The 55475-nt window shown below is 40.9% G+C and carries 66 protein-coding genes, 1 tRNA gene and 1 riboswitch (2 of these 68 running past the window's edge); of the genes, 50 read left to right on the top strand and 17 right to left on the bottom strand.

The genetic code is table 11. The features are described 5' to 3' along the window. From MHI23_RS11780 to MHI23_RS11750, 7 genes are all read left to right on the top strand, one after another. Positions 1-573 carry the 3' portion of a pyruvate, water dikinase regulatory protein gene (locus MHI23_RS11780; protein ID WP_008342399.1) on the top strand. 249 nt of this gene lie to the left of the window's left edge, so the window shows 573 of its 822 coding nt (coding positions 250-822); the start codon falls outside the window, past its left edge; it ends in the stop codon at positions 571-573. Positions 574-834: 261 nt separating this feature from the next. Further along, the gene (locus tag MHI23_RS11775) at positions 835-1335 is read left to right on the top strand and encodes a YaiI/YqxD family protein (RefSeq protein WP_024423016.1); all 501 of its coding nucleotides are present in this window, start codon (positions 835-837) and stop codon (positions 1333-1335) included. 33 nt (positions 1336-1368) lie between these two features. Beyond that, a complete protein-coding gene (gene dnaG / locus MHI23_RS11770; RefSeq protein WP_024423015.1) occupies positions 1369-3198 on the top strand; it encodes a DNA primase in 1830 nt (609 codons plus the stop codon). Between the two features lie 206 nt (positions 3199-3404). Continuing rightward, positions 3405-4526 carry an RNA polymerase sigma factor RpoD gene (gene rpoD / locus MHI23_RS11765; protein ID WP_008342392.1) on the top strand — a complete coding sequence of 374 codons (1122 nt, stop codon included), beginning with the start codon at positions 3405-3407 and terminating at the stop codon, positions 4524-4526. Positions 4527-4827: 301 nt separating this feature from the next. Continuing rightward, a complete protein-coding gene (gene cccA, locus MHI23_RS11760; RefSeq protein ID WP_024423014.1) occupies positions 4828-5187 on the top strand; it encodes a cytochrome c550 in 360 nt (119 codons plus the stop codon). A gap of 120 nt (positions 5188-5307) precedes the next feature. Beyond that, positions 5308-6024: a tRNA (adenine(22)-N(1))-methyltransferase TrmK gene (locus tag MHI23_RS11755; RefSeq protein WP_024427962.1), complete on the top strand. Its 717-nt coding sequence runs from the start codon at positions 5308-5310 to the stop codon at positions 6022-6024. Next, entirely contained in the window at positions 6017-7138 is a 1122-nt protein-coding gene (locus tag MHI23_RS11750; protein WP_125586593.1) for a Nif3-like dinuclear metal center hexameric protein, read from the top strand. The genes MHI23_RS11755 and MHI23_RS11750 overlap by 8 nt, the downstream gene beginning before the upstream one ends. A gap of 37 nt (positions 7139-7175) precedes the next feature. Here MHI23_RS11750 and MHI23_RS11745 read toward each other — a convergent pair whose 3' ends face one another. Together MHI23_RS11745 and vrrA are read right to left on the bottom strand one after the other, a co-directional pair. Continuing rightward, complete coding sequence (locus MHI23_RS11745) at positions 7176-8120, bottom strand: 4-hydroxy-3-methylbut-2-enyl diphosphate reductase (protein ID WP_342491974.1); 945 nt, start codon at positions 8118-8120, stop codon at positions 7176-7178. 157 nt (positions 8121-8277) lie between these two features. Beyond that, positions 8278-8982 (bottom strand): VrrA/YqfQ family protein, encoded by a 705-nt coding sequence (gene vrrA, locus MHI23_RS11740; protein ID WP_342491973.1) that lies wholly within the window; start codon positions 8980-8982, stop codon positions 8278-8280. A 155-nt stretch (positions 8983-9137) separates the two neighbouring features. Between vrrA and MHI23_RS11735 the strand changes: the two genes are divergently transcribed. Both MHI23_RS11735 and MHI23_RS11730 read left to right on the top strand, forming a co-directional pair. Further along, the gene (locus tag MHI23_RS11735; RefSeq protein WP_024423009.1) at positions 9138-10457 is read left to right on the top strand and encodes a DEAD/DEAH box helicase; all 1320 of its coding nucleotides are present in this window, start codon (positions 9138-9140) and stop codon (positions 10455-10457) included. Positions 10458-10466: 9 nt separating this feature from the next. Continuing rightward, entirely contained in the window at positions 10467-11360 is an 894-nt protein-coding gene (locus MHI23_RS11730; RefSeq protein WP_024427965.1) for a deoxyribonuclease IV, read from the top strand. 48 nt (positions 11361-11408) lie between these two features. Here MHI23_RS11730 and MHI23_RS11725 read toward each other — a convergent pair whose 3' ends face one another. After that, on the bottom strand, positions 11409-11663 hold the full coding sequence (locus tag MHI23_RS11725) for a DUF2624 domain-containing protein (protein ID WP_248350804.1): 255 nt from the start codon (positions 11661-11663) through the stop codon (positions 11409-11411). A 140-nt stretch (positions 11664-11803) separates the two neighbouring features. On the opposite strand from MHI23_RS11725, the gene MHI23_RS11720 reads away from it, so the two are divergent. The 5 genes from MHI23_RS11720 to MHI23_RS11700 all read left to right on the top strand — a co-directional run bounded on the left by MHI23_RS11720 (position 11804) and on the right by MHI23_RS11700 (position 15900). Then, positions 11804-12685: a YitT family protein gene (locus MHI23_RS11720; RefSeq protein ID WP_024427967.1), complete on the top strand. Its 882-nt coding sequence runs from the start codon at positions 11804-11806 to the stop codon at positions 12683-12685. A 135-nt stretch (positions 12686-12820) separates the two neighbouring features. Further along, positions 12821-13597: a metal ABC transporter ATP-binding protein gene (locus tag MHI23_RS11715; RefSeq protein WP_024423006.1), complete on the top strand. Its 777-nt coding sequence runs from the start codon at positions 12821-12823 to the stop codon at positions 13595-13597. Next, a complete protein-coding gene (locus MHI23_RS11710) occupies positions 13597-14457 on the top strand; it encodes a metal ABC transporter permease (RefSeq protein WP_024427968.1) in 861 nt (286 codons plus the stop codon). Before MHI23_RS11715 ends, MHI23_RS11710 begins: the two co-directional genes overlap by 1 nt. Then, entirely contained in the window at positions 14435-14863 is a 429-nt protein-coding gene (locus MHI23_RS11705; RefSeq protein WP_003217433.1) for a Fur family transcriptional regulator, read from the top strand. The genes MHI23_RS11710 and MHI23_RS11705 overlap by 23 nt, the downstream gene beginning before the upstream one ends. A gap of 119 nt (positions 14864-14982) precedes the next feature. Continuing rightward, complete coding sequence (locus tag MHI23_RS11700) at positions 14983-15900, top strand: ROK family protein (protein WP_342491972.1); 918 nt, start codon at positions 14983-14985, stop codon at positions 15898-15900. A 66-nt stretch (positions 15901-15966) separates the two neighbouring features. Here the strand turns inward: MHI23_RS11700 and MHI23_RS11695 are convergent, their stop codons facing one another. After that, a complete protein-coding gene (locus MHI23_RS11695) occupies positions 15967-16545 on the bottom strand; it encodes a hypothetical protein (protein ID WP_056767359.1) in 579 nt (192 codons plus the stop codon). 139 nt (positions 16546-16684) lie between these two features. On the opposite strand from MHI23_RS11695, the gene MHI23_RS11690 reads away from it, so the two are divergent. Beyond that, positions 16685-17047: a DUF308 domain-containing protein gene (locus MHI23_RS11690; RefSeq protein WP_025092959.1), complete on the top strand. Its 363-nt coding sequence runs from the start codon at positions 16685-16687 to the stop codon at positions 17045-17047. A gap of 43 nt (positions 17048-17090) precedes the next feature. Here MHI23_RS11690 and ispG read toward each other — a convergent pair whose 3' ends face one another. Both ispG and MHI23_RS11680 read right to left on the bottom strand, forming a co-directional pair. Then, positions 17091-18206: a flavodoxin-dependent (E)-4-hydroxy-3-methylbut-2-enyl-diphosphate synthase gene (gene ispG / locus MHI23_RS11685; RefSeq protein ID WP_024423001.1), complete on the bottom strand. Its 1116-nt coding sequence runs from the start codon at positions 18204-18206 to the stop codon at positions 17091-17093. Positions 18207-18311: 105 nt separating this feature from the next. Then, the gene (locus MHI23_RS11680) at positions 18312-18614 is read right to left on the bottom strand and encodes a hypothetical protein (RefSeq protein ID WP_056767356.1); all 303 of its coding nucleotides are present in this window, start codon (positions 18612-18614) and stop codon (positions 18312-18314) included. 197 nt (positions 18615-18811) lie between these two features. On the opposite strand from MHI23_RS11680, the gene MHI23_RS11675 reads away from it, so the two are divergent. Next, positions 18812-19357, top strand: coding sequence for a GNAT family protein (locus tag MHI23_RS11675; protein WP_056767353.1), 546 nt, complete (start codon positions 18812-18814; stop codon positions 19355-19357). 56 nt (positions 19358-19413) lie between these two features. Here MHI23_RS11675 and MHI23_RS11670 read toward each other — a convergent pair whose 3' ends face one another. Beyond that, entirely contained in the window at positions 19414-20172 is a 759-nt protein-coding gene (locus tag MHI23_RS11670) for a DUF1189 domain-containing protein (RefSeq protein ID WP_025092961.1), read from the bottom strand. Positions 20173-20317: 145 nt separating this feature from the next. On the opposite strand from MHI23_RS11670, the gene MHI23_RS11665 reads away from it, so the two are divergent. From MHI23_RS11665 to pstB (MHI23_RS11625), 9 genes are all read left to right on the top strand, one after another. Next, positions 20318-20803: a DUF456 domain-containing protein gene (locus MHI23_RS11665; RefSeq protein ID WP_024427974.1), complete on the top strand. Its 486-nt coding sequence runs from the start codon at positions 20318-20320 to the stop codon at positions 20801-20803. A gap of 181 nt (positions 20804-20984) precedes the next feature. Next, the gene (sodA, locus tag MHI23_RS11660) at positions 20985-21593 is read left to right on the top strand and encodes a superoxide dismutase SodA (protein WP_007501264.1); all 609 of its coding nucleotides are present in this window, start codon (positions 20985-20987) and stop codon (positions 21591-21593) included. 122 nt (positions 21594-21715) lie between these two features. Then, positions 21716-23002, top strand: a complete 1287-nt coding sequence (locus MHI23_RS11655; RefSeq protein ID WP_041106889.1) for an MFS transporter — start codon at positions 21716-21718, stop codon at positions 23000-23002. Between the two features lie 122 nt (positions 23003-23124). Then, entirely contained in the window at positions 23125-25260 is a 2136-nt protein-coding gene (locus tag MHI23_RS11650; protein ID WP_024427976.1) for a penicillin-binding protein 2, read from the top strand. A 214-nt stretch (positions 25261-25474) separates the two neighbouring features. Then, positions 25475-26392, top strand: a complete 918-nt coding sequence (locus MHI23_RS11645; RefSeq protein WP_342491971.1) for a phosphate ABC transporter substrate-binding protein — start codon at positions 25475-25477, stop codon at positions 26390-26392. A gap of 79 nt (positions 26393-26471) precedes the next feature. Continuing rightward, the gene (gene pstC / locus MHI23_RS11640) at positions 26472-27398 is read left to right on the top strand and encodes a phosphate ABC transporter permease subunit PstC (RefSeq protein ID WP_024422994.1); all 927 of its coding nucleotides are present in this window, start codon (positions 26472-26474) and stop codon (positions 27396-27398) included. Continuing rightward, complete coding sequence (gene pstA, locus MHI23_RS11635) at positions 27398-28282, top strand: phosphate ABC transporter permease PstA (RefSeq protein WP_025092964.1); 885 nt, start codon at positions 27398-27400, stop codon at positions 28280-28282. The genes pstC and pstA overlap by 1 nt, the downstream gene beginning before the upstream one ends. A 32-nt stretch (positions 28283-28314) precedes the next feature. After that, entirely contained in the window at positions 28315-29118 is an 804-nt protein-coding gene (gene pstB, locus MHI23_RS11630; protein WP_169510668.1) for a phosphate ABC transporter ATP-binding protein PstB, read from the top strand. A 15-nt stretch (positions 29119-29133) separates the two neighbouring features. Beyond that, entirely contained in the window at positions 29134-29916 is a 783-nt protein-coding gene (gene pstB, locus MHI23_RS11625; protein ID WP_017367606.1) for a phosphate ABC transporter ATP-binding protein PstB, read from the top strand. Between the two features lie 45 nt (positions 29917-29961). Here the strand turns inward: pstB (MHI23_RS11625) and MHI23_RS11620 are convergent, their stop codons facing one another. Further along, positions 29962-30462 carry an endolytic transglycosylase MltG gene (locus tag MHI23_RS11620; RefSeq protein WP_024422990.1) on the bottom strand — a complete coding sequence of 167 codons (501 nt, stop codon included), beginning with the start codon at positions 30460-30462 and terminating at the stop codon, positions 29962-29964. Further along, a complete protein-coding gene (locus tag MHI23_RS11615) occupies positions 30459-30806 on the bottom strand; it encodes a hypothetical protein (protein ID WP_024422989.1) in 348 nt (115 codons plus the stop codon). The genes MHI23_RS11620 and MHI23_RS11615 overlap by 4 nt, the downstream gene beginning before the upstream one ends. Positions 30807-31219: 413 nt before the next feature. On the opposite strand from MHI23_RS11615, the gene rpmG reads away from it, so the two are divergent. From rpmG to MHI23_RS11565, 10 genes are all read left to right on the top strand, one after another. Further along, positions 31220-31369, top strand: coding sequence for a 50S ribosomal protein L33 (rpmG, locus tag MHI23_RS11610; protein WP_008360061.1), 150 nt, complete (start codon positions 31220-31222; stop codon positions 31367-31369). 48 nt (positions 31370-31417) lie between these two features. Next, positions 31418-31978, top strand: coding sequence for a 5-formyltetrahydrofolate cyclo-ligase (locus tag MHI23_RS11605; protein WP_149126471.1), 561 nt, complete (start codon positions 31418-31420; stop codon positions 31976-31978). A gap of 641 nt (positions 31979-32619) precedes the next feature. Then, entirely contained in the window at positions 32620-32793 is a 174-nt protein-coding gene (locus MHI23_RS11600) for a hypothetical protein (RefSeq protein ID WP_162176177.1), read from the top strand. 86 nt (positions 32794-32879) lie between these two features. Beyond that, the gene (locus tag MHI23_RS11595; protein ID WP_149126473.1) at positions 32880-34418 is read left to right on the top strand and encodes a rhomboid family intramembrane serine protease; all 1539 of its coding nucleotides are present in this window, start codon (positions 32880-32882) and stop codon (positions 34416-34418) included. A gap of 70 nt (positions 34419-34488) precedes the next feature. Beyond that, positions 34489-34692 carry a YqgQ family protein gene (locus MHI23_RS11590; RefSeq protein ID WP_025092967.1) on the top strand — a complete coding sequence of 68 codons (204 nt, stop codon included), beginning with the start codon at positions 34489-34491 and terminating at the stop codon, positions 34690-34692. 13 nt (positions 34693-34705) lie between these two features. Beyond that, the gene (locus MHI23_RS11585) at positions 34706-35659 is read left to right on the top strand and encodes an ROK family glucokinase (RefSeq protein ID WP_025092968.1); all 954 of its coding nucleotides are present in this window, start codon (positions 34706-34708) and stop codon (positions 35657-35659) included. Between the two features lie 213 nt (positions 35660-35872). Then, on the top strand, positions 35873-37792 hold the full coding sequence (locus tag MHI23_RS11580) for an LTA synthase family protein (protein ID WP_041117983.1): 1920 nt from the start codon (positions 35873-35875) through the stop codon (positions 37790-37792). Between the two features lie 85 nt (positions 37793-37877). Beyond that, complete coding sequence (locus MHI23_RS11575; RefSeq protein ID WP_342491970.1) at positions 37878-39002, top strand: M14 family metallocarboxypeptidase; 1125 nt, start codon at positions 37878-37880, stop codon at positions 39000-39002. A 154-nt stretch (positions 39003-39156) separates the two neighbouring features. After that, entirely contained in the window at positions 39157-40410 is a 1254-nt protein-coding gene (locus tag MHI23_RS11570; RefSeq protein ID WP_342491969.1) for an MFS transporter, read from the top strand. Positions 40411-40488: 78 nt separating this feature from the next. Then, entirely contained in the window at positions 40489-40803 is a 315-nt protein-coding gene (locus tag MHI23_RS11565; RefSeq protein ID WP_024427984.1) for an MTH1187 family thiamine-binding protein, read from the top strand. A 25-nt stretch (positions 40804-40828) separates the two neighbouring features. Here the strand turns inward: MHI23_RS11565 and MHI23_RS11560 are convergent, their stop codons facing one another. Beyond that, entirely contained in the window at positions 40829-41002 is a 174-nt protein-coding gene (locus MHI23_RS11560) for a DUF2759 domain-containing protein (protein ID WP_003217333.1), read from the bottom strand. 157 nt (positions 41003-41159) lie between these two features. Here MHI23_RS11560 and MHI23_RS11555 point away from each other — a divergent pair, with 157 nt between their 5' ends. Beyond that, positions 41160-41798 carry an MBL fold metallo-hydrolase gene (locus tag MHI23_RS11555; protein ID WP_024422981.1) on the top strand — a complete coding sequence of 213 codons (639 nt, stop codon included), beginning with the start codon at positions 41160-41162 and terminating at the stop codon, positions 41796-41798. A gap of 47 nt (positions 41799-41845) precedes the next feature. Here MHI23_RS11555 and MHI23_RS11550 read toward each other — a convergent pair whose 3' ends face one another. Continuing rightward, entirely contained in the window at positions 41846-42088 is a 243-nt protein-coding gene (locus MHI23_RS11550; RefSeq protein WP_003217440.1) for a DUF2626 domain-containing protein, read from the bottom strand. A gap of 213 nt (positions 42089-42301) precedes the next feature. Between MHI23_RS11550 and MHI23_RS11545 the strand changes: the two genes are divergently transcribed. Continuing rightward, positions 42302-42682, top strand: coding sequence for a Spx/MgsR family RNA polymerase-binding regulatory protein (locus MHI23_RS11545; RefSeq protein WP_007501232.1), 381 nt, complete (start codon positions 42302-42304; stop codon positions 42680-42682). 55 nt (positions 42683-42737) lie between these two features. Here the strand turns inward: MHI23_RS11545 and MHI23_RS11540 are convergent. Then, positions 42738-42808 (bottom strand) — tRNA-Gln (locus MHI23_RS11540). Positions 42809-42905: 97 nt separating this feature from the next. On the opposite strand from MHI23_RS11540, the gene MHI23_RS11535 reads away from it, so the two are divergent. The 9 genes from MHI23_RS11535 (at position 42906) to MHI23_RS11495 (ending at position 48170) form a co-directional block, all read left to right on the top strand. After that, complete coding sequence (locus MHI23_RS11535) at positions 42906-43781, top strand: STAS domain-containing protein (protein WP_024422979.1); 876 nt, start codon at positions 42906-42908, stop codon at positions 43779-43781. Positions 43782-43958: 177 nt separating this feature from the next. Continuing rightward, positions 43959-45029: a competence type IV pilus ATPase ComGA gene (gene comGA, locus MHI23_RS11530; RefSeq protein WP_041117979.1), complete on the top strand. Its 1071-nt coding sequence runs from the start codon at positions 43959-43961 to the stop codon at positions 45027-45029. Further along, positions 45010-46050 carry a competence type IV pilus assembly protein ComGB gene (comGB, locus tag MHI23_RS11525; RefSeq protein ID WP_125586580.1) on the top strand — a complete coding sequence of 347 codons (1041 nt, stop codon included), beginning with the start codon at positions 45010-45012 and terminating at the stop codon, positions 46048-46050. Before comGA ends, comGB begins: the two co-directional genes overlap by 20 nt. 16 nt (positions 46051-46066) lie before the next feature. Continuing rightward, positions 46067-46360, top strand: coding sequence for a competence type IV pilus major pilin ComGC (gene comGC / locus MHI23_RS11520; protein ID WP_024422977.1), 294 nt, complete (start codon positions 46067-46069; stop codon positions 46358-46360). Beyond that, positions 46353-46799 (top strand): competence type IV pilus minor pilin ComGD, encoded by a 447-nt coding sequence (gene comGD, locus MHI23_RS11515; RefSeq protein WP_125586578.1) that lies wholly within the window; start codon positions 46353-46355, stop codon positions 46797-46799. Before comGC ends, comGD begins: the two co-directional genes overlap by 8 nt. Then, on the top strand, positions 46783-47097 hold the full coding sequence (gene comGE, locus MHI23_RS11510) for a competence type IV pilus minor pilin ComGE (RefSeq protein ID WP_025092974.1): 315 nt from the start codon (positions 46783-46785) through the stop codon (positions 47095-47097). The genes comGD and comGE overlap by 17 nt, the downstream gene beginning before the upstream one ends. Continuing rightward, positions 47009-47536, top strand: a complete 528-nt coding sequence (comGF, locus tag MHI23_RS11505; protein ID WP_335374388.1) for a competence type IV pilus minor pilin ComGF — start codon at positions 47009-47011, stop codon at positions 47534-47536. Before comGE ends, comGF begins: the two co-directional genes overlap by 89 nt. Next, complete coding sequence (comGG, locus tag MHI23_RS11500) at positions 47533-47916, top strand: competence type IV pilus minor pilin ComGG (RefSeq protein ID WP_125586574.1); 384 nt, start codon at positions 47533-47535, stop codon at positions 47914-47916. The genes comGF and comGG overlap by 4 nt, the downstream gene beginning before the upstream one ends. Positions 47917-47975: 59 nt before the next feature. Next, positions 47976-48170: a YqzE family protein gene (locus MHI23_RS11495; protein WP_056767455.1), complete on the top strand. Its 195-nt coding sequence runs from the start codon at positions 47976-47978 to the stop codon at positions 48168-48170. A gap of 34 nt (positions 48171-48204) precedes the next feature. On the opposite strand, the gene MHI23_RS11490 is transcribed toward MHI23_RS11495, so the two are convergent. Next, on the bottom strand, positions 48205-48483 hold the full coding sequence (locus MHI23_RS11490; RefSeq protein WP_171464609.1) for a DUF3889 domain-containing protein: 279 nt from the start codon (positions 48481-48483) through the stop codon (positions 48205-48207). A 299-nt stretch (positions 48484-48782) separates the two neighbouring features. On the opposite strand from MHI23_RS11490, the gene tapA reads away from it, so the two are divergent. From tapA to MHI23_RS11475, 3 genes are read left to right on the top strand one after another with little or no spacing between them, the layout of a single operon-like run. Beyond that, the gene (tapA, locus tag MHI23_RS11485; protein WP_326161475.1) at positions 48783-49310 is read left to right on the top strand and encodes an amyloid fiber anchoring/assembly protein TapA; all 528 of its coding nucleotides are present in this window, start codon (positions 48783-48785) and stop codon (positions 49308-49310) included. A 52-nt stretch (positions 49311-49362) separates the two neighbouring features. Continuing rightward, entirely contained in the window at positions 49363-49935 is a 573-nt protein-coding gene (locus tag MHI23_RS11480; RefSeq protein WP_024422971.1) for a signal peptidase I, read from the top strand. 54 nt (positions 49936-49989) lie between these two features. Then, a complete protein-coding gene (locus tag MHI23_RS11475) occupies positions 49990-50790 on the top strand; it encodes a TasA family protein (protein ID WP_326161477.1) in 801 nt (266 codons plus the stop codon). Between the two features lie 67 nt (positions 50791-50857). Here MHI23_RS11475 and sinR read toward each other — a convergent pair whose 3' ends face one another. From sinR to MHI23_RS11455, 4 genes are all read right to left on the bottom strand, one after another. Continuing rightward, positions 50858-51193 (bottom strand): transcriptional regulator SinR, encoded by a 336-nt coding sequence (gene sinR / locus MHI23_RS11470; RefSeq protein ID WP_024422969.1) that lies wholly within the window; start codon positions 51191-51193, stop codon positions 50858-50860. Positions 51194-51226: 33 nt separating this feature from the next. Next, positions 51227-51391 (bottom strand): anti-repressor SinI family protein, encoded by a 165-nt coding sequence (locus tag MHI23_RS11465; protein WP_073206269.1) that lies wholly within the window; start codon positions 51389-51391, stop codon positions 51227-51229. Between the two features lie 182 nt (positions 51392-51573). Beyond that, entirely contained in the window at positions 51574-52371 is a 798-nt protein-coding gene (locus tag MHI23_RS11460) for a YqhG family protein (protein WP_326161478.1), read from the bottom strand. A 14-nt stretch (positions 52372-52385) separates the two neighbouring features. Further along, positions 52386-54056, bottom strand: coding sequence for an SNF2-related protein (locus MHI23_RS11455; RefSeq protein ID WP_024427994.1), 1671 nt, complete (start codon positions 54054-54056; stop codon positions 52386-52388). Positions 54057-54309: 253 nt separating this feature from the next. Continuing rightward, positions 54310-54416, top strand: a riboswitch (glycine riboswitch). A 200-nt stretch (positions 54417-54616) separates the two neighbouring features. Between MHI23_RS11455 and gcvT the strand changes: the two genes are divergently transcribed. Further along, positions 54617-55475: the 5' portion of a glycine cleavage system aminomethyltransferase GcvT gene (gene gcvT / locus MHI23_RS11450; RefSeq protein ID WP_339239978.1), read on the top strand. It continues 239 nt past the right edge of the window; the window shows 859 of its 1098 coding nt (coding positions 1-859); the start codon lies at positions 54617-54619; the stop codon falls past the right edge of the window.

The following is a 55475-nucleotide window of genomic DNA, read 5'->3' as shown; positions in this document are numbered from 1 at the left end:
AACGGTGTCGTTTATTATGACATCATCGGTCCGCTCATTGATAAAATGGAGACGGCATATGGAAATGAAGCGAAACATGAGCCGGGTCGTGTACGTCAATTAGATGAGGACTATTTTAAAAAGGTAGAAGCCATCGAGTTCGCTGTGAAATACGATGACGGCAGAGACCCTAGAGGTATTCTAAAGGCTGATATTGTACTCATTGGTGTATCACGCACGTCTAAGACACCATTATCTCAATATTTGGCACATAAACGGCTGAAGGTAGCGAACGTTCCAATTGTACCTGAAGTTGATCCGCCAGAAGAGTTATTTTCAGTTGATCCGAAGAAATGTATCGGTTTGAAAATTAGTCCAGACAAACTAAATCATATTCGCAAAGAGCGTTTAAAATCTCTTGGTTTAAATGATCGCGCTATTTATGCGAACATTGAGCGGATTAAAGAGGAACTAGAGTATTTTGAAAAAGTGGTTGACCGCATTAACTGTCAAGTCGTTGATGTATCGAATAAAGCAGTTGAGGAAACGGCAAATGTCATTCATCAAATGCTGACCAAAAGAGGTTCCGAATAAACTCAGGATGCTCCTCCTGGGTTTTTCCTATGGTGGGAAACGGGTAAACAAAAACAATGGCATATTTGCTGCATTTGTATTATAATAAAAAATTGTGATAAAATGATTGATTTTAGGTTTAAGTTAAGTCAAGAACGAATAAACTAATATTGGCAGAAGTCAAGTGATTCTGAACATAACTTTTCGACAAAATGAGTTTTACTGTTGATTGCTTTATAGGGGAAAAGTATGGTCTTTTTGCTTCTCTAAAGCAGGAATAAGGTGGAGGGATGGAGAATTAGTCACCTGAATGAACGTAAAAAAGAGAGGACGATTTATGTCGATGCAGATGCTTGTCCTGTAAAAGACGAAATCCTTTCTGTCGCATCTCAATTTCAAGTACCAGTGACGTTCATTGCTTCATATGAGCATTTTCAAACCAAAAGATCTCCACTTGAAGATTGGCGGTTTGTAGATACACATAAGGAAGCAGCGGATTTAGTCATTGCAAACTCAGCTGCCGCACATGATATTGTCGTCACCCAAGATATTGGTCTTGCCTCCTTACTGCTTCCGAGACAGGTCATTGTTCTGTCTGAAAGAGGACGAATGTACACAAACGAAACAATTGATTTTGATTTGGAACGCAGGCATGTTTCCAGCAAACAGCGAAGAAAAGGTGTATACGGAAAAGGTCCCAAAAAGCTTTTAGAAGAGGATAAGAAGCGATTTATGGCGCAACTACAAAAAATCCTGTCGAATCATGAAGGATTTTTAAATTAAAAGGCGAATAATGTACGACGGAGTGTTATTAGGATGAGCAAACGTATACCAGATGAACTTTTGGAGCAGATCCAAAAAAACGCAGACATTGTCGAAGTGATTGGAGAATACGTACAGCTTAGAAAGCAAGGTCGAAATTACTTCGGTCTTTGTCCATTCCATGGTGAAAATACTCCTTCATTCTCTGTTTCAGCAGATAAGCAAATCTTCCATTGTTTTGGCTGTGGTGCAGGAGGCAATGTGTTTTCGTTCCTCAGACAAATGGAAGGCTACTCATTTATTGAAGCCGTTTCACATGTGGCTGATAAGTACCATATTGATCTGCCTGATCAGGTGGCGAATGCTCAGATGAGTTCCTCTCAGCAAGAGGACACTGCAGATCATAAAATGATTGAGGCCCATGAGCTTCTTAAGAAATTTTACCACCATTTGCTGGTAAATACAAAGGAAGGTCAAAACGCACTCGATTATTTACGGTCCAGAGGCTTTACGGATGAAACAATTGCCAAGTTTGAGATCGGGTATGCTCTTGATTCTTGGGATTTCGTGACCAAGTTTTTAGAAAAACGAGGATTTGATCCTGTGATGATGGAGAAGGCTGGTCTTTTGATTCAACGTGAAAACGGCACAGGCTTTTTTGACCGCTTTAGAGATCGTGTCATGTTTCCCATTCATGATCATCATGGAACGGTCATCGCTTTTTCCGGAAGATCGCTTGGTGATCAGCAGCCTAAATATATGAATAGTCCTGAAACGCCGCTTTTTCATAAAAGTAAGCTGCTTTATCACTTTCATGACGCACGTATGCATATTCGCAAACGCGAACGGGCGGTTCTTTTTGAAGGATTCGCAGACGTCATCTCAGCTGTTACATCAGGTGTCGGTGAAAGTGTTGCAACAATGGGTACGTCTCTTACAGAAGAGCACGTAAAGCTTCTCAGGCGGAACGTAGAAGAGATCATCCTTTGCTATGACTCTGATACGGCCGGATACGAAGCGACCATGAAAGCATCAGATTTGCTTGGAAAAAGAGGATGTAAAGTTCGCGTTGCCATGATACCAGATGGACTTGATCCAGATGATTACATTCGTAAATATGGCGGCGAGAAATTTAGGAATGACATCATAGATGCAAGTGTGACATTAATGACGTTTAAGATGAATTTTTTCCGAAGAGGAAAAAACTTATCAGACGAAGGAGACCGTCTTACTTATATGAAGCAGGTTCTCCGAGAAATCAGCCGGTTAAACGGCTCTTTGGAGCAAGAGATTTACATGAAACAGCTTGCTGGGGAGTTTTCGATCTCACTTGATTCATTAAAAGAACAACTGGAGCTGTTTGAAAAACAGCAGCGGCAAGAAACCAAAAGCACGCAGGAAGAAAACGGGCTTGAAAAACGGCGTGCACATCTGTCAACACAAGTGAGAAGAAAGCGTCTGCGGCCGGCATATGAAAATGCAGAGCGAATGCTGCTTGCTCATATGTTAAAAAGCGATGACGTGATCCGCAAAGTACTTGACAGAATCGGGATTGAATTTAATATAGATTCGCACAGGGCGCTGGCAACGTACATTTATGCCTTGTATGAAGAAGGCAAAGAACCAACGCCGCAGCACCTGATGAACCGGATAGAAGATGATGTCATGAATCAGCTGTTGACGGATATATTGATGATTCAAGTCGGAGACGAACTAAGTGAAGCTGAATTAAGTGATTATGTAAAAAAAGTGTTGAATCATCGGAATTTGTCAATGATAAAGGAAAAAGAACTAGAACGTGCAGAAGCGGAGAGGCAAAAAGATTTCTTCAAAGCGGCAACACTTGCAAAAGAAATTATTCAGTTGAACCGTTCGCTGAAGTAATACGTCTATTATTAATGACAGGACTTACGGCTGGCAATGAATCCTTTACGGGAGGAGCATAAGACCGCAAGCATCTTGCCTTCATCATTATTTATTTTATTTCCTATTTGCTTCGTCATCTGTTTGATAGAGAGAGAAAAGCAGGGCGGAAGTAAATCGCAAGTTACTTTAGAATTCGTTGCAAGCTTTGGAAGGAGGGATCCATAATGGCTGATAAACAAGCCCACGAAACCGAAACTGAATTAACCTTTGAACAGGTGAGAGATAAGCTCACTGAAACGGGTAAAAAACGGGGCGTTTTAACATACGAAGAAATTGCAGAGCGTATGTCTAGCTTTGAAATTGAATCAGACCAAATGGATGAATACTATGAATACTTAGGCGAACAGGGTGTAGAGCTCATTAGTGAAAACGAAGAGACAGAAGACCCAAATGTTCAGCAGCTGGCTAAAGCAGAAGAAGAATTTGACCTGAATGATTTAAGCGTACCACCAGGTGTCAAAATCAATGATCCTGTTCGTATGTACCTAAAAGAAATCGGACGCGTCAATTTGTTATCTGCTAAAGAAGAAATTACGTATGCTCAAAAGATCGAAGAGGGCGATGAGGAATCAAAAAGAAGATTAGCGGAAGCGAACCTTCGTCTCGTTGTCAGCATTGCGAAACGCTATGTCGGTCGTGGTATGCTGTTCCTTGACTTGATTCAAGAAGGAAACATGGGTCTGATGAAGGCTGTTGAGAAGTTTGATTACCGCAAAGGATATAAATTCTCAACATATGCGACTTGGTGGATTAGACAGGCGATCACACGTGCGATTGCCGATCAGGCGAGAACAATCCGGATCCCGGTTCATATGGTGGAAACGATTAATAAATTGATCCGTGTTCAAAGACAGCTTCTGCAAGACCTAGGCAGAGAACCAACGCCTGAGGAAATTGCTGAAGACATGGATTTAACGCCAGAAAAGGTAAGAGAGATTCTTAAAATTGCGCAAGAGCCTGTATCTTTAGAAACACCTATTGGTGAAGAAGATGACTCGCATCTTGGTGATTTTATCGAAGACCAAGAGGCGACATCTCCATCTGACCACGCTGCGTACGAACTCTTAAAAGAGCAGCTTGAAGATGTATTAGACACGCTGACGGACCGTGAAGAAAATGTGCTAAGACTACGTTTCGGACTAGACGACGGAAGAACTCGCACGTTAGAAGAGGTTGGAAAGGTGTTCGGCGTAACAAGAGAGCGTATCAGACAAATTGAAGCGAAAGCTCTTCGTAAATTAAGACACCCAAGCAGAAGTAAACGATTAAAAGACTTCTTAGAGTAGAAACCGGACGGATCTTGAAAGAGATCCGTTCTTTCTTATCAAAAATGAAAACGCTTTTTTCAATCTGATTATATTTTACTGAATAACAAATGAATTTGCAACGTTCTTAGAAAAAAGATGTATAAAAAATACATCTAAATGTGCTGAAGACTTCATTTCTCATCTAGAATCATTTTTGTCTAATCTGTGAACTTGACCAAAGTTTTGTATCATAATTCGTTTACTTTTTGTAAAATTAAAGTAGAATTAGAATTGTTTGCATAGTCTCAAAGGGGTTTTCACAAAGGGGAGGATGAAAGAAATGAAACGGAATCCACTTATACCATTTTTATTGATTGCCATTTTAGGTATTGGACTCACTTTTTTCTTATCAATGAAGGGGCTGAAAGATGAAGAAAAAATTGCCTCTGGGGGCAAAGAGCAAAAGCAAGAAGAGACAGCAAATGCAACGCCGGAAGAATTGTATAAGCAGAACTGCATAAGCTGTCACGGGGAAAACTATGAAGGCGGCGCAGGTCCTGCATTAAAAGGTGTTGGAGACAAGCTTGAAGTAGCTGACATCAAGAAGAAAATTCAAGAAGGCGGCAACGGGATGCCAGGCGGGCTGATTCCAAATGAAAAGCTCGATGAAATGGCGGAATGGGTGTCTAAAATTAAATAATCTTACACAAAAAGCTCTTTTTCAAAAGAAGAGCTTTTTTCATTTGAAAACGACTTTTAAAAAGTCCATAATTTATATAAGATAGACAAGTATGAACATTAAAGAAAAGTAGTGATACGTATGAATGAAATGAATTTATCGAAACGATTAAAAAAAGTCGCATACTTTTTACCAGATGAGGCAGTCTTCGCTGATATCGGCTCAGACCATGCCTATTTGCCATGCTATGCGATCCTGCATCAAAAAGCCGTGAAAGCCATTGCTGGTGAAATTACCGATGGACCGCTTCAATCGGCGCAGCAGCAAGTACATAGACTTGAATTAGATGAACAGATATCGGTCAGAAAAGGAAATGGCCTTGAAGTCATTGAAAAAGGCGAAGTGAATGCAGTGACGATTGCAGGTATGGGCGGGGCACTCATCGCAAGCATTCTAAATGAAGGAAGGCATAAGCTCGCAGGCCATGAGCGGCTCATTCTTCAGCCGAATATCCATGCCCACCATATTCGTTTATGGCTTTATCAAGAGGGGTATGAATTGATAGATGAAGTCATTTTAGAAGAGGACGGCAAAATATACGAAATCATCATCGCAGAAAAAGGCGATAAAGATAAAGCCTATAAAGGAATGTCACTTGAAGCAGGCATGCTGGTTGGCCCGTTTCTTGCGAAAGAGCAAAATGACGTTTTCCAGCGCAAGTGGATGCAAGAGCTTCAGCATATGGAGAAGATAGAAAGTCAAATTCAGCAGGCGGCGCGGACAGAAGAAAATAAAGAACGTCTTGAAGAGCTGAATGCGAAAATAAAGATGCTAAAGGAGGTTTTGACTGTTGGCTAAAACAGTAAACGGGCATGAAATCATCCAATTGTTTGAACAATTTTCACCAAAGGTATACGCCATGGAAGGGGATAAAATTGGTCTTCAGATTGGGACTTTAAATAAAAAAGTAACCAATGTGATGATCACCTTGGATGTATTAGAGAATGTAGTAGATGAGGCGATCGAGCGAAAAGTGGATCTTATTATTGCTCACCATCCGCCGATTTTTCGACCATTAAAACATGTAGCTACGGATCAGCCGGCTGGACGGATCATTGAAAAATGCATCAAACATGATATTGCGGTATATGTGGCACATACGAATTTAGACGTAGCTGATGGCGGAGTCAACGACCTGCTTGCTGAGGCCTTAGAGCTTGAAGAAACAAGAGTGTTAGTGCCGACATACGAAGATCCAATCAAACAGCTTGCTCTGTATGTCCCAGAGGAATTTGAAGAGGCCATCCGGACAGCTTTAGGAAATGCGGGCGCCGGCCATATTGGCAACTACAGCCATTGTGCGTTTTCAAATGAAGGGACAGGCAGCTTTTTGCCATCAGAAGAAGCTGAGCCGTTTATTGGTGAATCGGGTCAATTAGAATTTGTGAAAGAAGTGCGGATTGAAACCATTTTCCCAGCAAGTATAGAAAAACAAGTGATTCGCGAAATGATCAAAGCACATCCTTATGAAGAAGTCGCCTATAGTGTACACACGACAGATCTTCCTCCTATTCAAAAAGGTCTTGGCCGTATTGGAGAGCTAAATGAGCCAATGACACTGAGAGATTTCACACAATTTGTAAAAACGAAGCTAGATGTGAATGGTGCTCGTTTTGTAGGAGACCAAAACGCTGTTGTGAAAAAAGTGGCGGTGCTTGGCGGAGACGGAAATAAATACATCCATCAAGCAAAAAGAATGGGTGCAGATGTGTATGTGACAGGAGACCTTTATTTCCATGTTGCGCACGATGCCATGATGCTAGGGCTGAACGTTGTGGACCCAGGACATTATGCTGAAAAGATTATGAAAGAGGGCGTAAAGGCGAAGCTTCAATCGCTATGTGCGGATAAAAAATATGACGTACAGCTCTTTGTTTCTGAATCGAACACAAACCCTTTTCAATTTATGTAAACAAAAAACGTCAGAGCATATCCGCTCTGACGTTTTCTTATTTCTTTGTTTTGACGCGAGGTAAAATTTTAGAAAGAGGAACGGTTCGTTCAATCTTCCAAGTTGTTTCATCATCTGGTTCATAGTTTTCTAAGAAACGAATGACTTCCTTTGTAATAGGTGTTGGTGTTGAAGCACCAGCAGTAACGGCAACGGTTTTGACGCCCTGCAGCCATTCCAGCTTGAGTTCACTTAAGTCGCCAATACGGTAAGCCTGCGTTCCGGCAATCTCCATTGACACTTGTGCGAGACGGTTAGAGTTATTACTTTTTGGATCGCCGACAACAATGGTTAAATCGGCTTGGCCAGCTTGCTGCGATACAGCTTCCTGACGCACCTGTGTCGCAAGGCAAATTTCTTGATGATACTCGACGTGAGGGTATTTCTCTTTAATCAGCTCCATCAGGTCGTGGACATCCCATTGAGACATCGTCGTTTGGTTCGTGATGAGCAGTTTTTCTGATGTTAAATCGAGTGCCTCAATGTCAGCTTCTGTTTCGACAAGATGTACCTTTTCAGGGGCTACTCCGACAGCTCCTTCTGGCTCAGGATGACCCTTTTTCCCAATATAAATAATGTCATAGCCATCGGCTGTTTTCTCTGAAATGAGTTCGTGTGTTTTCGTTACATCGGGACAGGTCGCATCAATGGCGACAAGGCCTTTTTCTTCTGCGATTTGACGAACCTCAGGAGAAACGCCGTGAGCTGTGAAAATGACTGTTCCACTTTCAACCTGCTTTAAAATGTCTAAGCGGTTTGGACCGTCCAGTGTGTAAATGCCATCTTCTTCGAAGGCATCAGTGACATGTTTGTTGTGCACAATCATACCTAATATATAAATTGGGCGTGGCAAGTTCTTATCAAGTGCGGCATTTTTAGCAATGACCATTGCATCCACAACGCCATAGCAATAGCCACGCGGCGATATTTTAATTACATTCATTTATTCGTCCTCCTGTAGGGAAGTGCTGCTAGAGAAGAACAATATAAAAAGCCGTAAAAAACGGCTTTTTATCATTCTCTTGCTTCCATTATAGCCAAAGTAAGCGTATATATCAAAGATTGTTATACGCAGTGAACACTTCGCCGTTAAAAGATCACTAGACATATAGTTTTGGAACAGAGCTGCCAGATCTTTTTTTCGGTTTTGCTTCAGGAACAGATGATGTGTGAGGTGCTGTTTTTTTGACGAGGATGTCTTCTGGTTCTTTATTTTTTTCTATTTCGTCAGTTTGTGCTTCTTCCTCGTGCACTTCTGTTTCCGCGCTAGTCTCCGTTGATTCTACATCAGCATCATTTGCACTTTCTTCATCATCATCCGCACTGCCAAGCTGGCTGTACAGTTTAATCATCGCCGGCAAATTTCTCACTAAAGGACCGTATTGCTGAATCATTGGCGTAAATTGCTGCGCCATCCCGAGCACTTTTTGAACATTTCCTAACATGCTTGAGAGGGTCGCAGGATTTGTGAAGCTCTGGATTCCTTGTAATCCCGCACCACCTCCAGAGACTCCAGCTCCTCCTGCGCCAGGAAGAAATTTAGAGAGCATGCCTTTAATTCCTGCTCCGCCGCCTAGTGCACGGCTCTCACCTCCTGGAATTCCGCCCATCCCGGGTAAACCGCCTCCCTGTACAGACGGGGAGCGAGGCATCATTTGCTGAAATGGATTGCCTTGCCCTTGAAAAGGCTGTTGGATAGGAGGCTGCTGCCCTCTTTGAAATATTCCGGGCTGTCCGCCATTTCCAAGGTGCCGGCGTGAGGGACGGCGCGGCTGAAAATCGCCCATAGGCCTTTGCCCTAACATACTTGTACCTCCCTTACTGCATTCTCTTTCTCTTCATAGGTTATGCAAGGAAGCACCAATTGGTTTCCTGTAGGAAAAGCGGACATGGTTTTTTTACTGAAAATCAGCTATAATGAGGAGATGAGCAAAAAGGCACTGCCTTAAGGAGTGAAAACATGAAAGAAACGAAATTTACGACATATGAATTAAAGCCTTTTATTATAGATGCTATTCATGAACTAGGCTTTTATGAGCCGACTGATATTCAAAAAAGAATCATCCCTGCTGTTTTAAAAGGAGAAAGCGTGATTGGCCAGTCACAAACCGGAACAGGAAAAACTCATGCCTACTTACTGCCGCTGATTCATTCAATTGATCCAAGCAAAGAACAGGTACAAGTGGTGATTACTGCACCTACAAGAGAATTAGCCAATCAAATTTTCAAAGAAGCTCAAACGATTTTAAAGAATGCTTCTCCAGAAGAAGAGATCAAAGCAAAGCTTTACATTGGCGGAACGGACAAGCAGAAATCAATTCAAAAGCTAAAAAACCAGCCGCATTTGGTGGTCGGTACACCTGGACGTATTGCTGACCTCATTCATGAGCAGGCGCTGAATGTTTACAAAGCGACCTCTCTTGTTATTGATGAAGCTGATTTAATGCTGGATATGGGATTTTTAGAAGATGTGGACCGTATTGGTGCACAAATGCCAGAACAGCTGCAAATGCTTGTGTTCTCTGCAACCATCCCAGAAAAACTAAAGCCTTTCCTGAAAAAATATATGGACAATCCAAAGTATGCGCATGTTGAACCAAGACGGATTACAGCTGAAAACATTCAGCATATTTTAGTTCCGTCTAAACAGCGTGATAAATTAAAATTGCTCCATGAAATGGTGACGAATGTACAGCCATATTTAGGGATCATTTTTGCCAATACAAAAACAACTGTTGATGAAATCGCATCGTTCCTACAAGAAAAAGGAATGAAAATCGGTGTGCTCCATGGCGGATTGACGCCGCGCGAACGTAAAAAAGTCATGAAACAAATTGAAGATTTGGAGTTCACTTATATTGTGGCATCTGATCTTGCAGCTCGCGGGATTGACATTAAAGGCGTCAGCCACGTGATTAACTATGAACTTCCATCTGATCTTGATTTTTATGTGCACCGCGTTGGAAGAACAGCTCGTGCGGGTTCATCTGGAATTGCCATGACCATTTATGAGCTGGCTGATGAGGATGCACTCATTCAAATTGAGAAAATGGGCGTTGTGTTTGAAAACAAAACCATTGTTCATGGCGAATGGCGAGATGCAGATGACCGTCTGAAGCGTCAAAGACGTAAAAAAGCCCCAAATGAAATTGAAGAAAAAGCAAAACGTCTTGTGAGAAAACCGAAAGCCGTCAAACCTGGATATAAAAAGAAAATGACACGTGAGATGGATAAAATCAAAAGACAGGAACGTAGAAAGTCAAAGCGTAATGGAAAGTAGGGGGAAACATTGTTAAAGATTGGTTCACATGTATCCATGAGCGGAAAACATATGCTTCTTGCAGCGAGTGAGGAAGCTGCCTCTTATGGTTCGAATACGTTTATGATTTATACAGGTGCACCGCAAAATACGCGCCGTAAAAAAATTGAAGACCTCAATATTGAAGCTGGACAAGCGCATATGAAAGAGCATGGCATGACGGATATCGTCGTGCATGCTCCGTATATTATCAATATTGGAAATACAGTGAATCCAGCGACATTTGAGCTTGGTGTAGACTTCCTTCGCTCTGAGATTGAGCGTACGGAAGCGCTGGGAGCACGACAAATTGTTCTCCACCCGGGTGCGCATGTCGGAGCAGGGGCAGAAGCAGGAATACAAAAAATCATTGAAGGTTTAAACGAAGTCATTGTGAAAGGTCAAGAGGTTCAAATTGCACTTGAAACAATGGCGGGAAAAGGATCAGAATGCGGAAGAAGCTTTGAAGAGCTTGCCCAAATTATCGACGGAGTGACACATAACGAAGCTCTTTCTGTCTGCTTTGATACGTGTCACACGCACGATGCTGGTTATCCGATTGTGAGTGACTTTGATGGTGTATTAGAAGAATTTGATCGAATCGTTGGTATTGACCGAATCAAAGTTCTTCATATTAATGACAGTAAAAACGTGCAAGGCGCAAGAAAAGACCGACATGAAAATATCGGTTTTGGTGAAATTGGTTTCGATGCACTGAGCTATATTGTGCATCATCCGCAGCTTCAAGATGTGCCGAAAATTCTAGAAACGCCTTATGTAGGTGAAGATAAAAAGAACAAAAAACCACCTTACAAATTCGAAATTGCCATGCTGAAAGAAAAGCAATTTGATGAAGGCTTACTAGATAAAATTACGGGTCAGTAAAAAAGGATGCAAGATGTTGAGGTGCCGCTAAATGCGGCCCTTTTTTGCTTAACTTGTAAACTGGTTAAACAAATCATTCACAGTCTGTGCTGTCTGTTTAGAAGTAATCGCTTCCACTTGCTTAAGAAGCCGGTTACGCTCTGAGTCATTAAAAATATTGATGTTTTTCCCGTTCATGAGTTTGGCCACCTCAGCAGCTTGATGAGACGTTAAACTGACGCCATACTGTTTCGCATACCTTAACAGATCGCTTGCTGTGATCTGATTGAGCCGCTGCAGGACAATTTTTTGAATTAAAATCAATTCCATTCCTCCCCTCTGTAACAATGTATGGGCGAAAACGGAAAATGTGCAAAAAATTTTATTTTATTCTGTGAAATGATAAAATAGTAAAGTGGATAAAATGTTCATTGAAAATTTAACATGTGTAGAAGGGAGAACGTATGGCAAATAGTAAACAGCATAGAAAGGAATCGGTGCCTCATTTTATTTTGAGAATTTTTCTGATTCTAGTAGGAGCTGCATGTGCAGCAGTCAGCATTGAATTATTTTTAGTGCCAAACAATATTATTGATGGGGGCATCATCGGCATTTCGCTTATTTTGGATTATCTCTTTACAGATAACCCGTTTATTAACTTTGCGACGATTGTTGTCATTTTAAATATTCCATTTATGATATCAGGATACAAGCATATTGGGAAAACCTTTCTCATTTCCACTGTGATTGGGATTGTCAGCTTAGCCGTGATTGAATCTTCGCTTCATCATGTGGAGGCATTTACAACACAGCCGATCTTAGCCACTGTATTTGGCGGGCTATTACTTGGATTTGGTGTTGGACTTGTCATCCGTAATGGAGGTTCAATGGATGGAACAGAGATCTTGGGAATTCTTCTGACGAAAAAAATTCCTTTCTCCGTCGGTGAGTTTGTCATGATCGTCAATGTGTTCATTTTTATTTGGGCGGGCTTTGTTTTCGGACCAGAGCAGGCTATGTATTCTGTCATGACATATTATTTGGCAATGAAAACAATTGATGCTGTTATTCAAGGGCTTGATGAAACAAAAGCTGTCATTATCGTCTCAGACTATTATGATGAAATTTCAGATGCGATTCTGCATCGACTCGGCAGGGGAACGACAAAGCTGAGAGGAAAAGGCGGCTATACAGATGAAGAAAAAGATGTCATCTACGCCGTTGTCACAAGGCTTGAAATTACAAAGCTGAAATCCATTGTATTTGAAATTGATGACCAAGCATTTATCACGATTATGGATACGCATGAAACAAAAGGCGGTAAGTTCAAAACAGCCATTCATTAGCTTTTATTTTACTTTTTTATCTTTCTTTTATATAATGAAATGTATGTATGGACAGAGAAAATGGCAAAAGCCATTTTCTTTTTGTTGTATAAATCGTAATCATTCTTTTTATATTGATTAAAGGTGGAAAGATTCATGGCAAAGCCAATTATTGAAATGAAGGACATTTCGTACTCGTATGGACAGCGAAATGTCATTGATCACATTCATTTAACAGTAGAGGAAGGAAACTTCCTAGCACTTGTTGGACCGAACGGTTCTGGTAAAACAACCTTATTAAAATGCCTGCTTGGGCTCATTAAACCGCAGCAGGGTGAATTAAAGCTATTTGGCACGCCTGTCTCAAAATTTAGAGACTGGGATCAAATTGGATTTGTTTCTCAAAAGGCGAATAGCTTTAATACAGGTTTCCCTGCTTCTGTATATGAGGTCGTCGCAAGCGGACTGACCGCAAAAATTGGTTTGTTTAAACGAATGAGCAAACAGGATAAATGGCAAGTGGAAGATGCCATTCGCTCAGTTGGCATACAGGATTTAAAGCATCAAAATATCGGTGAGCTTTCTGGCGGCCAGCAGCAGCGTGCATTTATTGCCCGTGCGCTTGTCAGTCAGCCGAAGCTGCTCATTTTGGATGAGCCTACGGTTGGGGTTGACCAGCGGACAGTAGAAGGCTTTTACCAGCTGCTCGAAACATTGAACAAAGAAAAAGGAATGTCTTTAATTCTCGTCACACACGACGTTGGCACCGTTTCTGATAAAGTCACCCATGTGGCTTGTTTAAATCAGACACTGCATTTCCACGGGGATGCAGAAGCGTTTGATTCAATGGATGATCAGGCGCTATCCCAATTTTACGGGCATGACATTCAAGTGATTCATCACGATCATCACCATCATGGGGGACATGAATAATGCTATTTCCATTTTTTCATTATGAATTTTTACAAAATGCGTTTATCGCAGGGTTACTGATTGGTTTTATTGCGCCCTTACTTGGTGTATTTATTGTCGTAAGAAGGCTTTCGCTTATTGCAGATGCCCTCAGTCACGTATCACTTGCCGGCATTGCCGCAAGTCTATTTCTTGATAAAAAGTTTGGTCTTTTGACAGGGGTAAGCCCGCTCTACTTAGGGATGGCTTTTTCTGTTGCCGGTTCATTGTTTATTGAGCGCCTGCGCTCTGTGTATAAGCATTATCAGGAGCTTGCCATTCCCATCATCTTATCAGGTGGTATTGGGATTTCCGTCATCTTCATTTCACTAGCGAATGGCTTTAATACAGATTTGTTTAGTTATTTATTCGGAAGTGTAAGTGCGGTTTCAAGACTTGATCTTTGGCTTATTGTAGGGATCTCACTCGTTGTTGTGTTAGTTGTTGTGCTTTTATATAAAGAATTGTTTCTGCTTTCTTTTGATGAAGAGCATGCAAAGGCTTCTGGTATTTCAGCAAAATGGATTCATTTTATTTTTATCTTAGTCGTTGCACTTGTCATTGCAGCATCGATGCGGATCGTCGGTACACTGCTTGTGTCGGCGCTCATGACGCTTCCTGTTGCAGCAAGTATCCGCATTGCCAAAGGATTCAAACAGGCGATTTTCCTTTCGATCTTGTTTGGTGAATTGTCTGTATTGGCCGGATTGATTTTAAGCTATTATCTTGATTTAGCGCCAGGCGGAACCATTGTGATGCTGTCTATCTTGATTTTAATCGGGTGTATTAGTATTGGGAAATTCAGAAGGGGGAATCAACATGAACGTACAAGAAGCGCTTGATTTATTAAAGGAAAAAGGCTACAAATATACAAGCAAACGTGAAGATATGCTTCAATTGTTTTCTGATTCTGATAAATACTTGACTGCTAAAAATGTGCTGACGGCACTAAGTGAAGATTACCCGGGTCTCAGCTTTGATACGATTTATCGAAACTTGTCACTATATGAAGACCTTGGAATATTAGAAACAACGGAATTGTCAGGGGAGAAATTATTCCGTTTTAAATGTTCATTTTCCCATCATCACCACCACTTTATTTGTCTTACATGCGGGAAAACAAAAGAGATCGATGCCTGCCCTATGGACAAGCTCGACGCCGATTTAGAGGATTATCATATTAGCGGACATAAATTTGAAATATATGGAACGTGTCCTTCTTGCGAACCGAAGGAAGTTCACTCATGAAAAAGTCAGCCATGGAGCTGGCTTTTTTGTTTTGTCTTTTGAAAACGTTTTACAAAGGGAGGCTGTTTCATTAAAATGAGATCAAGGTACTACTTTTTAAAGTAAAGGGAGGGTTAAAAGTGGCCTATTACGTCGTGTTTGATGTAGGCGGGACGAGAACAAAACATGGATTAATGGATCAGGTTGGGGAGCTTGTTACAAGTGGTGACTATGAAACGAACTGCCGGCAGCTTGAACCGTTTTTAGAAGCCATGGCGGATGTGGTCAGGCAATATCAAAGGATGCAGGATGTCAGCGGTATCGCCATCAGTCTTCCAGGTTTTGTGGACAGTGAATCAGGTTATACAGAATTTGCAGGCGCCATCATCGCCTTAAATGGCCAAAATGTAAAAACACTTTTAGAAGAGAAAACGTCTATTCGTGTAGAAGTGGAAAATGATGCGAACTGTGCAGCTCTCGCAGAAAAATACAGCGGGCATGCAAAAGATTGTGACAGCTTTATTTGTATGACAATTGGCACTGGTGTCGGCGGAGGTATTTTTGCTAATGGTCAGCTTGTGCGCGGTGCATCCTTCCGCGGTGGTGAATTCGGCATGATGCTGACAGAGACGGAAAATGGCCAGTTTACAACTCTTAACAGCAGCGCTTCAACGGCTGGATTAATTCGGAGCTATAAAGAAAAGCAAGGAATACCGCAAAGTACTCAAATAGACGGTCAAGAAATTTTTGAAAAGGCGAAGCATGATCCGGCCATTGAGAAGCTGGTAGATCAATGGTACAAGCGAATAGCCATTGGCGTTTACAATGTAGCGACTGTTCTTAACCCGGAGAAAATCCTCATTGGCGGAGGCGTAAGTGCAAGACCAAATTTATTACAAAATATTGAAAAACATTTACATACACTGCATGCGTGGAAGAACATTCAGGTGAAGCTGGAAACTTGCTACTACTTAAATCAGGCAGGCATGAAGGGGGCACTTTACCATTTCCTCATGAAAGAAGGGCAGCTTGCTCCATCAAAAAAGCCGATACATTAAATGTATCGGCTTCAGCGTGTAGACAAATCCTCGTGTTTGTTCCGCTTCGGTGCTCGCTCAGTTACATTAATAAGCAGTTTGCAGATGCTGCTCATATTGTTTGATCCACTTAGATGCTTCCTGCCAGTTGTTTACGCGTATAATTCTGTCGTCAATTGGCATCTGGTTATAAGGGGAGTTAAAAAGTATAACCGGGATGTCAGCCTCTTTTGCAATCATTGTGGCATTGCCATGATGGTCTTCAAAAAATACATCAATTTTGTGCTTTTGAACGGCTTCCAGCTTATGATGACCGCCAACCAGCTCAATAGCATCATAGTGCACATCATGTTCTTGAAACCACTTGTAGGTGATATCCGAATGCTGCTGCCTTCTTGCGGTAATATAAATCAGTCTGTGCTGCTGCTTCATTTCGTCGAGGATCTCTTTTGCACCCTCAGCAGGCTTTGCCTGTTTATAAATAAGAGGCTCGTGCTGATCCATCCAGCCCCAAAATTCTTCTTGAGAAATTTTTAAAAGCTTCGTCAAATCATACTCTGTCATATCATCTAGTGTCATGGCACATTGGAACGACTCATTTAAGTAGGGAACAAAGGTGTCCTGTGCCGTCACTGTACCATCAATATCAATTCCTAAACGTAACATGCCCACACTCCTCATTTTTATACTCTTAAAGTGTAACATAATCAATTCACAATTCCAGCAAGTTTTAGCAATCATGAAACAGACATTTTTGCTCATACTAAAAAAGCTCCTTTCTATTAACCAAAAGGGGGAATTGATCATGGAAAGAGACGAGGATTTCAGAAGAAATGATCGTGAAATCGACACACACTTTAGTAATGATGATGGCTATTTAGAGGAAACAGCTGCTGAAATTGCAGAGCCATATCAAGCTTCAAGAGATCGAGAAGATAGACGAGGACGTGACCAAGCAGGTGACGAATCAGGCAGTAAAGGGATAGGCTATACAGCACTCGCGATTGCGATTATCTCATTATTTGTCTTGCCGGTGCTATTAGGGGTAGCGGCAATCGTCGTTGGTTATATTGCAAGAAGAAAAGGAGCACATGCGCTTGGCGCGTGGTCAATTGGGATCGGAATTGTTTCCGTCATCCTAGGCATATTTATCACCCCGTTCTTTTAATAAGAACAGAAAAACGCCTGACTATGACGTCAGGCGTTTTTTGTTAGGCATTCGCTTGTTTTTCTTTTTCAGCTTCCATTTTCGCATAATGTTCTTCAGCGATTTTATCGATTTCTTTTTTCAGTTCTTCGACCATTGTTTCTTCCGGTACTTTACGAACAATTTCACCTTTACGGAACAATAAGCCTTCGCCTCTAGCGCCTGCGATTCCGATGTCCGCTTCACGTGCTTCACCTGGACCGTTAACAGCGCAGCCGAGAACTGCTACTTTAATCGGTGCTTTGATTTTAGAAATATATTCTTCGACTTCATTTGCAATGCTGATGAGGTCAATTTCAATTCGTCCACAAGTTGGGCAGGAGATCAGTGTTGCTGCATTTGATGCAAGACCAAATGATTTCAACAATTCACGTGCTACTTTTACTTCCTCAACTGGGTCAGCACTTAATGAAATACGGAGGGTGTTCCCAATCCCCATATTCAAAATAGCGCCAAGTCCAGCTGCACTTTTGACTGTACCTGCAAATAACGTACCTGATTCTGTAATCCCAAGGTGAAGAGGATAATCAAAGGCTTTAGCCGCTTTTTCGTATGCTTCAATTGCAAGGTTTACATCAGATGCTTTCATACTGACGATGATGTCATGAAAGTCTAGGTCTTCTAGAATTTTAATGTGATGCAGTGCACTTTCGACCATACCATCTGCTGTTGGATAGCCGTATTTATCGAGAATTTTTTTCTCTAATGAACCAGCGTTTACGCCAATACGGATTGGAATGCCTTTTTCTTTTGCTGCTTTGACAACAGCTTCGACTTTTTCTCTTCTTCCGATGTTTCCTGGATTGATTCGGATTTTGTCTGCGCCTGCTTCAATCGCTTTCAGTGCAAGCTTGTAGTCAAAATGAATATCCACAACAAGCGGGATGTTAATTTGTTTTTTAATGTCCGCAATTGCATTTGCTGCACGCTCATCTGGACATGCGACACGCACGATTTGACAGCCTGCCTCTTCTAAACGTTTAATTTCAGCGACTGTCGCTTCGACATCATGTGTTTTGGTTGTTGCCATACTTTGAATGACAACCTCATTATTTCCACCTATAGTTAAAGGTCCCACTTTGACGGGACGCGTTTTAGTACGATGTGTGACTTCACTCACTTGTCAATCGCTCCTTAGTGTACAAGCAATTCTTTGCCGTGTACGTCGTGTTTTACAGTTCATATTGTAACAGTCTCTTTGTATGAATGACAAGGAATTAACGTTTTATCTCTTATAGACAGGAAACTTATACGTGCTGCCTGCCCTGATTTCGTTCGCTTTAACACCTTGATTCAGCTCCTCGAAATCCTTAATGACATCATCAAGTGGCTTGCTTGTATGTACGATGGAGAGGACTGTTTCACCTTGTTTAACAGTGACATTCTTATAAGCCTTTTTCTCAGCTGTTTGAAACGCACTTGCTGGGACAGCTGGGTTTTCCTCAACAGGGATGGTTCCATTTTTCAAATCAAAAAAGATAATAAAGAGGACAAACAAACTGATTAGTAAAAAAAGAATTCGCCGCATTTTACTCACCGCTTTTAAGAGTTTACTTCAGTCTATGCATGTCCTGAAATGATAGAACCAAAAAGAGGAGAAAAGCTGGAAAGGGTGGTTCTAGTTCGTTCTAGTATGTCTTGTAATAAAACTGCTTGGGTCGTTGGTGTAAATAGGAGAGCAAGCTCATATGACGGTTATGATAAAATAAGAAAGGGGGAGATTTAATGAAGAAAGTTAGTCAGCATATATATGTAAGAACACTAACAGAAAATGATGCAGAATCACTTTTAACATTAGAGCTTGAGAATCGCTCATATTTTCAGGAATTTACACCTTTGGTCAAAGATGATTTCTTCACGTTACCTCGTCAAATTGAACGAATTCAGCGGAGTAGGCAAAGAATTGCACAAGATGAATCTTACATGCATGGTATTTTCTTAAATGAAACCGATGCTTTAATTGGGACGATCTCATTAAGTTCTGTCGTAAGAGGTCCGATAGAAGGTGCTTGGCTTGGGTATGTACTCGATCAAAGGCAGGGCGGAAATGGATATATGACAGAAGCCATTCGTTTAATCATTGACTATGCCTTTTTTGAGTTGAATCTCCATCGTATTGAGGCTGGAGTAAAGCCAAGTAATAAAGGTTCCATTCGTGTACTTGAAAAGACAGGTTTTGAAAATGAGGGACTAAATCGTAAAAAAGTAAAGATTAATGGAGTGTGGGAGGATCACTATTTGTTTGCGATCATCCATCCAGATGAGTCCTAGCATGAATATACATAAAAAGCTCCTCCGAGCCGGGGGAGCTTTCATTGTTGGATGGATCATTTGCTTTTTTTTGCAGGAATTTCTTTCACAACAAGATATAAAAAGATAAAGTTAATGACCCAATTTAATAAAAATGAGTTTGCAACAGGCGTGTTTAATGCACTCATGATGGCGAAAAAGACCGTTGTTAATGTGAGTGAATAAGCAGAGAGCTTCCAAAGCATTTGGAAGGACAGCTCTTTTTGCTGCATTCGTTTAATAAATGTACCAAGCATCGCAAGGAATGTTGCGCTGATAAACATGAGAGCCGCAGTTGATAGATATAGCAGTACACAGATGACAGGGATGATAATCGCTTGGTTCTGATTTGTGACGCGGGCGAGTTCATCTTTTGTCAGCGTTCCACCAAGGAGCTGGTATGGAATATCTGTCATTTGTCCATCAATGGCAATCACTGCTTTTTCCTTTAACAAAGCGATAGCCGTTTGCTTTGATTCAAGCTCACTTGCTTTTATTTTTTCAGCAGGATCAAAGATGATCGTGATGCCGTTTTCTTCTTTTTCTATTGGTTCACTTTGATCCGCTTGAAGCTTTCCTTTTTCGATTGAAAAGTCGGGTAAATCTTTTTTGATCACATGCTGAAATCCTGACATCGCATTCGAGATCTCTTGGCTCATATGATACCCCTGAGGAACTGCTGCGATAATTGAGAGGATAAAAATGAATAAAATGGCTTTACCGATCCCTGTAAAACGGGCTTTCGCAATATCTTTTGGTGAATAAATTCCTTTTAACAATAGATTAAATACGTTCAATACCTATTCACTTCCTACATTCTTTTCTATTTCTCATATTGTATCAATGTCTATCCATCAAGTACAAGTATGGCCTTCATTACTGGTTAAGATAGAGGGAATGAGGCATAATGTATACAGCATATAAAAAGGAGGCGGCAGGGTCTTGGACATTCTGTATTGGATACTGATTGGCTGTGCATTTATCATTGCGTTTGTTGGACTGGTTTATCCAATTATCCCGAGTGTGGTCTTTATGGTTCTCGGATTTATTCTATATGGCTTCTTCTTTAGCTTCGAGCCGCTTACCCTGACGTTCTGGCTCATTCAAGCCATGTTTACTGCCGTCTTATTTGCGGCAGATTATGTCTCAAACCTTATTGGGGTAAAGCGCTTTGGCGGCAGCAAGGCAGCTATTTGGGGAAGCACCATTGGGTTATTAGCTGGTCCTTTTGTGATACCCATTGCAGGAATTATTATTGGTCCATTTCTTGGGAGTGTCATTGCAGAGCTACTTGTTCATCAAAAAGATCTGAAAACGAGTGTGAAAGTCGGATTAGGCTCATTAATTGGTTTTGTATCAGGTGTTTTTGCAAAAGGATTGATTCAAGCGCTGATGCTGGGGATCTTTTTATTTTATGTCCTTCGCTAAGTGAAAAAGGGTGTTTAAAACTTTTTCAAAAGGGCTAAATACAAAATAAACACTGAAATGTTTCAGAACATGAGCAATAACGTTGAAACAAGCTGTTTCTTTTGATACTCTTTGAGTAGGGTGAATTGCTGACTTACAGAGGAAGCATTTCAGTACATACATTTTAAGGAGGAATTTAACCATGGCTTTTAAACTTCCAGAATTACCATATGCTTACGATGCATTAGAACCACATATCGACAAGGAAACAATGACGATTCACCACACAAAACACCACAACACATATGTAACAAACTTAAACAAAGCAATCGAAGGTGTATCAGCTCTTGAAGATCAATCAATTGAAGAGCTAGTGGCTAACTTAAACTCAGTGCCTGAAAACATTCGTACAGCTGTACGTAACAATGGCGGAGGACATGCGAACCACTCATTATTCTGGACGCTTCTTTCACCAAACGGTGGCGGCGCACCAACTGGTGAACTTGCAGATGCAATCGAAAAAGAATTAGGCGGATTTGAAAAATTCAAATCTGATTTCGCTGCAGCAGCTGCAGGACGCTTTGGTTCTGGTTGGGCATGGCTTGTTGTGAACAACGGAAAACTTGAAATCACAAGCACGCCAAACCAAGATTCTCCTTTAACTGAAGGAAAAACGCCAATTCTAGGACTAGACGTTTGGGAGCATGCTTACTACCTAAACTACCAAAACCGTCGTCCTGATTACATTTCAGCATTCTGGAATGTTGTGAACTGGGATGAAGTAGCTCGCCTTTACAGCGAAGCTAAATAAATCATTTGATTTGAAAAGACCTGCTCTTTAGAGAAGCAGGTCTTTTTATATTTTCCCTCCTTTTTTTACATATCTGCCTTTTGATGAGACAGACTATTGTGTAGAAAAGGAGAATGAATGGTATGAGCAGATTAAAGAAAATGTTCGGGGACATGGATGTTACAAAAGATTTATTGCTCCTCCTCACGATTGGCGGGTTATACGCACTTGCCATTGCGCTTTCGAATACGTTTGTAAATGTGTACTTATGGAAACAGTCTGGGAAATTCACGGATCTTGCGATTTATAACTTGGCCATTGTGGTGCTTCAGCCCATTACGTTTTTATTCGCTGGCCGGCTCGCAAAAAAAATAGACCGGGCGTTTGTCCTTCGTTTCGGTGTCATCTTTTTAGCCGCTTTTTATTTAATTGTCTTAATGGCAGGAGAACAAGCGGCCGCACGGCTTGTTTTGTTGGGAAGTGTCCTTGGGATCGGCTATGGTTTTTACTGGCTTGCTTTTAACGTACTCACCTTTGAGATCACCGAGCCTGAAACAAGAGACTTCTTTAATGGATTTCTCGGTGTGCTTTCCTCAACTGCCGGCATGATCGGTCCTCTCATTGCGGGGATTGTCATTTCTCAGTTAAAGGATGATACAGGCTACACAGTCATTTTCACATTATCGCTTTTTTTGTTTTCACTAGCGGTTGTGATGAGCTTTTTCCTCAAAAGAAGGCAGTCTAAAGGCAAATTTATGATCAAACAAATTTGGAAAGAACGTCATGCAGACGAGAATTGGCGTAGGATTACAACAGCTCACTTTTTTCAAGGGCTTCGTGAAGGGGTCTTTGTCTTCTTAATCAGTGTCTTTGTGTTTATTGCAACAAACAGTGAGCTTGCTCTCGGGACGTTTGGTTTAGTGAATTCAGGTGTTGCCTTTTTTGCTTATTTCTTCGCTACACGTTTGATTAAGAAAAAGTGGCGGAAGAAGGCCATCATGCTTGGCGGGCTGATTTTATACGGCGCCTTGTTTTTAATCGTTTTCCACTTGTCCTATGTATCACTTCTGATGTATGCGGTAGCCATTGCAATAGGATATCCGCTCCTGCTTGTTCCTTATGTATCCTTAACATATGATGTCATTGGCCATGCAAGGTACGCCAGAAAGGCCCGAATTGAATATATTGTGGTCAGAGAGCTATTTTTAAATGCCGGCCGTATTTGTTCGATTGTTTTGTTCCTGCTGTCTGTCACCTTACTAGGTGATGAGCTCGGAATCCCTGCATCACTTGTTGTGCTCGGAGCGGGACACACCCTCATTTATTACTTTGTAAAAGATATTCATTTGAAAGAAAAAACAGCTGATATGAAAGAGGCTGACGGTCAAAAGCCAGTTTCTCAAACGAACCTTATTAAGGGAGAAAGGTAAAATTTCTTACCTATGGAACATCAAATTTCTAGATAAATGATAGAAAAACCGCTAAAATGATGATGGCACCTTTTATACACAAAAAGGGGTGCCATTTCTTTCTTGATAGAAAAGGTGATGTGATGAGAAACAAGAAAAACAAAAAAGACGCGAAGGAAGGGCGCAAAACACTTCCGATCCGGCTGAATTTATTATTTTTAGCTGCCTTTATTATTTTTACCGGTGTTGTCGTTAGACTCGGATTTGTGCAAATTGTCAATGGAGAAGATTATAAAAAGCAGGCAGAAAAACAAGAGGATGTGAATGTCAGCTCATCTGCTCCGCGCGGAAAAATTTATGATCGAAACTACAATACGATTGTCAGCAATAAAGCGCTGAATGCCATTACATATACGAGAACCTCGACGACTTCACAAGAAGAGCGGCTCAAAGTGGCATCAAAATTAGCGGATATGATTCATGTGAGTACGAAAAAAATCACAGATCGTGACAAAAAAGATTTCTGGATCTTAACGCATCCAAATGAAGCGAAAAAGCTTGTTCAAAAGGAATCAGAATTAAAGGGTGACGATAAGGTCTCTGATGATAAACTATATGAGCTTCAGCTAAAACGCATCACAGACAAGGAATTAAATCAACTGACGAAAAAAGATTTACAAGTGCTTGCCATTAAAAGGCAGATGGATGGAGGCTATGCACTTACGCCTCAATTTATTAAAAATGAAGATGTAAAGCCAAGCGAAATTGCTTACGTCTCTGAGCATTTGGACGAGCTTCCAGGTGTTGATGTGACGACAGACTGGTCACGCAGCTATCCGTATAAAGGACTGCTCCGCAGTATGCTCGGCAGTGTGTCTTCGAGTGATGAAGGTCTTCCGCAGTCACTTCTTGAGCATTATCTATCACTCGGCTACAGCCGAAATGACCGTGTAGGAAAAAGCTATCTCGAATATCAATATGAAGATGTCCTGCAGGGCCAAAAGGAAAAAGAACAGAGTACAACTGATAAACAGGGCAATGTCACAAGCTCTAAAGTGTTAACAGAAGGTAAGAGCGGGAAAGACCTTGTGCTGACAATTGATATTCAGCTACAAAAAGCGGTTGAAAAAATTATTGAAAAGAACTTGAGAAGTGCGAAACAAAGAGGGGGAACTGAGCTTCTTGACCGCGCATTTGTTGTCATGATGGACCCGAGAAATGGAGAGGTTCTCTCTGTTGCGGGTAAGCAGATTTCAAACAAAAACGGAAAATACAAATTCGATGACTACGCATTAGGAACGATGACATCCTCATATGCGATGGGATCAGCCGTAAAAGGGGCAACGGTATTGACTGGATATAAAACAGGCGCTATTCATATTGGAAGTACCCAATACGATGAACCTCTCTATATCGCCCAGTCGCCGCCAAAGAAATCCTATCAAAATATGGGACTCATTAATGATTTAACTGCACTAGAGCGTTCATCAAACGTATATATGTTCAAAACCGCAATCGCCATTGGGAAAAGCGAATATCGTAAGAATCAGGCGCTCCCAATTGATCCGAAAGCATTTGATACGTTCCGCTACAATTTCAGTAAATTTGGTCTTGGCGTCAAAACAGGTATTGACCTGCCAAACGAAGCAACAGGCTACAGAGGAACGTCTACACAATCGGGGCTCTTACTTGACTATGCGATTGGACAGTATGATACGTTTACACCGCTGCAAATGGCGCAATACGTTTCAACCATTGCAAACGGCGGATATCGTTTACGTCCGCAGCTTGTCAAAGAAGTGAGAGAGCCAGACCCGCAGCGCGGTATTGGAGCTGTGACGGAATCCGTCAAACCGGATGTATTGAATAAGCTAGACATGACAAGTGATGAAATCAAGCGTGTCCAGCAAGGCTTCAAGCTTGTGATGCAGAACCCAAGAGGGACAGCCTATTCAAACTTTGGCAACAAAAAGTATAATCCAGCTGGCAAAACAGGAACCGCTCAATCATTCTATGACGGTCCAATTAAAAGCAAGCGCGGTACACCGACGTATAACACAACTCTTGTTGCGTATGCGCCTGCTGATAATCCAGAAGTGGCTATTTCCGTTGTCGTGCCATGGGTGTATCAAGACTACAACCAGCGCTATCCAATTACAAATGATATTGGTGAACAAGTATTAGATAAGTACTTTGAACTGAAATCAAAACAGGAAAGCAATGATACACAGGCGAAAAACAAAAACAAAATTGAAAATGAAGCAGAAACAAATAACTAGACCTTTCATAGGTAAAAACGCTCACTTTTTGTGGGCGTTTTTTTACGTTTTCTTCAAAAATTCCGATATAAATTGACAAAATTCATAAAAAACGCCGCAATTTCTCTACAAAACTTCGACATTTACAAAACCTTAACATTCCATTTAAACGAAATTAATAAAGAACCTTTAATGTATTACTCGTAGGACAAATTATTCAGGGGGTATTCTTGAAATGAAAAAGAACAAATTATGGCTGCTTACTTTCCTTACTATCGCATTGTTAGCATTCGTCACAGCATGCGGAAACAGCAGCTCAAGCGGAGATTCAAAAGACAGTAAAGGAAATGCTTCAAACAAAGATGAGGCATCAGGTTCCATTACCATCTCAGGATCATCTGCGATGCAGCCTTTAGTTCTTGCGGCAGCAGAAAAATTCATGGATAAACATCCAAAAGCCGATATTCAAGTACAAGCCGGCGGTTCAGGAACAGGACTTTCTCAAGTTTCAGAAGGATCTGTACAAATTGGTAACTCAGATGTATTCGCTGAAGAGAAAGACGGAGTCGACGCAAAAGCTTTAAAAGACCACAAAGTAGCAGTTGTTGGAATGGCCGCAGCTGTAAACCCTGAAGTGGGTGTCAAAGACATCACAAAGGACGAATTGAAAAAAATCTTCACTGGTAAAATCAAAAACTGGAAAGAGCTTGGCGGGAAAGACCAAAAAATCACGCTTGTTAACAGACCTGATTCTTCAGGAACACGTGCAACATTTGTGAAATATGCACTTGATGGTGCAACACCTGCAGAAGGAATCACAGAAGATTCTTCAAACACAGTGAAAAAGCTGATTGCAGAAACACCAGGTGCGATTGGATACCTAGCATTCTCTTATTTAACAGATGACAAAATTACACCGCTTAGCATTGATGGTGTGAAACCAGAAGAAAGCAATGTAGAAAGCGGTAAATATACAATTTGGGCATACGAGCACTCTTATACAAAAGGTGAGGCGGAAGGTCTAGCAAAACAATTCTTAGATTACCTTATGAGTGACGAAGTACAAAAAGAAATCGTCAAAGACCAAGGCTACATCTCAGTTTCTAATATGAAAGTAGAAAGAGACGCAACAGGCAAACAATCGGATAAGTAAGAGGTCTTGAATTGCTGATGAAGGAAAAGTGGAGCATTTCACTTTTCCTTTTATGACATTCATAGGAGTGTAGAAAAAGATGAAGCAGATAGAACATACAGAAGCGAGCGATCGGCTGATCAGCTCGAAGAAAAATAGGCAAATGGATGAAGTAAGAGGAAGTATTTTGGTGAAATTCTGCGCATTCTTAATGATTGCAGTATCCATCGCCATCACAATATTCCTTGGCATTAAGGGTTTACAATCTTTCATCGTAAATGGTGTAAGCCCAATTGAGTTCTTAACCAGTATCAATTGGAACCCAACAGCAGAAAACCCGGAGTACGGCGCATTTCCTTTTATCTTTGGATCGATCGCCGTCACGCTTCTATCGGCACTTATTGCAGCGCCGCTAGGCATCGCAGGAGCGATCTTTATGACAGAAATTGCACCTGCATGGGGCCGGAAAATTCTCCAGCCAGTCATTGAATTGCTTGTAGGGATTCCATCCGTTGTTTACGGATTCATAGGTCTTACAGTATTGGTGCCGTTTATCGGACATTTCAAGTCAAGTGGCTCAGGGCATAGCGTGTTAGCAGGAACGATTGTCCTGTCTATTATGATTCTGCCAACCGTTACATCTATTGCAACTGATGCAATGGCTTCCCTTCCAAAAAGTTTACGTGAGGGATCCTATGCACTTGGCGCTACAAGATGGCAAACGATTAGACGTGTGCTTGTACCGGCAGCTCTTCCAACATTAATGACAGCAGTCGTTCTTGGAATGGCAAGAGCATTTGGTGAAGCCCTTGCCGTTCAAATGGTCATTGGAAACACGCGTAATTTACCAGAGAGCATTATGGATACAGCTGGTACATTAACAACCATTATTACGTTAAACATGGGTCACACAACGTATGGAAGTGTTGAAAACAATACACTTTGGTCAATGGGTCTTGTCCTTCTAGTTGTATCGTTTATGTTCATACTCATTATCAGATACTTGTCGTCTAGGAGGAAGATTTAATGAATAGCAAAATGACCGATCGTTTTGCCACGTTTGTTTTTGGATTATGTGCCGCCATTATTACGGCGATCCTAGTTGGTTTGTTTTCTTATATCATCTTCAACGGTGCAAAAGAATTAAATTTTGACTTTTTGACAACCCGCTCAAGTGCAATTGGCTCTGGCGGCGGTATTAGGGATCAGCTGTTTAACTCGTTTTACATTTTGTTTATAACAATGCTGATCACAGTACCACTTGGTGTCGGCGGTGGAGTGTACATGGCTGAATATGCGCCTCAAAACAAAGTCACTGATTTTATTCGCACATGTATTGAAGTGTTGTCTTCACTTCCTTCTATTGTCATTGGTATGTTTGGTTTACTCATGTTTGTCAATTTAACAGGCTGGGGCTATACGATCATCGGAGGAGCTCTTGCGCTCACGGTGTTTAACTTGCCAGTGATGGTCAGGGTGACAGAAGACGCGCTTCGCTCTGTACCGAAGGATCAAAAGGAAGCATCACTTGCGCTTGGTGTGACGAAATGGCATACAGTGAAGACAGTCCTGATTCCTGGTGCGATTCCTTCTATTATTACCGGTGCGATTTTAGCATCAGGAAGAGTCTTTGGGGAGGCAGCAGCGCTTCTTTTCACAGCAGGTCTCACCACACCGCGTCTTGATTTTACAAACTGGAGTCCATTTTCTGATACGTCACCGCTGAATATTTTTAGACCGGCAGAAACATTAGCCGTTCATATATGGAACGTCAATACACAAGGAATCATTCCAGATGCAGAGGCCATTGCAAATGGTGCATCAGCCGTACTTGTGCTTTCAGTTTTAGTATTTAACTTAGCAGCTAGATGGCTTGGTTCATTTATTCATAAAAAGCTTACGTCAAAATAATGTGAGAGAGGTGTGAAGGGGATATGGTTCAAATGCTAGCAGAAAAAAAAGAGATTGCAGCAAAAAAGGCTCCACTTCAAGCGGAACAGATTTTACAGGTGCAGGATTTAAGCATTTATTATGGTGAAAAAAGAGCGGTCAATCACATTTCATTTGAAATTGAGAAGAACGCAATTACCGCATTAATCGGCCCATCTGGCTGCGGGAAATCAACCTTTTTACGCAGCATTAACCGCATGAACGACTTGATCCCAGGTGCGAGAAGTGAAGGGGCGATCATGTACGAAGGACTCAATATTTTGGATGACCGCATTAATGTGGTGAATTTAAGAAGAGAAATCGGCATGGTTTTCCAAAAACCAAACCCATTTCCTAAATCGATCTACAATAACATTACCCATGCGTTAAAGTATGCGGGTGAAAAAAGAAAATCAGTGCTTGATGATGCAGTAGAGGAAAGCTTAACAAAAGCAGCGCTGTGGGATGAAGTCAAAGATCGTCTGCACCGCTCGGCTTTGTCATTATCCGGCGGTCAGCAGCAGCGCCTTTGTATTGCGCGTACACTTGCGATGAAGCCCAGCGTTCTTTTGTTAGATGAACCCGCTTCTGCCCTAGACCCAATCTCAAATGCAAAAATTGAAGAGCTATTATCAGATTTGAAAAATGATTATTCGATCGTCATTGTGACACACAACATGCAGCAAGCGTTACGTGTATCTGATCATACGGCCTTTTTCCTGAACGGTGATCTAGTAGAATATGATGCCACTGAACGTATCTTTACACGTCCTGCGCAGCAAAAAACAGAAGACTATATCAATGGTCGATTTGGATAAGGCGGGTGGATTTTGATGAATGCAGTAGCAACTGAAACAGCAAAAAAAGAAGTGTTTCGTGTGAATGATATGAACCTTTGGTACGGACAGCATCACGCACTGAAGCATATTGATTTAGACATTAAAGAGCATGAAGTCACAGCAATTATCGGTCCGTCAGGCTGCGGAAAGTCAACGTTTATCAAGACCTTAAATCTTATGGTCAAAACAGTGCCAGGTGTGAAAATCACCGGGGATATGATGTATAACGGCGACAATATTTTAAAAGGCCGCGTTGATCTAGTGGAACTGCGTAAAAACGTCGGGATGGTCTTTCAAAAAGGAAACCCATTCCCTCAGTCTATCTTTGATAATGTCGTCTACGGACCAAGAATTCATGGCGTGAAGAGCAAGCAGCAATTGAAAGAAATCGCTGAAAAAGCGCTTCGTGATGTTGCCCTTTGGGATGAAGTGAAAGATCGATTAAGTGCACCAGCATTAGGTCTTTCCGGCGGTCAGCAGCAGCGTCTTTGTATCGCAAGAGCTATTGCTACAAGCCCAGACATTTTACTAATGGATGAACCAACATCAGCGCTTGATCCTGTCTCAACATTAAAGATTGAAGAATTAATTATGAAATTAAAAGAGAAATACACGATTGCCATTGTGACGCATAACATGCAGCAAGCGGCGAGGGTATCAGATAGAACAGCCTTCTTTTTAATGGGAGAGCTTGTTGAGGTCAATGATACGAATGTGATGTTCTCAGAGCCAAATGATCAAAGAACAAATGATTATATATCTGGTCGATTTGGATAGATAATAAAACCCCCTGGAGGTCAGCGCCGCCAGGGGGTATTGTTGTTATTTTGTTAAGGCTTTGACGATTTGTTTGAACGTCATCCCTGTTTTTAAATTGAACTTGCCTGCACGAATTTCTTTATGGTAGCCGGCGTCAATCACGTAATCATTAAAATCTTTAGACGAGTTGATGATTCCGTCCTTTTCAAGCATGTCTGAAACATCACTTGTGCTCATCCCGTTTTTAATAACAAATTTGACCGATTTGCCTTTAGGCTTGTCCGATGTTTCTTTATCATTTTTAGAATCGCCGTCTTCATTTGCTTTCAGTGCTTTTTCTTTATAATCAAGAAGCTGCTGATATGTTTCACGGCTGACAGAGACTTCTTTTTTAGAGTCTAAATAGTTTTTCACATCGGTGTCTGTTACTTTCGCTGCGAGCGTTTCTTTTGTGGTTGTATCAGCCGCCGCTTCATCTTTTCCAGTGAGGAAAAAAACGATCGCCAGAACACCAGTTGCAAGAATCATACCTGCCGCAAACGTTTGGATGCTTTTTTTCGTCATACAAGCACCTTCTCATTGTCTTTAATGATCATGTTGACTTCATCTACAGATACATGCTCAGCGCGCGCAATGGCCTCAGGAGACATGCCATTTTGATGCTTTGAAATGATTTGTCTTGCGATAGATGGATCAATTTCTGAATGTTTGCGGACGACGATGTTTGTTTCAAGCAATTCTTCTTCAAGAACCTTCATTTTCTTTTTCAGTTTATAGATTTCTTGCATTGCAGATAGTTGAAGTGTTTCAAGTTCCTGCTCGACTTCTTTAATCGGCTCTCTTTGAAAATATGAGAATGCGATCAGTACGATACTGACAACAAGCAATCCGATAATTGCAATTTCCATGTTTCATCACCTTTTATTCATATTTTAATGCTGAAAGCCATAAAAGGCTTTCATGATTGTTTCAGACAGTTTTCGACCCTTCTTTTTTATACCATAAAAAAGCTAGTTTCAAAAGGAATTGCTGAAAAAATCACCTTTTTTTCATCTTTTTTCTTTTTATATGAAAAACGAGTATGAAAATCTTGCTCGCTGTCAAAATAAAAGAGGGCTTCTCATGTATACAGTACGACAAAGATTGAGGTTTTATAGGGGAGCAGGCTATTTTTCATGAAATGACCGTGCGATATGGATCAGAACGCGGATGGATTGCACTGAAAATCAAATTGGTGAAAAAACATTCTAGCATTCCTAAGCTAGAAGTGGTATTATAGTTAGGTCTGAATGTGAATTGATTTTAGTTTGGAGGGAAAAACATGCGCGTAAATATTACTCTAGCTTGCACTGAATGCGGTGAGCGTAACTATATTACTAAAAAGAATAAGCGAAACAATCCAGATCGCGTTGAATTCAAAAAGTATTGCTCACGTGATAAAAAACAAACTTTACATCGTGAAACAAAGTAAGCAGCAGGGAATTTTCCTGCTGTTTTTTTATGATGGGAGATGATCTGTGTGAAAAAGGAACTTCGCCTTCAAACATTAGCCAAGCTGGACCAGATGAGTGCCGAAGAATTCAAGCGAAGCACCGCTTTACTTCATGAGCGCTTGTTTCAACTGCCAGCATGGAAACAAGCGAATACGGTTGCACTTACCATGTCTAGAGGAAAAGAGGTACCGACAATGCCTCTCATTGAAAAAGCATGGCGGGAGGGGAAAACAGTATGTGTACCCACCTGTTTTCCGGAAACAAAAGAGATGACGTTTTATGAATATACACCAGAAACGAAAATGATCTCCCGCTACTTTGGGCTATTGGAGCCAGATCCTCTGATGTCGGCCGCTGCATCTAAAGAATCAATCGATTTGATCATTGTGCCTGGTGTGTGCTTCGATCGACAAGGCTACCGTATCGGATATGGGGGCGGCTATTATGACCGCTACTTAGCTGACTATCACGGCGATACGCTTGCCCTTTGTTTGACAGTACAGCAAACCGAGCATATTCCGGCTGAAACGCACGACATCCCGGTCTCAATCATGGTCAGTGAGAAAGGTACCATATTTCCAAAATAAAGTCCGCTGCTTATACAGATGAACGGGCTTTTTGTGTTGAGCGAAGGTGCTCGCTTATGATCAAAAGTCACATACACGATAGCGATCAACATTCTTCATTAAAAGGCATTTTAGCTGACGAGGAATATGTTTTGAAAAAATTTCGTGGAAAGAAAAGATACTTCCGTAATATGTGGGAGGAAGTGAATACTTGTGACTTAAAACTTGATCGTGATTCATGGTTTTATTTTTGGCATACGCACCTTGATTTTTTTGGAGTCGGGAAAAATAGCTTAAAAATAAGAAGAGAGCATATCAAAGCTCATATCGCTTTATATCATAGGCGGCTAAAACAGCTTGAAAGCTTTGAAAAGTCCATACCAAACTTGGATTTGTATTCACGAACATGACCTTGGTTTAGACGCTGTATATGTTCATACACCAAATCCATACGACAGTTACTTCCCGTACAAGGTGGAGGAGTTAGAGCGAAATTGTAGGCTGCCTTATACTTTCAAGGATTTAATCGACCTTCTCAATTTGACGTTTCTTATGATCAATCAGAGTGCGGATATGAAAGGAACCTTTTAAGCGATAAAAACGATGGTTCATGCATAAACAAATCCTATTTAAGCCACGATACGAACATAGGAGGGAATATGATGAATAAAATGATTTGGAGCATTGTGTTCACACTGTTTGCATTCGTTCTCGTGCAAAATCGTTATCGGCTCATGAATTTGGTTTTAGGGCAAAATCAAGTCCGGCACTTTTTGATTAAATGGCTGATGAAAATCCCATATTTTCGGACGAAATTTATTCGCCAAGCATTCTAATCCCGCAAAAGCCGGGATTTTTTTGTTTAGAAATGCGGATAAGAACGATTCTTGCTATAATAATGTAAAAAATGGAGCGCGAATGTATGAATGTCATAGATAGTTTATTTTGGCGAGTTGTTGATGAACTTAGACAAAAAGGATACGAGATGATTCAAAGTCCGTACCCAGAAGATGAAATATTTTTTGAAGCACCACGAAACTCAGGTTATGATCTCATCCGTCTATATAGAAAAGATGTGAATTTCAGGCAAGAGATCGTTCGAGATATCAAGGAGCAAACATATCGGATCAATCAGCTGAGAGAAGCTATGCGTAAACGATCTCTTCATCTCCTGCAGCTGCAATTTACAACTGATGTTCCAGTAGATGATTGGGAAGACCTAAACGGTCAGCCGCAAAAAGAGAATAAGGTGACAGTTACTCCTGTATTACTCAGTGCAGACACGCTTCAAAACGATGTAAACGAACTGCAAAAATGGCTGAATACATCGCTTGCAGTAGATGTAGAAGAAGCGAAGAAAGATACAGCTGAGAATGCAATGCAGCTGAAAAGGAACGTGCTTCAGGCATTTGATGATCAGGAAAAACAGCGAGAACGAGAACGGGCCGTGTTTCAAAATGGGAGACCCATTTTTACCTACTTGCTGATTGCTGTCCAAGTGGTGATGTTTCTTTTACTTGAGCTGTCAGGCGGAAGTACCAATACCGCAACTTTAACAGCATTTGGTGCTAAAAATAATGTGCTGATTTTAGAGGGTGAATGGTGGCGCCTGATGACACCAATGTTTTTACATATTGGCTTGACGCACTTACTCTTTAATACTTTTGCTCTTTGGTCCGTTGGAGCGGCTGTTGAGAGAATTTATGGGTCGGGAAGATTTTTGCTCATCTATTTGATTTCCGGCATTTTTGGCTCTATAGCGAGCTTTGTGTTTAATACGGCAATTGCAGCAGGCGCTTCTGGCGCGATCTTTGGCTGCTTAGGCGCACTGTTATATTTAGCCATCTCAAACCGAAAGCTTTTCTTTCGGACGATGGGGACAAATATTATTGTCATTATCCTCATCAACCTAGGAATAGGCTTCACTGTATCAGGTATTGATAACGCAGGGCATCTTGGCGGCCTGGTTGGCGGTTTTTTCACCGCATTAGCTGTCCGTCTGCCTAAACAGATCCAGCCTGTCAAAATGCTTCTTGCGAGTGCTGCTTTGCTCTTTATTGGTGGTTTTGGATTGTATACAGGGTTTCATTCTGACGATCAAAAGCAAGCAGCGGCAACAAGTGAGGCAGCAAGTTTATTTGATGAGAAAAAGTATAGCGAAGCAAGTGAACGACTAGAGGAATATGTGCACGATAAAGATGCATCAGCTGAGGCACTTCATATCTATGCACTATCGGAAGCGCAGCAGGGCCAACTTGATAAGGCTATTCAATTTTTACAAAAGTCGCTTGAAAAAGATCCAGATGATCCAAATAAACTGTATCATTTATCGCTTTTATACGTAGAAAAAGGAGAGACAGCGAAAGCAGAGGATCTATTAGCGAAAGCGTTAAAACAAGATCCTCAAAATGATCAATTTTTAAAGCTGAAACAATATATCGAAAATAGTCAAACACGTTGAATGACTTGACTGAAAGCGCATTTATGAATACGCTTATCCTATCTGTTGATGAAAAGAAATGGTGGAAACAATGAAAACGTTATATGATGTACAGCAGCTGCTCATGAGATTTGGAAATTATGTGTATTTCGGAGATCGTGAAGTAGAATTAGAATTTATGGCAGACGAATTGAAGGAAATGTATACAGCGGGCATCATTGACCGGACCGAATGGTCAAACGCAATGACGATTCTTCAAATGGAGCTAGCCAAATTAAATCGAAAAACAATGTGAAGGTGGAGGGCATATGACAGGGGATTGGTTTGTAGGTATTGATCTTGGCGGTACGACAATTAAGCTTGCGTTCATTAATCTTTATGGTGAAATTCAGCATAAGTGGGAGATTCCTACGGATAAATCCGGGCAGACGATCACAGTCGATATTGCCAAATCAATTGACCATAAACTGGTTGAGATCAGTATGCCGAAATCAGCACTTATTGGGATCGGCATGGGTGCACCTGGACCTGTAGATAAAGTATCTGGCATCGTCTATAAAACAACGAATCTGGGCTGGACAAACTACCCCTTGAAAGATCACCTAGAGGCAGAGACGGGACTTCCATCTGTCATTGAGAATGATGCGAATATTGCTGCACTCGGTGAAATGTGGAAGGGTGCAGGCGATGGCGCAAAAAATATCCTGATGGTCACACTTGGAACAGGGGTTGGCGGCGGCATCATCGTCAATGGTGAAGTTGTTCAAGGGGAGACAGGTGCTGGCGGAGAAATTGGCCATATTTGTGCCGTCCCATTTCAAGGAGCACCGTGTAACTGCGGAAGAACAGGCTGTATTGAAACGATCGCATCTGCAACTGGCATCGTCCGGATTGCAAAGGATAAATTAGAAACCGAGCAGCATACATCTTCACTTGGCAAGCTCGCTTCGCTATCGGCAAAGAATGTATTTGAAGCGGCAGAAAACGGAGATGATCTTGCAATGCGTGTCGTAGAAGAAGTGACGACACATCTTGGACTTGTCCTAGCGAATCTTGCTAGTGCTTTAAACCCAACAAAAATTGTAATTGGCGGCGGTGTTTCAAAAGCAGGTGAGCTTCTTCGCAGTAAAGTAGAGCGCATTGTGAAACAACATGCTTTCCCGCCTTGCGCTGACGATGTTGAAGTGGTAATTGCATCACTCGGGAACGATGCGGGTGTTATCGGCGGTGCATGGATGGCAAAAACCAAATGGCTGTCTTGAACAAAAAAGTCATAATGATGTCATTTTTATTAAAAAAAGCGATAGATAGGCATGAAATTGGATGTTTAGCATATTCATAAGTTTGTCATGAGGAAAAAGACATTGATTTTCCATCATATACAGGATAAGATATACTTTAGTTATTTTTCTAGAAGCACCAATAATTAGGGTATATCTAGAGCCTGGGTGCGCGCTTAGCATAAGGAGGTTACAATGCGAAAGAATAGATTAAAGGCGATTTCATTTTTACTGATTGCGACATTGCTGATGTGGGTTAAAACCTATGTTATCTATAAATCTAGCTTCAATATTAAAATTGAAAATTTCATGCAGGAGTTTATCCTGTTTATTAATCCGCTTAGCTTTCTCTTGTTTATCTTCGGTATCGGTTTATTTTTCAAAGAAAAAAATCGCAATCGATATATCATCGTGACAAGCTTTATCCTAACATTCGTTTTGTTAGCCAACATTGTGTTTTATCGATTCTATAGTGATTTTCTAACCATCCCCGTCCTATTTCAAACAAACAATATGGGTGACCTCGGGTCCAGTATTACCTCTTTAATTGAACCAGTCGATTTACTGATGTTTGTTGATATCATCATTTTAATTTGGCTCTATAAAAAACAGCCTTCCTTTAGAACAGATGTCACCGTTTCACGAAAAGAACGAGCAGCATATTACTTATTTGTGGTAGCTACATTTTTCTTTAACCTTGGTTTAGCTGAAACAGAAAGACCAGAACTGCTTACTCGCTCATTTGACCGTGAGATGCTGGTGAAAAATATCAGCTTATATAACTTCCATATTTATGATGGGGTATTGCAATCGAAGCAGTCCGCCCAACGAGCCCTTGCTGACAGCAATAGCTTAACTGAAATTGAAAACTATGTAAGCGCAAATCAAACGGACCGTAATGAAAAGACATTTGGTCAAGCAAAAGGACGAAATGTCATTCTTGTATCACTTGAATCGACACAGAGTTTCGTGATCAATGAAAAATTAAACGGGAAAGAAATTACTCCATTTTTAAACAAATTGATCAAGAAGAGCTATAACTTTACTAATTTTTATCACCAAACAGGTCAAGGGAAAACATCTGATTCAGAGTTTATTGTAGATAATTCTCTTTATCCACTTGGAAGAGGGGCTGTGTTCTTCACAAATCCAAGTAATGAGTTTACAGCGACACCTGAGCTGTTAAAGGATGAGGGCTACCACTCTTCTGTTATTCATGCGAATAACAAAAGCTTCTGGAACCGTGACCTTATCTACGATAGCTTTGGCTACGATAAGTTCTTTGATATTAAATCATTTGATGTGAATGAAGAAAACTCAGTTGGCTGGGGACTGAAAGATGGTCCGTTCTTTGAGCAGTCCGCTGAATTAATGAAATCGATCCCGCAGCCTTTCTATACGAGATTGATTACATTAACGAACCATTTCCCTTTTGATTTAGATGAGGAAGATAAGCTCATTGATGAATATGATTCAAAGAGCAAAACACTGAACAAGTACTTCCCTACAGTGCGTTATCAAGATGAAGCCCTTAAGCTTTTCTTTAAAAAGATGAAGGAAGCTGGGTTATACGATAACTCCATTTTTGTTTTGTATGGGGATCACTACGGAATTTCTGAAAACCATAACGAAGCCATGGGACAATTCTTAAATAAAGAGATTACGCCATTTGAAGAAGTGCAGCTTCAAAAAGTCCCGTTTGTTGTACACATTCCAGGGGTAACGGATCAACATCCAAAAGAAATTGATACGGTAGGCGGTCAGGTCGATATCCGTCCAACTGTACTCAATCTTCTAGGGATTGATACAAGTAAACAAATTCAATTTGGTCATGACCTTTTATCAAAAGATACGAATGACTTTACAGTACTCCGTGATGGAAGCTTTATTACGAAGGACAGCATTTTTACAGATGGTGTTTGCTACAATAAAGAGACAGGCGAGCCAGCAGATGATAAAAATGTGTGTCAGTCTTATGAAGAGAAAGCGAAGCAGGAGCTTCAATTTTCTGATCAAATCATCTACGGAGATCTCCTTAGATTTTATGATCGAAACAGCCCGGACCATTCACCATCCAAAAAAGAAGGTGAAACGGAGCTGAAAAAGGCGTCCTAATAGATGAAAAAACCTCTGCTATTTTAGAAGCAGAGGTTTTCTTTTTTTGTCTGACGGCTCATATAGTATGAGAGGAGGGATGTAAATGAAGACAACGTCGTTTGGAAAAATTGAATGGCAGCTGGATGAAGCAGGGAGGGATGCTGTGGCAAAGCAGCTTGGTATTGGCAAAGCTGCTTTTAATTTATCTAATCAATCAAGCACTGATAACCTTCTTTTACCGGGATATAGACTTCCAGAAGGAGTCCATGTATTTGATTCGATAGGTGATGTGCAGAGATTTATTGCACCTTACAGACTGCAACAATCCGATGATTGGATTAATGGAACATTTGAATATGATAGCGCTCGATTAGAAGAAGAGCTGAGCCGCTTGAAAGCCGTATTTCCTTTTCTTCATATCAGTGTTATTGGCCATTCAGTGCTTGATACACCTATTTATGAGATCCGAACAGAGCCTGTTCAGCATTTACATTCTATTCATCTCAATGCCTCTTTTCATGCAAATGAATGGATCACGACGTCTGTTTTATTAAAATGGTTGAAATCGCTTTGCTTAGCAGCGTCAGATCCGGTTCAGGCAAGACATTATGAAGCGGTTCATATTCTGCAGACCACCGCTTTATCCATCGTGCCAATGGTCAATCCAGATGGAGTGGATTTGGTTCGTAATGGACCGGAGTCACTAGGTCTTCATCGTGAAGAATTCACACTGCTAAACGAGGGATATTCCGATTACCGGGAATGGAAAGCAAATATTCGAGGGGTGGATTTAAACAATCAATTCCCTGCTTATTGGGAGATCGAGTACTATCGTCATCAGTCGAAGGCACCGTCCTACCGGGATTATCCTGGGCGCGAGCCATTAACAGAACCAGAAGCGAAAGCGATGGCCAATCTTGCGTTGCGAAAACGATTTGACCGGCTGATCGCCCTTCATACACAAGGAGAAGAGATCTATTGGGGGTTTCTTGGCCATGAGCCAGCTATCTCAAAAGAAACGGTCAAACGATTCGAACTAGTGAGCGGCTACAAACCGATCCAATATCTCGACAGCTATGCAGGCTATCGCGATTGGTTTATTTATCAATTTCATAGTGAGGGCTATACAGTCGAGCTTGGTCTAGGGAAAAATCCTCTTTCTATGGATCAATTTGATTCGATCTATGAAAAAACAAAGCGGCTTTTGTGGGAAGCGTGTAAATGTTAAAAGCACCTGTCTGGTGCTTTTTCATATTTTGAGAAAATCAATTGCTTATGGTCAATAAAAACAATGTTGAAGCAATTGACGAAGGCCTCCTAGTAAGCTATTGTGAAAGATATGGATGTAAAAAAAAGGATATGATTTAGGGAGATGTCGACTATTGAGTGCTCAAAGCCTGTGGAAAAGAAATTTTACTTATTTATTTGTTTCTAAAATGTGCAAAATTACGGCTGATAGTTTATCTTTCAACACCATCTTGTGGCTTTTAGTACTAGGAGGGAAAGGGGCCATAGGGACAGCTTTTTTTATTGCAGTCAGCTTTGTTCCTCAAGCGATTGTTGGACCATTTATTACGCCTATGATGAAGCCGCATCAATTGAAATTTTGGATGTGTTTTGCTGATTTAACACGAGGAGCGATTATCCTTGTAATCGTGGTTAGTTACTTTTATGGTTTCACACCATTATTCCTCATCATTGGCTGTATGCTGCTGCATTCGGCGACAGGAGGCTCCTATGAACCGGCATCTGTATCGATTATCCCAAAGCTTGTTCATGAGGACCTCATACAAAAAGCGAATGCAACGATCCAATCAGCAAGTCATGTAGTAAGACTTGTGACGGTCACGATTTGTGGTGTCATGATTGCATTTGTAGGCGTAGGTTATACAATGCTTGTGATCATTCCTCTTTACCTTTTGTCCGCTTTATTGGTGGTCATGATTTCATATCAAACAGAAGTCATCATCGATAAAGCCAAAAAAGGGTTATCTTACGGCAAAAGATTAATTCGAGGTTTTTCACTTGTGAGAAGCCATCATATTTTGTTTCCATTAGCGATTTTTTGTGTCTGCTCAAACTTTGCTGCGGCACCATGGGAAGCATTGTCTGTTATTTATTTAACGGAAGACTTACATAGTGGACCGGTCGTCTATTCATTCATCAAAGTCACAACCGCACTAGGCGCATTTTTGATGGGGTTTGTTTTGACAAAGATAAAAGTGAATCGGTATGGATTGCTGTTTATAGGTGCTGGGATTGTTGATGGAATCGCCTTCTTTATCACAGGTATGAACGCATTGTTACCACTTGTGTTTATATCAGCTTTTGCTTTAGGAGCAGCCATTAGTGCAGTTAACGTACCCGAACATACGATGATTCAATTGTCAGTAAAGGCAGAGGATCAGCCGCAAGTGTATGCGATCATCAACATGATTTCCTACTTGATGATTCCGTTAGGCGCCCTCATTGGCGGTTATATGGCAACCCTGTTTGGATCTGGGTATGTCATTGCGGCTGGCGGCATCATTGAAGCTGTTTCAGGTATATGTCTGCTTCTGTTTACAAAGATCGGGAAGGTAGAGAGAGCGGATTTGACGATAGAACGAGACAAACCTGCCGTAAACGCAACGTAAGCATGGCATGATTGAATGAGGATAGGTTACAATGAGGACGAGAAAACATGAGAATTTAAAATTGAAAGGGGAAAAACGATGGCTATAGCAGACGTCACCATCATTCCGATAGGCACTGAAACACCAAGTGTCAGTGCTTATGTAGCAGATGTACAAAGAATTTTAGAAGGCTTTCAACAAGAAGGGAAAATCAAATATCAATTAACACCGATGAATACGTTAATTGAAGGCGAATTATCCGTTTTATTTGAGGTCATTCAGCGCATTCATGAAGCCCCTTTTGAAAAGGGATTGCACCGAGTAGCGACCAATATTCGCATCGATGACAGACGGGATCAAACCACAACACTTACAAGCAAATTAGAAAGCGTGAATAAGCATTTAAATCAATAAAAAAAGCCTGCTAAATGCAGGCTTTTTAATGTGCAGTTGGATAACCGCTATAGATGATGGTCATGACAGTGAACCATCCAAAAACCAAAAATGTAGCGCCTGCAAAAGCGATGGCAAGTACATTCACTTTTTTTAGTGAGCGATAGATACCGAGCGCAGCTAAAATCGTGACTAGACCAAAAATAATGACGAGCATCATGTGAAAGTCCCCCTTTGTCATCAATCCCCTTGATTTCCTTTCTTTTCATTTTAACCGTTTTCATAAAGCTTGTCGAGTAGATTCCAGTTGACGATTGTTTGAATTTTTATTGAATAGCCTTCATAATAAAAAAGAATGAATAAAGTAGGTGATGAAAATGAATTGGAGAAGAATGCCACTAGGCTATGTACAAGCGAACGCATATATTTGGAAAAATGAGCAGGGAGAATGCTTAATTTTTGATCCAGGCGGTGAAGCGCAAAAGCTGATTTCCTATGTAAAAGAAAAACAGCTTACACCACTTGCTGTCTTATTGACACATGCTCATTTTGATCATATTGGCGCGGCAGATGAGGTGCGCGAAGAGTGGGGAGTGCCGCTGTATGTACACGAAAATGAAAAAGAATGGCTCACAAACGCTGAATTAAACGGTTCAGCTCGATTGATTGGGAATGGAATTACGGTCAAAGAAGCTGAAAAATTGATTACGTCAGAAGGAACGCTTCAAATTGGATCGTTTACATTAGAAATGTTCCATACACCAGGGCATTCACCAGGCAGTGTGTCTTACTATTCGGCGGAAGAGGGCTTTGTTATTTCTGGTGACACGCTATTTGAAGGCGGCATCGGGAGAACAGATTTAGTAGGCGGCAGTCAGGAAGTGCTGCTACAATCAATCCATCAAAAATTATTGTCATTGCCAGAATCAACTCTTGTTTTAAGCGGACATGGCGGGGAAACGACTGTGCTGACGGAACAGGAGCAAAATCCGTTTATTAATGGTTTTTCTCTTTAATTGCAGGCATGAAAAAAGCATCTCTTTCAAAGAGATGCTTTTTTCAATTAATGTCCGGTACCGGGAACCATGATGAAAATCGAATAATATGTAAATCCGGCAAAGAAAATCGTCAAGTACGCTCCGAAAATGTAAATATACATTCTTTCGGATAAATTCAAGTAGGATAAAAATACAAAAAGAACGGTTTGACCGAAGAACAGCAGCGATGCATCTTTCATATGTCCTAAATAGAACATGACAGCAAAAATACCCGTCCAAAAGCCAAGCACGCGGAACATGCGATTCATTTCTTTCCCTCCCCTTAAAAACCCCTTTGATTCATATTATAGCTGATCATCACTTGTTATGTAAACATTTACATTTTTGACATCATGTGAACAATTTATTTTGAATGTAGAAAAAATTTTTTTTGAAAAAATGATGAAAAAGTGTTTATGCTGAAAAGCATGAGGGTACTTACTCCATAAGAGAAAAGGTTAACGACCTAAGGAGGAAGACTAATGAGTGACATTACTTTTTATTCATACCCGAGCTGCACGTCTTGCCGCAAAACAAAACATTGGTTAAAGGCGAATCAAATTGATTTTAAAGAGCGTCACCTTTTCAGAGAAACGCCAACACTAGATGAATTAAAAAAGATTCTTTCTTTAACAACAGAAGGAATGGATGAAATTTTAGCCACACGAAGTCAGGCTTTTAAAAGCTTAAATTTAAATATTAATGACTTAAAAGTAAACGAGGTCTTACAGCTTCTCATTGAAAAACCAAAGCTGCTCCGGAGACCAATCATCATTGATGGGAATAAATTAGTGGTCGGCTATAATCCAGGAGAACTCATGAAAATATCAAAGAAGAAAGCGATTCATCAATCGGTTTCCTAATAAAAAACGAAGATCAGCTGAAACAAGCTTCAGCCGTCTTCGTTTTTGTGCTGAACTGGGCTAGCTGGGTTCGAACCAACGATCACGGAGTCAAAGTCCATTGCCTTACCACTTGGCTATAGCCCAATATCAAACGTGTAATGTTATTGTTCACCATCTGCGGTCATTTATACATAAAAGTTGTATGTCACGAGTTTTAGTGAAAAAGGAGCGAAAGAAATAAATGAAAAATGAAAAATCAAAGCAATTATACGAGTTTATCCTAAAAGAAGCCCCTGTCATGACCGAAGAATGGCTAAAAACAAGAACAGAAGAAGGCTCATTATATTCTAAACATGCTTCAGAGGAAACGGAAAAGAAGCTGAAGGAACAGAACACAGCGTTTATTCAAACCATTGCAGCCACGCTTGTGACACTGTCTGACAAAGTAGAAAACCATTTGAAAAAGTGGTCTGTTGATATTGCACGTGATCGAGCAGTGCACGAGGTGCCGTTATATGAAATCATTGGACAGTTTAAGATTTTCCGCCACATTTTCTGTTCGAGAATTGAGACATTCACCCAAGAAACAGAGCTTGAAGTGACGCTGCAAGATGTGTGTCAGTGGAATCAGCACTTTCACGCCACATTTGATGACATGATTGAGCGTTTATCAGAAGAATATGACCGTGTGACACTTAGTCAGCTGAATGCACAAAGAGAGATGATTCAAGAACTAAGTGCCCCAGTTATTCCAGTATCAAAGGAAATTGGGATTTTGCCGCTGATTGGAGAGATCGATACGTACCGGGCCAAAATCATTCTGGAATCCGTACTAGAACAGGCTTCAAGACTGCGTCTAACGCATTTATTTATTGATATTTCTGGTGTTCCCGTTGTTGATACGATGGTGGCCTATCAGCTGTTTAAAGTGGTCGATAGTGCGAAGCTGCTAGGAATTGAGACGATTATTTCAGGCATCCGCCCAGAGATCGCTCAAACTGTAGTGAAACTCGGCATTGATTTCTCAAAAGTAAATACAGAACACAGCCTTGCAAAAGCTTTAGAAAAAAGAGGATTTCGTATCTTTGAAGAGCAGCCGCAAGAAGCCACATCATGACCAAAAAACCTGTACTTGTAAAAGTCAGGTTTTTTTATATGCTCTTTTCTAAAAAATGATGTAATGCATCGTGAGTTGAGGGTTTTCATCATTTATTAGTCATGAAAATCATAAATTGCTCTTTTGTCATTCACGTTCCGCCATTCTACAATGTGATCAGAGAAAGGAGTGATCCACTTGTATGGGATTGAATATTTAAGGCAAGAGCTGCTAGAAGAAGCATGCCGCATGAGGGCTTCTGATGTGCATATTGTGCCAAAAGAAAAGGAAGCTTCGGTGTCATTTCGTGTTGACTCAGATTTAATCCAGCAGCGAACCATTGATAAAAAAAGCGGAGAGCGGCTTATTGCACATTTTAAGTTTTTATCTTCTATGGATATCGGGGAAAAAAGGAGGCCGCAAAATGGCTCACTAGCTGTGATGCTAAGAAACGGTCAAGTGTTTATTCGGATGTCTACCTTGCCGACAGTGAATGATGAGAGTTTAGTGATTAGAATTTTACCGCAGGATCATGTTCCGAAAATAAAACATCTATCATTATTTCCGAAAGCCTCAGCCAGATTATTATCCTTTTTAAACCACTCGCATGGGCTCATTTTATTTACCGGTCCAACCAATTCGGGGAAAACAACAACCCTCTATTCACTGATCCAGTTTGCAAAAAAGAATTTTAACCGAAATATTATTACCCTTGAAGATCCTGTGGAAACAAGAAATGAAGAAGTATTACAGGTTCAAGTAAATGAAAAAGCCGGCATCACATATGCCGCTGGATTACGCGCTATATTAAGACATGATCCAGATGTGATTGTGCTAGGAGAAATAAGAGATGCTGAAACGGCCAGAACGGCGATTAGAGCAGCGCTGACAGGCCATTTAGTATTGAGTACGCTCCATGCAAAAAATGCAAAAGGAGCCCTTTACCGCATGCTTGAATTTGGTGTCACGATGAATGAACTTGAGCAAACGATGGTTGCGATTGCTGCGCAGCGATTAATCGAGCTCACCTGTCCTTTTTGCGGAGAAAGATGTCAGCTTTACTGTAAATTAAATCGACCGATCAGACGAACAAATGTATTTGAACTGCTGTTCGGAAAAGAGCTTGGTGAGTGTATCAAGGAGGCTAAAGGAGAATATGCTCACTCGTCATATGAAACACTGCAAAGATTAATTCGTAAAGGAGTGGCACTCGGCTATTTATCAAAAAACACTTATCATCGCTGGGTTTATGAAGAAGCGAGTCTCTAAAGTATGGTCTAAAAAGGACCAAGCTGAATGCCTATCAAAACTAGCTCAGTTGATTCAGGCTGGATATACATTGATTGAGGCATTAGTGATGGTGAATATCCAGTTATCAAAACAACAGCGGCAGCAATTAAAACTAGGTATTCAGTGGCTTCACGAAGGCGAGCCTTTTTATGTAGTGCTGGAGAGACTCCATTTTCAGCGGGAAGTCATCGCTATACTATGTTTTTCTGAGAAGCATGGCAGTCTAGCCCGTGCTTTAGAACAAAGCGCCCGTTTTTTAGAGAAAAAAATCAAACAGTTAGACACGTTTAAACGTATGTTACGTTACCCGCTTTTCCTCATCTTCACGGTTTTGGTCGTGTTGGTACTCGTTCAGCAAATGATCATTCCTCAATTTTCTGTTTTGTACTCATCGATGGATACCCGCATGTCTTGGCTGATTCAAGGGATGTTTGGACTATTTCAATTCCTTCATGCTTTTCTTCTCATCACTAGTTGTCTGTGTATCTGTCTTATTGGATATTATGCTGTTTTTTTTAGGAAAAAGTCGACCCTTGAGAAATTGAGGGTGATGAGTAAGCTGCCTTTTTTATATAAAGGGATGCAGCTGATGCATACGTACCTTTTTTCTCTTCAGCTCAGCGGACTGCTTCAAGCTGGATTATCGATGTACGAAGGTTTGCAAGCTTTTAAACAGCAAAGCTACCTGCCTTTTCTTCAAGAAATAGGTGAACAAATGATGGAAGAGTTAAGAAAAGGAGAAAGCATGGCCCATCAAGTAAGCGTGTCTCCTTTTTTCGAAAAACATTTTGCAGCCATTATCAAGCATGGTGAAGCCAGCGGAATGCTTGCGAGAGAAATGTACACGTACAGCCAATTTCTATTAGAGAATGCAGAGCTAAAAATTGAAAAATGGATTTCTTGGCTGCAGCCAGTTATTTATGGGGTAACAGCACTTCTTATACTCATCGTGTATTTATCTATTCTTTTACCAATGTATCAACTAATGGAGCAAGTGTAAGAAGGAGGACAGAGACATGAATGATAAAGGATTTACCCTGTTAGAAATGTTAATAGTCATGCTCGTAATATCCATTCTTTTACTCATTACCATACCGAATATCACACGTCATCACCAAGCGATTCAGGCAAAGGGCTGTGAAGGGCTTAAATCAATGGTCAGCACACAAGTGATGGCATATGAATTGGAGCATGATGGGAAGACGCCATCTTTAGCTGAATTAGAAAAAGAAGGTTATGTCAAAAAGGGATTAACTTGTCCTAATGGAAAAGCGATTGTCATTCAAAACGGCAACGTGAAGCATGAATAAATTATTTTTACATGAGAAGGGTTTTACCCTGATTGAACAGCTGTTGATTTTACTTGTTTTATCGATTTTATTGTCGATCATGGGAGGGAAAATCCCAAATATAATAGAGAGCGCTGAAGCCAAAAGACAAGTAAACATCATGAAACAAGATCTTCAATTGGCATCATATACTGCATTTATCAAAAAAACACGTGTACATGTTGGGATCCATCCGCCTCATGTATCTTATCAGGTAATAGACCAAAAGAGTAACGAAGTCATTGCTTCATATCAACATAAAAAGGGCAGCATCAAAACTTCTACATTCTCGCAAGGTATCTATTTTAATGCAAACGGACATCCAAGCAGCGGTGGATCTCTCATTGTCGAATTTGGCAGTCAATCGTATAAACTGACGATTTATTTAGGAAGCGGGCGAATCCATGTTCAAAAACAATAGAGGATTTAGTACGTTTGAAACACTGTTTGCCTGTCATCTCTTTCTATTTGCTGCCTTAGTGCTCATGCCAGCCTATGAAGAACTCATGATGGGGAAAAAGGAAGTGAGAGCCAAGCTTGAAGCTTATCAGGTTTTACATGAACAGATGAATGAAGCGTTTATAAATGGGACAACATCTTCCATCAAAAAGAAGAGAGGCGAGATCACGTATGTTTTCAATTGGCGTAAACAGAAGGGATGTGTTTCATACAAAGTACAAAAAAAAGAGACCATATGCTTTCAGCATGTGGAGCGATGACAAAGCTTTTACCCTTTTACAAGCTTTGTGGCAGTTGACGCTCTTTCTATTTCTTTCTTTTGGCTGTGGGCTGATCTTTTCAGCAGTGGAGAAAGCTCGTCCATTTGAAGACATCAACGGATTTTCCCAAATGGAGTGGAAACAGACTGTTCTGCAATTAGATGAGGAATTAAGTCGTGCCGATGCTGTGAAATCAGTGAAAGATGGAAAAGCGTTAGAGTATATTTCTGATCAAGGGCGAGTGGTAACGATTGAGCCATATCAAGAGATGCTTCGAAAACGAACGGATCAAGCTGGGCATCTTCCTTTATTGCATAAGGTGAAACAATTTCACGTGAGAACGAGTCAGCATAGAGCGATTCTAAAAGTCACAGATGGATCTGGTAAAGTGTATGAAGCCGTTTTTTTCACACATAAAGGAGTGGTTCGTAAATCGTGAAAAGAGAGGAAGGGTTTATCTATCCGCATGCACTTGCGGCGATTTTATTTTTTCTCTTGATCCTAGGGGCAATAACGATGGGGTTTCAAAAAGAACTGAAAAGTGCAGAGCTGACGATTTCCTTTTATAAAAAACAGCAGCTTTTTAGGGTGGGTGTGAGTCAAGCTGCCAGCACAGTAGAACGTATTTGTGCGAAACAGAAAACCCATATTGATACTGAAGAAGGCCGTGTGACACTGAAGCGGATGAAATGCGATCATAAGAAAAAACTTGTCCTTGTTTTGGTGAAGGTGAAAACAAAAGATGGTTTATCCGATGAGCGTGAACTGATGCTGGATTGGAAGACCGGTGAAATCATGAGATGGGCAAATCCTGATTAGCCAGTGTATAAAATCATCCTCTTCCTGGAAAGACTTGAAGGAAGAAGAGGTGAATGTGCTTGAAAACAAATGACTATGTAAAATATATGACGCAGGAAATCATTAAATATATGAATACACCACGTGACGAACGGAAGGAACACAAACAAGAAAAAATAGAAACGAAACCGCCGTTTTCACAGCGTTTATTTGGGGTTCTGCCGTTTGGCTTATCCATGATGCTTAAAGAACGCCAGCGCCATCGACGAAAGTAAAAAGCCGCCCAGCAGGCGGTTTTTTTATGCCACTTTAGCTGTATTCCTCCACAACAATCACTTTATTCACCTTGTTTGAGTAAGGGTTATAGGAAATGGTGACGAATACCCCAAATTCCTTTGTATGGTCTTTTAACGTAATATGATACTGTTTCACAGATTCCTTATCGCGGTGGCGGTCCCATACTTTTTGTTTAAATAATACTTGCGTTAGCGGGTATCTTTTTTTTGCTTCTTTGACTGCCCGCGTTTCCCATTGATCTGCGGCAGCAGTCAAACCTCTCGCATCAACGGGTTTGACCTCTAGAATCATAGAACTCAGCAGTAAACTGAGCATGATTATGATTTTTCCATATTTCACTTAACATCACCTCACCTCTTCATATCCTGACCAAATCCTACATTTTTATGTAAGTTTTAAGAAGTACAAATGTCACACAAAAAAATATTGAATATGGTGAAAAAATGAGAAAATGGGAGAATTTTCTCGTAATGGTTCTTGTTTAAGAACAAAATGGACTAATTTGACGTTTTGGGTTTTATAGGTATTTCCTTATACTGTATATAATCGTTCTTTTTAAAGAACAGTTGTTCAAGGAGTTGAAGGAATGAATGAAACAGTCGCTCTTTGTACTCTTTTGTGCCATTTGTTTGATTTTGACGTCTTCCATCATGACACCAACGAATGCTTCTTTTAACGATGTTGAGCACAAAAAATTTGTCATGAAAACATGTGAAAATTTTGAACAGACAGATCAGCATTGTCAGCCTAAAAAATGGGATCAAAGTCAATTGGAGCTTATCGATCAAACGATGATCGAAGGAACAGTCTGCGCACCTCAAAAGCTGAGCATGACACTAAAAAATAGTGGACAGCCTATTGCGTACTCTGAATGGAAGTGGGAATTACATAAAATAGGAAATGGTCAGAAGCCATTACAAGATGGTCATATTCTTGAAAAGGGCTCCATAAAGTCCGTGTTATCGCAAGAAACAGCGACTGTCACGACAGATAAAGCAAAAACAAATGGAAGCTATGCATTTAAAATCTATTATCCTAAAGGGTTTAGCGCATCTGATCAGGCGTACTTTTGGTCTAAACCGATGGTGCTCTCAAAGTGTCAAGAAAAGACGTCCTAAATGGCGCTGTCTTTTAAAGTGAAAAAATGATAGGCGAAGGGGAGAAGGGGTTATGAAAAAATGGATGAAGATGTCTGGGAGTATTCTTTATGTGATGGTGTTCACGGTGATGATAGCCTCTATTATTGTCGTGTTGTCATCAAGAACAACAGGGGGAGAACCTCAGATCTTCGGTTATCAATTGAAGCAAGTATTATCAGGTTCGATGGAACCAGAATTTTCAGCTGGGTCACTGATTGTTGTAAAACAGGTCGCCTCACCTGAGACGCTCAAAAAAGGAGATATTATTACGTTTCAAACAAAGCAGGATCAGTCCTTTGTGACCCACCGAATTGTTGGGGTGAAGGGAAAGGGTGCAAATAAAGCGTTTGAGACGAAGGGTGACAATAATATGTATCAGGACGGTACGCTGGTTAAAGCGGATCAGGTAACTGCGCAGTATATGGGAGTGAACATTCCTTATGCAGGAAAGCTTCTTTCGTATGCAGGGACATCAGCTGGAACTGCTTTGCTCCTTATTATACCAGGTGTCATGCTGCTCGTTTATTCAACCATTCATTTTGTGGGCGCAGCAAAACATCGTAGACACACGGCTGATGTACATATCTCAGAGGAACAAGCTTAAATCGTTTGTAACCTAATCAGGTTTCAATAAAACAATATATTAGGGGGTTTATTCATGGCAATGAAGAAATCAATTCGTTTAGGTGTATTATCAGGGGCTTTAGGTCTTGCATTAATTGGCGGGGGAACATGGGCGGCGTTTAATGATATTGAAAAGGCAAACGCGGTCTACTCGACAGGAGAGCTGAATTTATCTGCTAAAGAGAACTCCGGCGCTATCAACCTTTCGAACTTAAAACCTGGTGATCGGATCAAGAAAGAATTTCATTTTGATAATAAGGGATCACTAGCGATAAACCAAGTGCTGATGAGTCTTGATTACAGCCAGTTTACAGATGGATCTTCCGCGAAGAATGGCGGTAAAAATACAGCTGAAGAATTTCTCAGCCAGTTTCAGGTGAGTGTTCTTACGGTTGGAGCCGAAGGTGGAAATGGTTATCCGAAAAATATTATTTTAGACCATGCAAACCTGCTTGACTTGCATCAATTAACGTCAAAACAGGATCAGACCGCATTTGAAAAGCTTCGTCATGCCGTCGATGAGAAGTTTTTACATGAAAGTGGGAAAATTAATGTAGCAACTGTTGATGGAACAGTGGCTCCAGAGTATGACGGCATTCCAAAGAATCCGTTTGATTACGATAAAATGGAAATGATCATTGAATTTGTCAATGACCAGACGAAGGATAAAGCTGGTCACTATATCCAAAATAAATACCAAGGCGATGCGATTCAAATTGATCTTTCCTTCGAAGCGACTCAGTGGAATGGTTTAACGATCAATCCAAAAAAGCATACGGATGAAAAAGGCTACGTGAAAGAAAACGAAAAAGCACACAGCGAAGATAAAAAATAAAGCCAGTCTTTAGGCTGATATCAAGGTCTGCATAGCAATTGGAGGAGTATGCGCTAAAACGTGCGCTTTACTCCTCTTCTTGCTTTTTTCTCCAGATTTGATAATCTAAAAATTCACGAAATTGCTTTTTCGAAACCCCTGATGTCATTGCATCTCGAACTAGTTTTTCCCATTCACTATCTAATTGACCATCGTATTCGGTTTCATCTTTTTCGTTTAAAAGTGTATGAACCGAGACGTCCAGAACAGCGGAGACTTTTTCAAGAAATTGAATGGAGGGGTTTGTTTGCAAGTTTCTTTCTATTGAGCTTAAATAAGACTTCGCTACCCCAGCCTTTTCGGCCAGTTCTGATAGTGAGTAGCCTTTTTCATTGCGGTATTGTTTAATACGCTGGCCAATCAATGTCATCACCTTCCTTTCGATATTATAGCACATTCAGAAAGGTTTGATAGAATGACTTCTTACCAGAGGGGGAGACTCAGAGGACTTTTCATTTGATTTGAGGAAATGACGGACTTCTTCAACTGTTAATCCTGCCTTGCGAGCTTCGCGTAATAATTGAACCCATTCACTGTCTAATTTGTTCGTTTTCTTTTCCATACAAATACCCTCCTAAAATACTGAATCATGTATTTCAGGCACTTAACGCATGAAATGGAAAGACATAGGTGGTAAGACCTCATAGTTTGCTTGCGTCATGTTTCCGCCCAATACAAACAGACAAACTTAGCTTTAGACTGATCGAAAATCGTATGTCACATAAAAGGGGAGGGGACCATGAGTCAACCTCCTCTTTTTTGCTGTAAGTAAAAAAGTCCGCCATTTTCAATCGTAAGACTGATTTTTGGTTCGTATAAAGTTTTGAGTGCTTGTCTTTCTATTTCATATTCTACAGATGTGTCTGAAGTCCCTTCATAAAATTGGTTTAAAAGTTCGAAGTCTTCCTTCCATTTTTGAACGGCTCGCACTGCCCAGTCGTCCGGCTCCTCATGGGCATAATGCTCCATAAGGCTGTAGAGCCGTTTGATTCCGCTCTCTGGCTTAATCATTGTGCTCATCGTAAAGCAATAATCGGGAATTTGAGACGACAGCTCACGAGCTTCCAGCTTCTCTTGAAATTGTTCAATGACTTCTCCGCGAATGAGATGAAGGCCTAATGATAAAAGTTTATCCTTCTTCCGGTCTGCAAGGTAAGAAATTTTTACATTGAGACCAAGCCATGGCTCAAGGGCGATCTGGTTGTTCGTTAGCGGGCTGACTCGTTCATAAAGCCGGATAAAACGGCCCTGCTCTTTGACCGTCTCAAATATTTGAAATAACCGAGGGGAGCCGAAATGAATGAATTCACCACTGATCGTATCACCCGCTTTTTTTTGATCTGTGATCAAAGTCAATTGCCGCGGTTCAGGTACACCGCCAGTTTTTTCAAGCCAGTGCCAATAAAAAGGACGGTTCATAATCAATTTATCCATTTCAATTGTCAGCTGTACGGTCATATGTCCTGCACTTTCTTCTAATATGCTGCATTGATTCGCCTTGAAAAAACGGAGAAGAAAGGTGTGAATGTCATGCTGCTCCATTGATCAACTCTCCTTTATGAGCCTTGCTGTCTTTTTTCTAAAAGTGGTGTTTGTGCTTCAGTTAAATAAGAAGCAAACTGGGTTAATTTCTTTTTCATGTCTCCGCCTGGTTCATGCTGGAAGAGGATTTGATGCAATTCTGTTTCGACATCTTTAATATCAATTCTTGTTAAAATATCATCTAAATCGCCTATGACGTTTTCAAACAACTGAATTTTTTCATATAAAAGCTTTAAAATATGCTCTTCAACTGTTCCGCTCGTTGCCATATTGTAAATGTGGACATCTCGCTCTTGGCCAAGGCGGTGGATACGTCCAATTCTCTGTTCTAAACGCATCGGGTTCCACGGGAGGTCGTAGTTAATGATTTGGTTACAAAACTGAAGGTTGATCCCTTCGCCGCCAGCTTCTGTCGCAATTAACACTTGCGCCCGTTCTCTGAATAAATCTTTCATCCAATCTTTTTTGCCCCGCTTAAAGCCGCCCCGAAATGGCACAGAGCTGATGCCATTTTGCTGTAGAAACCATTGTAAATAAATTTGTGTGGCGCGGTATTCGGTGAAAATAATGACCTTCTCATTTAACTGCTGAATGAGTTTGACCACTTCAAGCGCCTTTGAGTTTTGCTCCACTTGATTGATTTTCTCCATGATTTGCGTTATTGCAGAAGATCCGAGAATATGCTTTTCTTCTTCCTGCATTTTCTTAATCGTCATATAAACTGCTTCACGGCTTGAACAGCATTCTCGTTCCAAGGTCATAATGGAAAACATATGCTTTGTATAAGAAGGATTCTCTTTCAGCTTGCAGATTTCATCATACAATGCTTGTTCTGTCGGAGAGAAATCAATGGAAATCGTTTTGACATGCCGCTTTGTCCACTCGATGCCTGTGTCTTGTCTTCGGTTTCGAATCATCACTTTATTGACGAGCTGTTTTAATCGGTCATGGTCTTCAAGCTGCAAGTCCTTTTTGGCAAAGATATCTTTAAATTGATGTTCATTTCCTAGGTGGCCTGGCTTCAGAAGAGAAACAAGATTAAATATTTCTCCGATCCGGTTTTGAATAGGTGTGGCTGTCAGCAGCAGGCAGAACTTCTTATTCAGGTTTCTCACAAATTCATAGTTTTTCGTTTTATTGTTTTTCAGTTTGTGTGCTTCATCGATAATGACCATATCGTAGGCAATCGATAAAATCGTGTCTCGATGCGGCTGTCTTTTGGCTGTGTCAATAGAGGAAACGACTACGTCACACTGTTCCCATACATAGCTCTTTTTTTGTTCAACAGCATCAATATAAAATTTCGTCCGCAGCTCCTGTACCCACTGAGATACAAGAGAGGCGGGGACGAGAATGAGAATCTTTTTGGCAAGTCCACGAATCATGTATTCTTTGATAATGAGTCCTGCTTCTACGGTTTTTCCAAGTCCCACTTCATCTGCTAGAATGGCTTTCCCATTCATTTCTTCTACGACTCTTCTGGCTACTTCAAGCTGGTGCTTTAAAGGTGTGAATGCAGGCAGGTGCGCGGGAGCTTGCAGTCCCTCGAATGAATCAATGGCTGTGACTTTTTGAACCTGCGTCGCTAAACGATACATATCCCAGTTCGCCCAGGGGCCGTCTGCTGAAAGCCGCTGCTGAAATTCATTTGCCCATTCCTGATCAAAAATCGTTTGAATATTCATTGTGGTCGCCTGCCTTTCTTTCTAGTAGGATCTGATAAAATTGTTCTGTTTTTAAACGCTTCATTTTTTTGGAGGTCTCTAAAAGACTAGATATATGAATAAAAGCGAACGATATCGAAGGATTATTTTAAAAATGTTAATGATTTTTCTGTTGCTCTTCATCCATTTCTAATGGTAGGATGTTGATAAGTGATCTAGAAAATAAGTCACCCATTTTGATAGTATGTCCAATAAATGTGAAAAATATGAGCGGATGATGGTATGGGGAGAGACTTGGCGGTTATTTTGCACTGGCAGGCGCCGAAGGAGCAAGCTGAATGATTCAGTGAATCTCTCAGGCAAAAGTACTCTTACCGGACGCAACTCTGGAGAGTGTTTGCTTAAGGGTTTTAGCAAACCACCAAAGGGGAAAACGCACAATGATATTGTGCTGTAAACTTTCAGGTGCAAGGACAGAGACTTCTTTTTGATAAAAGGGAGCGCTCTGTCCTTTTTTGCTGTGATTTTTTCTGAAAATTCAGCTTGCATTTGCACTGTGAGAAAAAAGGGGGAAAAGATTGATGTTGAAACGAACACCGCTTTTTCATGCGTATGAAACGTTTGGCGCAAAAACCATTGACTTCGGGGGCTGGGAATTACCTGTCCAATTTTCTTCCATTAAAGAAGAACATGAAGCTGTTCGAACAAAAGCAGGGCTTTTTGATGTGTCTCACATGGGTGAGGTGGACGTCAAAGGTCAAGATGCCCTTCCTTTTTTACAAAGGTTATTAACCAATGATGTGTCTAAGCTGACAGACGGTAAGGCACTATATACAGCCATGTGCTATGAAGATGGCGGAACGGTAGATGACCTGCTCGTCTACCAAAAAGAAAAGAACCACTATTTACTTGTCATCAATGCATCAAATATCGATAAAGACGTGGATTGGCTTTTGAAGCACCAAGAGAAGGATGACGTATTGATCAAAAATATATCTGATCAAACCGCCTTGCTAGCGCTACAAGGACCTCTTGCAGCTGACATCATCAAAGAGGTGGCGGATGAAGAGGTGACATCGCTTAAACCTTTTACGTTTTTATCAAAAGCTGAGGTCGCAAATAAAGAAGTGCTCGTTTCCAGAACAGGCTACACAGGGGAAGATGGCTTTGAAATCTACTGCCAGTCAGAAGATGCGGTTCACCTGTGGTCAGCTTTATTAAAAGCAGGGCAACCAAAAGGGTTAATACCGTGCGGACTCGGTGCACGTGACACCTTGAGATTTGAAGCAAGGCTTCCGCTTTATGGCCAGGAGCTGACAAAGGATATCTCTCCATTAGAAGGTGGGATTGGTTTTGCTGTCAAAACGGATAAAGAAGCTGATTTTATCGGAAAAGCTGCACTTAAAAAACAAAAAGAAGAGGGACTGAAGCGAAAGCTTG

Source organism: Bacillus sp. FSL M7-0003 (assembly GCF_038628485.1).
Classification (GTDB): domain Bacteria; phylum Bacillota; class Bacilli; order Bacillales; family Bacillaceae; genus Bacillus; species Bacillus safensis.
The sequence above is the reverse complement of the archived record's forward strand: the minus strand, read 5'-3'. Positions and strand labels throughout refer to the sequence as shown.

Excerpts from the sequence above, each read along its gene's own strand:
- dnaG (WP_024423015.1), top strand. The coding sequence starts at position 1,369 with ATGAGCAAACGTATACCAGATGAACTTTTGGAGCAGATCCAAAAAAAC.
- rpoD (WP_008342392.1), top strand. The coding sequence starts at position 3,405 with ATGGCTGATAAACAAGCCCACGAAACCGAAACTGAATTAACCTTTGAA.
- cccA (WP_024423014.1), top strand. The coding sequence starts at position 4,828 with ATGAAACGGAATCCACTTATACCATTTTTATTGATTGCCATTTTAGGT.
- MHI23_RS11755 (WP_024427962.1), top strand. The coding sequence starts at position 5,308 with ATGAATGAAATGAATTTATCGAAACGATTAAAAAAAGTCGCATACTTT.
- MHI23_RS11745 (WP_342491974.1), bottom strand. The coding sequence starts at position 8,120 with ATGAATGTAATTAAAATATCGCCGCGTGGCTATTGCTATGGCGTTGTG.
- vrrA (WP_342491973.1), bottom strand. The coding sequence starts at position 8,982 with ATGTTAGGGCAAAGGCCTATGGGCGATTTTCAGCCGCGCCGTCCCTCA.
- MHI23_RS11735 (WP_024423009.1), top strand. The coding sequence starts at position 9,138 with ATGAAAGAAACGAAATTTACGACATATGAATTAAAGCCTTTTATTATA.
- MHI23_RS11720 (WP_024427967.1), top strand. The coding sequence starts at position 11,804 with ATGGCAAATAGTAAACAGCATAGAAAGGAATCGGTGCCTCATTTTATT.
- MHI23_RS11715 (WP_024423006.1), top strand. The coding sequence starts at position 12,821 with ATGGCAAAGCCAATTATTGAAATGAAGGACATTTCGTACTCGTATGGA.
- MHI23_RS11710 (WP_024427968.1), top strand. The coding sequence starts at position 13,597 with ATGCTATTTCCATTTTTTCATTATGAATTTTTACAAAATGCGTTTATC.
- MHI23_RS11705 (WP_003217433.1), top strand. The coding sequence starts at position 14,435 with ATGAACGTACAAGAAGCGCTTGATTTATTAAAGGAAAAAGGCTACAAA.
- MHI23_RS11695 (WP_056767359.1), bottom strand. The coding sequence starts at position 16,545 with ATGTTACGTTTAGGAATTGATATTGATGGTACAGTGACGGCACAGGAC.
- MHI23_RS11690 (WP_025092959.1), top strand. The coding sequence starts at position 16,685 with ATGGAAAGAGACGAGGATTTCAGAAGAAATGATCGTGAAATCGACACA.
- MHI23_RS11680 (WP_056767356.1), bottom strand. The coding sequence starts at position 18,614 with ATGCGGCGAATTCTTTTTTTACTAATCAGTTTGTTTGTCCTCTTTATT.
- MHI23_RS11675 (WP_056767353.1), top strand. The coding sequence starts at position 18,812 with ATGAAGAAAGTTAGTCAGCATATATATGTAAGAACACTAACAGAAAAT.
- sodA (WP_007501264.1), top strand. The coding sequence starts at position 20,985 with ATGGCTTTTAAACTTCCAGAATTACCATATGCTTACGATGCATTAGAA.
- MHI23_RS11655 (WP_041106889.1), top strand. The coding sequence starts at position 21,716 with ATGAGCAGATTAAAGAAAATGTTCGGGGACATGGATGTTACAAAAGAT.
- MHI23_RS11650 (WP_024427976.1), top strand. The coding sequence starts at position 23,125 with ATGAGAAACAAGAAAAACAAAAAAGACGCGAAGGAAGGGCGCAAAACA.
- MHI23_RS11645 (WP_342491971.1), top strand. The coding sequence starts at position 25,475 with ATGAAAAAGAACAAATTATGGCTGCTTACTTTCCTTACTATCGCATTG.
- pstC (WP_024422994.1), top strand. The coding sequence starts at position 26,472 with ATGAAGCAGATAGAACATACAGAAGCGAGCGATCGGCTGATCAGCTCG.
- pstA (WP_025092964.1), top strand. The coding sequence starts at position 27,398 with ATGAATAGCAAAATGACCGATCGTTTTGCCACGTTTGTTTTTGGATTA.
- pstB (WP_169510668.1), top strand. The coding sequence starts at position 28,315 with ATGCTAGCAGAAAAAAAAGAGATTGCAGCAAAAAAGGCTCCACTTCAA.
- pstB (WP_017367606.1), top strand. The coding sequence starts at position 29,134 with ATGAATGCAGTAGCAACTGAAACAGCAAAAAAAGAAGTGTTTCGTGTG.
- MHI23_RS11620 (WP_024422990.1), bottom strand. The coding sequence starts at position 30,462 with ATGACGAAAAAAAGCATCCAAACGTTTGCGGCAGGTATGATTCTTGCA.
- MHI23_RS11615 (WP_024422989.1), bottom strand. The coding sequence starts at position 30,806 with ATGGAAATTGCAATTATCGGATTGCTTGTTGTCAGTATCGTACTGATC.
- rpmG (WP_008360061.1), top strand. The coding sequence starts at position 31,220 with ATGCGCGTAAATATTACTCTAGCTTGCACTGAATGCGGTGAGCGTAAC.
- MHI23_RS11600 (WP_162176177.1), top strand. The coding sequence starts at position 32,620 with ATGAATAAAATGATTTGGAGCATTGTGTTCACACTGTTTGCATTCGTT.
- MHI23_RS11595 (WP_149126473.1), top strand. The coding sequence starts at position 32,880 with ATGAATGTCATAGATAGTTTATTTTGGCGAGTTGTTGATGAACTTAGA.
- MHI23_RS11590 (WP_025092967.1), top strand. The coding sequence starts at position 34,489 with ATGAAAACGTTATATGATGTACAGCAGCTGCTCATGAGATTTGGAAAT.
- MHI23_RS11585 (WP_025092968.1), top strand. The coding sequence starts at position 34,706 with ATGACAGGGGATTGGTTTGTAGGTATTGATCTTGGCGGTACGACAATT.
- MHI23_RS11580 (WP_041117983.1), top strand. The coding sequence starts at position 35,873 with ATGCGAAAGAATAGATTAAAGGCGATTTCATTTTTACTGATTGCGACA.
- MHI23_RS11575 (WP_342491970.1), top strand. The coding sequence starts at position 37,878 with ATGAAGACAACGTCGTTTGGAAAAATTGAATGGCAGCTGGATGAAGCA.
- MHI23_RS11565 (WP_024427984.1), top strand. The coding sequence starts at position 40,489 with ATGGCTATAGCAGACGTCACCATCATTCCGATAGGCACTGAAACACCA.
- MHI23_RS11560 (WP_003217333.1), bottom strand. The coding sequence starts at position 41,002 with ATGATGCTCGTCATTATTTTTGGTCTAGTCACGATTTTAGCTGCGCTC.
- MHI23_RS11555 (WP_024422981.1), top strand. The coding sequence starts at position 41,160 with ATGAATTGGAGAAGAATGCCACTAGGCTATGTACAAGCGAACGCATAT.
- MHI23_RS11550 (WP_003217440.1), bottom strand. The coding sequence starts at position 42,088 with ATGAATCGCATGTTCCGCGTGCTTGGCTTTTGGACGGGTATTTTTGCT.
- MHI23_RS11545 (WP_007501232.1), top strand. The coding sequence starts at position 42,302 with ATGAGTGACATTACTTTTTATTCATACCCGAGCTGCACGTCTTGCCGC.
- MHI23_RS11535 (WP_024422979.1), top strand. The coding sequence starts at position 42,906 with ATGAAAAATGAAAAATCAAAGCAATTATACGAGTTTATCCTAAAAGAA.
- comGB (WP_125586580.1), top strand. The coding sequence starts at position 45,010 with ATGAAGAAGCGAGTCTCTAAAGTATGGTCTAAAAAGGACCAAGCTGAA.
- comGC (WP_024422977.1), top strand. The coding sequence starts at position 46,067 with ATGAATGATAAAGGATTTACCCTGTTAGAAATGTTAATAGTCATGCTC.
- comGD (WP_125586578.1), top strand. The coding sequence starts at position 46,353 with ATGAATAAATTATTTTTACATGAGAAGGGTTTTACCCTGATTGAACAG.
- comGE (WP_025092974.1), top strand. The coding sequence starts at position 46,783 with ATGTTCAAAAACAATAGAGGATTTAGTACGTTTGAAACACTGTTTGCC.
- comGF (WP_335374388.1), top strand. The coding sequence starts at position 47,009 with ATGTTTTCAATTGGCGTAAACAGAAGGGATGTGTTTCATACAAAGTAC.
- MHI23_RS11490 (WP_171464609.1), bottom strand. The coding sequence starts at position 48,483 with ATGATTCTAGAGGTCAAACCCGTTGATGCGAGAGGTTTGACTGCTGCC.
- tapA (WP_326161475.1), top strand. The coding sequence starts at position 48,783 with ATGAAACAGTCGCTCTTTGTACTCTTTTGTGCCATTTGTTTGATTTTG.
- MHI23_RS11480 (WP_024422971.1), top strand. The coding sequence starts at position 49,363 with ATGAAAAAATGGATGAAGATGTCTGGGAGTATTCTTTATGTGATGGTG.
- MHI23_RS11475 (WP_326161477.1), top strand. The coding sequence starts at position 49,990 with ATGGCAATGAAGAAATCAATTCGTTTAGGTGTATTATCAGGGGCTTTA.
- MHI23_RS11465 (WP_073206269.1), bottom strand. The coding sequence starts at position 51,391 with ATGGAAAAGAAAACGAACAAATTAGACAGTGAATGGGTTCAATTATTA.
- MHI23_RS11460 (WP_326161478.1), bottom strand. The coding sequence starts at position 52,371 with ATGGAGCAGCATGACATTCACACCTTTCTTCTCCGTTTTTTCAAGGCG.
- MHI23_RS11455 (WP_024427994.1), bottom strand. The coding sequence starts at position 54,056 with ATGAATATTCAAACGATTTTTGATCAGGAATGGGCAAATGAATTTCAG.